We start from the raw sequence: 57,671 nt of genomic DNA on the forward strand, positions 1-57,671 counted from the left end.
TCGGCTTCCTCGGCGTCATGTCCGGGCCGCTGGTCCGCTCCTCCTACCGCGCCGGCCGCCTCTGGGCCACCGCCATGCGCAAAAAGGGCTGGGACATCCCCGAAGCCCTGGCCCACATCGAGTCCTCCGGCACCACCCGCCAGGAAGCCTCCACCATCCTCGCCGCCCACAGCTGAACCAGCCCACAGCTGAACAGGCGCGGCGGCAGCAGTACCAGCAAGCAGTTCCGAAGGACCGGATGCCATACGTCATGGCGTCCGGTCCTTCGGCGTACATCACGTAGAATTAAGGCACTATGGCGAAATCCCCTGATTCCAGCAATTCGACCCCCTCGGCCGACGCACCCAAGCGTGGGCTGTTCCAGCGCAAGCCCATGGAAGCCAAGGCCAAGAAGCCGAGCCAACTGAAGCAGATCGCTGAAGTCTTCAAGATGACCCGGCGGAATGATCCGCAGGTTGTCTGGATCATGCTGCTGGCTTTCCTTGCCGTGGTTGCCGTGGCGTTCCTCATCGGCTTCCTGCTGGAAAACTGGGTCACAGGCCTTATTATCGGTATCCCCCTGGGCCTTCTGGCTGCCGTGTTCATCCTTTCGCGCCGGGCTGAGAAAGCCGCCTTCGCGCAAATCGAGAACCAGCCCGGCGCCTCCGGTGCCGCCTTGGGTACCCTCAGGCGCGGCTGGGTCACACAGGATCAGCCCGTCGCCGTCAACCCGCGCACCCAGGACGCCGTCTTCATGGCGATCGGACGTCCCGGCGTCGTACTGGTCAGTGAAGGCCCCACGCACCGCGTGAAGCCGCTGGTGGATGCCGAGCGCAAGCGTCTGGCGCGCATCCTGCCCAACGTCACCATCCATGTCCTGGAGTCCGGTCGTGGCGAGGGCCAGGTGCCCCTCAACAAGCTCGCAAAGACCATGGGCAAGCTGAAGAACGAACTGACCAAGGTTGAGGTCAACGCTGTTTCCAAGCGCATCAACTCCCTTGGCAACCGCCTGCCGATCCCCAAGGGCATCGACCCCTACAAGGCCCGTCCCGATCGCAAAGCCGCACGTGGCCGCTGATTTCTGAACCGAAAAAACCGCCCCCACCTCTCGAAAACAGAGGCGGGGGCGGTTTTTTGTTACTTTACATACGGATGAGGATGGTGTTCATGGCTTTATCGTGAAGGCCACGCTGGTCGGGATCGAAAACAACGGCCGGGATTACAAGGCATAGAAGCAGCGTGCGCACTACGGCGGCCAGCGGACCCGCGGGCGCTCCCCCCAACCGAACCACGTGAATGCCGGCGATTCTGTGTCCAACACTGTAACCGAGAGTGCCGATCAGCAGGATCTGCTCCACCGCGAAAATAGCCAGCGTAGCCCACTGGTTTCCACCGAAGGCAAAATTGCTAATGACCAGCGCGATGGTCCAGTCGATCACGATGGCGAGAATGCGGCGCCCTGCACGCGCCATCGACCCCGGACCGGACTCGGGAAGGCCAAGCCGTTCACCGGGATATTTGGAGATGCCGGAAGTGTCCGGGCCGCTCAACCAGGAGCCTATGTCTTTTCGATCTACCACCCTCCCAGCGTAGTCGCTGGACCGGGCGCCGGCATGACGGGTGGTGACGCTGAAGTGGGGGTCCGGCGGCGATAGGGTGTTCGACCAGCGGACCCACGTGGACCTGACACCGGACAGCAGACTACCGTTTATATGACAGATGATTTACACGACAGATGATTCTGTAACCTGCCGGAAACAATACTGACACCCCCGGGAAATCCCATCTCCCTATGGTGGTATGAGTTGCCAGCCACCAGGCAAGGGGACCTTTTTGTGTTTCCTGCGCCTCGGTCTGGGCTGCACCACGCGGCCTTCCGGGCCTGTTACTTGATATGCATAAGGAGCATAGATGTTCAAGACTGCGGACGAAGTCCTCAAGTTCATCAAAGACGAAGACGTCAAATTCGTCGATATCCGCTTCACCGACCTTCCTGGTGTCCAGCAGCACTTCAACGTGCCGGCCAAGAGCGTTGACCTGGACTTCTTCGTCCACGGCCAGCTCTTCGATGGATCTTCCATCCGCGGCTTCCAGGGCATTGCCGAGTCGGACATGCAGCTCATCCCGGATGTGACTTCGGCTTTCATCGACACGTTCCGCATCGAGAAGACCCTCGCACTGAACTTCTCCATCGTGAACCCGCGTACGGGCGACCCGTACCACCGCGACCCCCGTGGCGTGGCTGAGAAGGCTGAAGCCTACCTGGCCTCCACCGGCATCGCCGACACCGCATTCTTCGCTCCTGAAGCCGAGTTCTTCGTCTTCGACAACATCCAGTACGAGTCCTCCCCGCAGGGCAGCTTCTACAAGATCGATTCCGAAGAAGCCCACTGGAACACCGGCCGCAAGGAAGAAGGCGGCAACCTCGGTTACAAGACCCCCGTCAAGGGCGGTTACTTCCCGGTGTCCCCCACCGACAAGCAGGCTGACCTCCGCGACGCCATGTGCGTTGAGCTGGACAAGGCAGGCCTCGAGGTCGAGCGCTCCCACCACGAGGTTGGCTCCGCCGGCCAGGCTGAGATCAACTACAAGTTCACCACGCTGACCGCAGCTGCTGATGACCTGCAGAAGTTCAAATACGTCATCAAGAACACCGCTGACGCCTGGGGCAAGTCCGTTACCTTCATGCCGAAGCCTGTCTTCGGTGACAACGGCTCGGGCATGCACTGCCACCAGTCGCTGTGGAGCAACGGCGATCCCCTGTTCTACGACGAGAAGGGCTACGCCGGCCTCTCCGACACCGCTCGTTGGTACATCGGCGGCCTGCTGAAGCACTCCTCGGCAGTCCTCGCCTTCACCAACCCGACTGTCAACTCGTACCGCCGCCTGGTCAAGGGCTTCGAAGCTCCCGTGAACATGGTTTACTCGCAGGGCAACCGCTCCGCCGGTATCCGTATCCCGATCACGGGTACCAACCCGAAGGCCAAGCGCATCGAGTTCCGCGCTCCGGACCCCTCGTCCAACCCGTATCTGGCATTCGCTGCCCAGCTGATGGCTGGCATCGACGGTATCCGCAACCGCATCGAGCCCCCGGCTCCCATCGACAAGGACCTCTACGAGCTCCCGGCCGAAGAAGCCAAGGACATCCCCAAGGCTCCGGGTTCCCTGGAAGAAGCACTGGAGGCCCTGCGCGAGGACAACGAGTTCCTGCAAGCCGGTGGCGTGTTCACCCAGGACCTCATCGACACGTGGATCGACTACAAGTACGAGAACGAGATCCGCCCGCTGTCCCTGCGCCCGAACCCCTACGAGTTCGAGCTCTACTACGGCGTCTAAGCCCCAGCATCCATAAAGAAGGCCAGCCCCATCCTCACGGATGGTGCTGGCCTTCTTTATGCGCAGGTACTATTCAGACTTTCCCTGCTCGCGGTCCCTGATGTTCTTGGTGATCTCGTCCAGTTTCTCTTTGACGAAGCTCGCAGCTTCGGAAAGACCCTTTTCTGCGCTGCCCAGGGGATCCAGCTGCAGATAGACGGTGTGGTCGATCGGCAGGTCGTATTCATCTTTCAGGTGCGTACCACCGCCAACGCCGTCGAGGGATAGATAGACGAGGGCCTCGGTCCGCGCAATGCCGGCAATGGTGCCGAAGACTACCGTGAAGTCATTGGGCTGAAAGCTGACCGATTGACCCACGTGGCGCCGGTCGAGTTCTCCGGCATGAACTGCCTTTTCAGTCGGGCTTCCGTTGTATTCCATGGACTTTCCCTCCGATTCGAGATCAGTAACACCTAGAGTCTATAAGGATACTTAGTGTCGAGTGCAATGCATGTGTCAGCGGAAGGCCTTGTACATTGTCCTCTGCGGCCCCGAGTTTCCGCCCAGATACCGCCCGGAGTCTACAAGGCCGGCCTTTCTGTAGGCCGCCAGCCCTGCCGGATTGCGCTCGTTGACAGACAGAACGACGCCGGCCTGCCCGCCTCCCAGCCTGGCCGTCACTTTTCGCGCTTCCTCCACCGCGGCCCGCGCCGCCAGCGTGCCGAGGCCACGCCCTTGGCTTCTTGTGTCGATCAGGAATCCCCTCAACAACCACACCGAGCCGTCGTCGGGCCAGCCCGCGAGCATGGCCGCTCCGGACTGGAGGGTCAGTACACCAACGGCTGCTCCTCCTGACTCAATGACGTACGGGAGGCGCGACTCCTCTTCCAGGGAAATGAGCATCATCCGCAGCGGATCCCCCACGAAAGCACGCTGGTTTTCTCCTACGGTCAACTCCGCAACTGCCCCGAGCTGGATGGCGCGAGCGTCGTCGTCGAGCATCTTGAGGGGAATCAGCCAGACATCACCTTGCCCGCTGTGATTACTTTCGATTGAAAACACGCCGTCAAAGTCATGTTCAAGCATTTGTGGCAGTTCTCCTATTAGGGTTGTCCCAACCGTTTCCGACGACCAAGGGACTACTTCCGATGAGCAAGCCCAACGTCATCCTCATTTGCGTCGATGAGTGGAGGGGCGACTGCTTGTCCTCGGACGGCCACCCTTATGTCCAGACACCGCACCTCGACGATCTTGCCCGGAACGGTGTCCGTTTCTCCAAGGGCTATTCTGCTACACCGTCATGCGTACCTGCCCGCGCAGCTTTGTTTACCGGCCAATCGCAGGAAAGGCATGGCCGCGTCGGCTACAACGACGGCGTACCTTTTCATGCCGTCCATCCGGTGACGCTGCAAGGAGAATTCAGGAAAGGCGGCTATCACACCCAGGCCATCGGGAAGATGCACGTGTGGCCGGAGCGCTCCAGGCTCGACTTTGATGACGTTGTCCTGCACGACGGATACCTCCACCATGCCAGGCAGGAACACCAACAGAACTTCGCCAAGTTTGACGACTACGTGCCCTGGCTCCGACGACAACCCGGAATGGGTCCGGACGCCGAGTATTTCGATCACGGCGTCAACTGCAATTCGATTGTCGCCCGCCCCTGGGACAAGGCCGAGAATCTGCATCCTACGCATTGGATCGGCACGCAGGCCATCGAATGGATGCACCGGCGCGATCCTGCTAAGCCTTTCTTCCTCTATCTTTCCTTTCACCGCCCGCACCCACCGTACGATCCGCCGTCGTGGGCCTTCGAACAGTACCTCAACGTACCACCGTATGAAGCGGTGGAAGGCAACTGGGAACAGCACTGGAACGAGCATCGGCAGGACGGGAACTACCAGGCCAGCTACGGCAAAATCCCTGACCACGTTGTCCACCGAGCCAGGGCGGGCTACTACGGGCTGATGGCCCAGATCGACCTGCAGGTAAACCGGATCAAGGAGTCACTGGCCGACTTCGGGTTGCACGACAACACCGTGATCGCCTTCACCAGCGACCACGGCGAAATGATGGGCGATCACCATATGTTCCGCAAGGCGGTCCCCTACGAAGGATCTGCCCGGGTACCGTTCATCATCTCCAATTCCCCGTCTGCTCAGCAGGCCGCACGCGGAACGGTGGTGGACCACGTGGTGGAACTTAGGGACATCATGCCCACCCTGTTGGACCTGGCCGGGTTGCCCATCCCGGATTCCGTGGACGGAGAATCACTGGCACGCCTCGTCCGGGGCGAGAACACCGAAGCCGTCAGGGATGTCCTTCACGGGGAACACGTGTATTGGGGCCAGAACCTGCACTGGTTGACCGATGGCCACCACAAATACATTTGGGGTTCCGGTGAAGGGACTGAGGAACTGTTCAATCTCGACGCCGATCCCCAGGAACGGTACAACCTCGCCGAAGCGCCCGATTGCCTCGGTGAACTGCTGACATGGCGCCAACGAATGGTGGAGACACTCAGGGACCGTGAGGAGGGCTACGTCATTGATGGGGCGCTGACGCCGGGAGCTCCGGTGGTCGCCATGCTTCGGCATGCGCGGGAAAAGGCGGCCACAGCCACGCCTTAGTTGGCGTAGAACATCTTCTCGAAAACCGCCCTGGCCCTGCGGCTCAGCCGGAGGTAGTCCTCCTCGAAGTGGCCCGCGTTTCCGGGCGGGTAGCCACACCAGCGTGCCACGGCTTCAAGGTCCTTCCGGGATGACGGCAGGAGATCGGAGGCACGCCCGGTCACGATCACGTTTGCCGAGCGGATGCGGCTGGCCAGGCGCCACGCCTCCCGCAGCAGTGCGGCGTCGTCTTCGCCGATGAAGTCCAGTTCCTCGGCAGCGGCAAGGGCCTCAAGGGTTGAACTGGTCCGCAACGCCGGATGCTTCCCGGCATGCTGGAGCTGGATCAGCTGCACCAGCCATTCGACGTCGCTCAGGCCACCGCGGCCCAACTTTACGTGCCTGGCAGGATCAGCGCCCCGTGGCAGCCGCTCAGACTCCACCCGGGCCTTGATACGCCTGATTTCCCGGACATCCTGCTCCTGCAGTTCCTGCGGATACCGGATGGGATCGATCAGCTTCAGGAAATCGGCCGCCAACTCATCCGAACCAGCCATCGGGCGCGCACGCAGCAGCGCCTGGGCCTCCCAGATCAAGGACCATCGGCGATAGTACTCGGCATAGGAATCCAAGGACCGCACCATCGCGCCGTTCTTGCCTTCCGGCCGGAGGTCGGCATCGACCATGAGCACGCGCTCGGCCATGATGGCCGGCTTGAGCGGCTGGGTGAGGAAGCTGGAGATCTTGGCGACGATCGCCGTCGCCTGTTCCTGCGCCTCGGCGTCAGTGAAGCCAGGGCGGGCCCGATGGACATACATGACATCCGCGTCAGAGCCGTAACCGATCTCGCGGCCGCCCTGCCTCCCCATGGCAACCACCAGGACATCGGTTTTCAGCGGCCCTGAACCAGCAATCACAGCCTCGGCCACATGCAATGCTCCCAGGACCGCAGCCCGGTCTGTCTCCGCCAACGCCAGGCCGACGGCGTCCTGGTCAAGGAGGCCTGCGCTGTCAGCGATGGCGGTCCTCAGGATCTCCCGCCGCCGGATCAACCGGATGAGCCGCATGGCGCTCTCGGGATCCGGGTGCCGGGAGAGCTTGGACTGGATTTCCTGCCATTGGGCTTCGAAACGTACCGGGGCCAGTTCTTTGTCGCTCCCCAACCACGCCACGGACTCCGGGGATACTTCCAACAGGTCCGAAATCAAACGGGAATTGGCAAGAACCTGGCACAAGCGTTCGGCGGCTGCCTGCGAATCACGGAGCAGGCCCAAATACCAGTGCGTGGTACCAAGCGCTTCGCTGACCCGACGGAAGGCGAGCAGCCCCGCATCCGGGTCCACGCCCTCGGCGAGCCAACCCAGGAGGATCGGCAGGAGCTGCCGCTGCAGCGCCGCCCGGCGACTGACACCCGCGGTCAGGGCCTCAATATGCCGCAGGGCGCCTTGCGGATCCAAGTAACCAAGGGCGGCGAGGCGACCCTGGGCTGCTTCGGGACTGAGCTTTGCGTCTTCGCTGCTCAGCTTGGCGGCCGTGTTGAGCAGCGGACGGTAGAAGATCCGCTCATGGAGTTCACGCACGGATTTCTTGGTCTTTTGCCACGCACCCATCAGCTGGTCGGGGTGCGGACGCTCCAACGAAAAGGGACCAAGAACGGCTTTGGCCAGGAATCGCTGGGCATCCTCGGTCACCGGCATGAGGTGGGTCCGCCGCAGCTGGAACAACTGGATCCGATGCTCCAACAGGCGGAGGTAGCGGTAGGCATTGTCGAAGGCAGCGGCGTCGGAACGCCCGATGTAGCCACCGGCCGACAGTGCTGCGATCGCCGACGTCGTGTCCCTGCAGCGGAGGGATTCATCGGACTTGCCGTGAACCAACTGCAGCAATTGGACGGTGAACTCTACATCCCGTAGTCCGCCACGTCCCAATTTGATCTGGCGCTGCTCTTCGGACGCGGGAATGTAGTCAGTCACCCTCCGGCGCATTGCCTGCACGGACTCCACAAAGCCCTCACGGCCCGCGGAAGACCATACGAGCGGTTCCACCGCTTTCTCGTAACGCTGGCCGAGTTCCCGGTCGCCGGCGATGGTCCGCGCCTTCAGCAGCGCCTGGAATTCCCAACTTTCGGCCCATCGTGCGTAATAGCTCAGATGTGAAGGAAGCGTGCGTACAAGCGGCCCGGACTTACCTTCCGGCCGGAGATTGGCATCGACCTCCCACAGCCCCGGTTCCGGGGCAAAAGAGGAGATCGCCCGGGAAATACCGGACGCCAGGGCAGTACCGATGGTGGATGCCCGCGCATCCTCCAATTCTTCGGACTCGATGACATAAATGACGTCAACGTCCGAAATGTAGTTCAGTTCGCGGGCACCGCACTTGCCCATGCCGATGACAGCAAGTCCGACGTCGGCGATTTCGTCTGCATCGTAGTGATCTGCCGCTTCGGCCCGGGAGACGGCGAGGGCGGCCTCGATCGCGGCGCCAGCGAGGTCGGCCAGCTCAGCACCGGCCGCGGGCATGAAGTCCTGCGGCGAAGCTGCGCACAAGTCCTTGATGGCCAGTTCTGTGAGTCCCCTGCGGTAGGCGGTCCGCAGGGCGGCGTAGGCCGGCTGTCCCGTGATGCCGGCCACGGGCCGATGGGCTCCCGGCTCAGCGTTTACCGAGCGAAGCAGCATGGCCCGAAGATCGTCGCCCGAAGCCTGCATGGGCTCCGGGCTCACGCGGGTATCGAAGACGTCCAAATGCTCGGGCCGGCGCATCAGGAACTCCCCGAGCGCCTCGGAGGCACCGAGCAAACGGTACATGGGCTCGCAGGTATCAGGATCCGCTGCGGCCAGCTTCTTCAGGCCGGGGTTCTTCTCGATAAGCCGGACCAGTGATTGCAGGGCAGTATCGGGACTGGCCGCCATTGAAAGCCCGGCAAACAGCGCGTCCTCGTCGATGCCCTCAAGTTCCGGGGCAGCGAGGAAGCGCTCCCCTTTTTCGAGGTCACTGAATCCGGCTGAAATGAGCCGTCGTGCAAGGCTCACTGGCCCTGCCTAGAGAATGCCGAGATTGCGCTGCAACTCATACGGAGTGACCTGGAGCCTGTAGTCCTGCCACTCGGCCCGCTTGTTGCGGAGGAAGTGCTCAAAGACCTGCTCGCCAAGAATTTCCGCCACGAGCTCGGATTCCTCCATGGCACGGATGGCATCGTGAAGGCTGGCGGGCAACGGTGCGTGGCCCATGGCCTTGCGCTCGGCGGTGGTCAGCGACCAGACGTCGTCCTCGGCGGCAGCGGGAAGTTCGTAGCCTTCCTCAATGCCCTTCAGGCCTGCACCCAACAACACTGCGTATGCAAGATACGGGTTGGTGGCGGAGTCGATGCCGCGGTACTCGATACGTGCCGACTGGCCCTTTCCGGGCTTGTACAGCGGGACGCGAACCAGCGCCGAGCGGTTGTTGTGTCCCCAGCTCAGGTAGCTCGGTGCCTCGCCGCCACCCCAGAGCCGCTTGTAGGAATTCACGAACTGGTTGGTGACAGCGGTGAACTCGGGTGCGTGCTTGAGGATACCGGCGATGAACTGGCGTGCGGTCTTGGAGAGCTGGAATTCGGCTCCTGCTTCGAAGAAGGCGTTGGTATCGCCCTCGAACAGCGAAAAGTGCGTGTGCATTCCGGAACCGGGGTGGTCGGTGAACGGCTTGGGCATGAACGTGGCGTAAGTACCCTGCTGCAGTGCAACTTCCTTGATGACGGTGCGGAACGTCATGATGTTGTCCGCTGTCTGGAGAGCGTCGGCGTAACGGAGATCAATCTCGTTCTGGCCCGGGCCGCCTTCATGGTGGCTGAACTCCACGGAGATGCCCACGGATTCGAGCATGGTCACTGCCGTACGACGGAAGTCCTGTGCAACACCACCGGGAACGTGGTCGAAATAGCCACCCTCATCCACGGGAACCGGCGAACCATCCGGGCCCAGGTCCTTGGACTTGAGCAGGTAGAACTCGATCTCAGGGTGGGTGTAGCACGTGAACCCCATGTCTGCGGCCTTGGCCAAAGTCCTCTTCAGGACGTTGCGGGGGTCGGCGGCGGAGGGTTCACCGTCCGGCGTCAGGATGTCACAGAACATTCTTGAGGTTTGTTCGGTCTCCCCACGCCACGGAAGGATCTGGAAGGTCGAGGGATCAGGCTGGGCGAGCATGTCGGATTCGAACACGCGTGCCAGGCCTTCAATCGCGGAGCCGTCAAAGCCAAGGCCCTCTTCAAAGGCGCCCTCGACTTCGGCGGGCGCAAGCGCCACCGATTTAAGGGAACCCACGACGTCGGTGAACCACAAGCGTACGAAGCGCACGTCACGCTCTTCGATTGTCCGCAGAACGAACTCTTGCTGGCGGTCCATAGGGCCTCTTTTCCGGTTCAGTGTCCATGCCGCTGGTTTCAAGGGATAGAAGCCACGGCAGCTCAGCCTTCACTCTACTAAGAGTTCCGTGCTAATGCCGCAGCAGTAGCTGCGCGTAACACACCGTTTACATAAGGTGACGCCCGGCACACTGGTGGCAGCCGCCGTCGGCACGGCTTAGGCTCTATCCATGGCCCCGAGCAACCTCCCTGAGTCCACCACGCCCGCCGAAGTTCCCGCCCCTTACGGAAGCGGCCCAGGAACCGGTGCGCAGACACCACCGGCGGCCGGCAGGAAGCCGGCCAGCCGGATACGGATCCACCACCTTCAGCAGGCCAAGGACAACGGCGAACACTTCGCCATGTTGACTGCCTATGAGCAGTACACGGCGGAGATTTTCGACCAGGCCGGCATCGAGGTCCTGCTGGTGGGCGATTCCGCCTCCAACAATGTATTCGGCAACGAGACCAGCCTTCCCGTCACCGTTGATGAGCTCCTTCCCCTGACGCGGGCAGTGAGCCGGGCAGCCAAGCGTGCCCTGGTTGTCGCCGACCTTCCCTTCGGAAGCTACGAAATTTCCCCGGGGCAAGCCGTAGCAACCGGAGTCCGGTTCCTGAAGGAAGGCCTGGCCCACGCGGTCAAAATCGAGGGCACGGCCTACTACGCGGAGACCGTCAAGGCCATGGTCCAGGCAGGCATTCCGGTCATGGCGCACATCGGCTTCACGCCGCAGAGCGAGCATGCCCTCGGTGGTTACCGGGTGCAAGGTCGCGGCGACGACGCACAGCGACTCGTGGACGATGCCCTGGCGCTGCAGGATGCGGGAGCGTTCAGCGTCCTCATGGAAATGGTCCCGGCTGAAACAGCTGCAGTGGTTGATGCTGCCTTGAGGGTTCCAACGGTGGGCATCGGCGCGGGAAACCACACCACCGGCCAGGTCCTCGTGTGGCAGGACATGGCCGGACTCCGGGGCGGCAAGATGGCCAAGTTCGTCAAGCAGTACGCGGACCTGCGTACCACCCTGACGGACGCCGCTGCCGCCTATGGCGAGGACGTCCGGTCCGGACAGTTCCCCGGACCGGAACACTCCTTCTAGGCGGACGTTGGCTAATCGTCGTCCTGGGCATCCCAGGCGTCATTGCGGGCTTTGACCTTTTCCAAGGCGTGCTCGGCTTCTTCCCTGGTCTTGTAAGGGCCAATCAGCTGGGTCCAATCGGACATGGCGTCCTCTTCGATCTCGTGCGTCTTGACGTTGTACCAGTACTCCGTCACGTCTCCTCCTCAGGTCTGGGGCCGTTCAACGCGTAACGTTGGCGCAGTCACGGGGACCTTGCCGCATATTGTTACTTACGTCTCTTGCGTGCCTTATATGATCAATCTATGCCTTCTCTTGCTTCGACTGCACCCATTGGCGCCCTCACCCCGGGAACCATCAGCCCTGAACGCCCCGTCCCCGCATCGATTCCCCGGCCGGAGTACGTCGGCAAGAAGGCTCCCGCGAAGTTCACCGGCTCCGAGGTTAAGTCGCCTGAAACCGTGGAGAAGATCCGCAAGGCCAGCAAAATCGCCGCACAGGCGATCGTCGAAGTCGGCAAGCACATCCAGCCAGGGGTCACCACCGACCACCTGGACAAGGTGGGCCACGAGTTCCTCCTGGACCACAAGGCCTACCCGTCCACTTTGGGATACCGGGGCTTCCCCAAGTCCCTTTGTTCCTCCCTCAACGAGGTGATTTGCCACGGCATCCCCGATTCCACCGTGGTCCAGGACGGGGACATCCTGAACATCGATATCACCGCCTTCATTGGCGGTGTCCATGGGGATACCAACTACACTTTCCTGGTTGGCGACGTGGACGAAGAGTCCCGTCTGCTGGTTGAGCGTACGCAGGAGTCGCTCAACCGGGCCATCAAGGCCGTGGCCCCGGGCCGCGAAATCAACGTAATCGGCCGTGCCATCCAGTCTTACGCCAAGCGCTTCGGCTATGGCGTAGTGCGGGACTTCACTGGCCACGGCGTGGGCGAGGCCTTCCATACGGGCCTCATCATTCCGCATTACGACGCAGCCCCGGCGTACAACACCGTGATCGAGGCAGGCATGGTCTTCACCATCGAACCCATGCTGACCCTCGGCACCATCGAATGGGACATGTGGGCCGACGACTGGACAGTGGTCACCCGGGACCACAAACGAACGGCCCAATTCGAACACACGCTGCTGGTCACCGAGACCGGCGCGGAAATCCTGACCCTCCCCTAAGCTCCCCGGAAGGTCCACGCAGCCTCGCCGGCTGTGCCTTGCCCATCCCCTCCTGCCATGATCGGAAATGCATTGTCCAAGAAGGATGAGAAAACCCACAAGAACGCACCGTTGATCGGTATCGACATCGGAGGTACCGGCATCAAGGGCGGCATCGTCGACCTGAAGAAGGGCAAGCTGATTGGTGACCGCTTCCGGGTCCCCACGCCGCAGCCTGCGACGCCGGAAGCCGTCGCCGATGTTGTTGCCGAAATTGTCGAGGAACTCTCCAAGCGCCCCGACGCCCCCGCAGCGGATTCCCCGGTGGGTGTGACTTTTCCCGGCATCATCCAGCATGGCGTGGTCCACTCCGCCGCCAATGTTGACAAGTCCTGGCTTGAGGCAGACATCGACAAGAAGTTCACCCAGCGCCTGGGCCGTCCCGTCGAGGTCATCAACGACGCCGACGCCGCCGGCCTCGCCGAAGCACGCTACGGCGCGGGCGAAGGGGTGGACGGCACCGTCCTGGTAATCACGCTCGGAACCGGGATCGGATCAGCGTTCATTTTCAACGGGCAGCTGGTCCCCAACGCCGAGCTCGGCCACCTCGAGGTGGACGGACACGACGCCGAGACAAAGGCCTCGGCCGTCGCCCGCGAACGCGACGGCCTCAGCTGGGACGAATACGGCGTGCTGCTCAACCGCTACCTCCAGCACGTTGAGTTCCTGTTCTCCCCCGAGCTGTTCATTGTGGGCGGTGGCATCTCGAAGCGTTCGGACGAGTACTTCCCCCACCTCGACCTCCGCACCAAGATCGTGACCGCCAAGTTGAAGAACGACGCCGGGATCGTTGGCGCTGCCCTCGAAGTAGCCCTGCACCACAAGCTCGCCAAGTAAACCGGACGTGGCAGTGGGCTCAGACGCCGGGGCAGGCATAGCGATCATCACAGGAGCCAGCCGGGGAATCGGCGCTGCCGTGGCCCGCGCGTCGGCCCAGGCTGGATATGGGGTCGTGGTCAACTACTCCTCGGACGCCGCGGGTGCAGATGCCGTAGTCAGTGGTATCCGCGCCCAGGGCGGCAGGGCACATGCCGTCCAGGCGGACGTCAGCCGGCCCGCCGACGTCGTGCGCTTGTTTGACGAAGCGGAACAATGGGGAACCGTAACGGCCGTGATCAACAACGCGGCCATCACAGGCAACCTCATCGGTCCACTGGTGGACGTACCCACCGTGACAGTTCAGCGTGTTTGCGACGTGAACGTGGCAGGCATGATCTTCATGTGCCAGGAAGCTGTGAGGAGGCTCTCGTTGGACTCCGGTGGCCCCGGTGGTTCCATCGTCAACATTTCCTCCACGGCGACCAAAGCCGGCTCGCCCGGTACCTGGGTCCACTATGCCGCCACGAAAGGTGCGGTGGACACCTTGACCGTGGGGCTGGCCGCCGAAGTAGCAAAGCAAGGCATCAGGGTCAATGCAGTAGCGCCGGGCAGCACCAATACCGGCCTGCACGCTGCGGCAGGGATGCCGGACAGGGTGGAGAGGCTCAATCCCACTATCCCCATGGGCCGCGGAGCCGAGCCTGAAGAAGTTGCTGCGGCTGTGATGTGGCTGATGTCCGAGGACGCCGGTTACATTACCGGTGCGGTGTTGCCGGTATCCGGCGGCCGCTGATCCGGCCCAAGCTTTTGATACGGCCATGTTTTGATCCGGCCAGGCCATGGTGCCGGTGGCGGCTGCGGCTTCCCCTCCGCTGCCGCCACCGGAGTTAGAGTTGGCTCGCCTCGGAGCCTTTGGGGTGCTTGCTTCCGGCTTTCGCGTGACCTTCATGCTCATGCCGGAGCAGCGCAATGGCGGACTCGAAGTCCTCCAGTGACTCAAATGCCTGGTAGACGCTGGCGAACCGGAGGTAGGCCACCTCATCGAGTTTGCGGAGCGGGCCCAGGATAGCGAGCCCTACCTCGTGGGCATCGATTTCGGCAGCACCGGAGGATCGGATGTTCTCTTCCACTTCCTGCGCCAGCATGGCGAGGTCGTCCTCGGTGACGGGCCGTCCCTGGCAGGCCTTGCGCACGCCGCTGATGACCTTGATCCGGCTGAACGGCTCGCCCACGCCGGAGCGTTTGATGACGGACAAGCTCGTGGTCTCCACCGTGGTGAAGCGGCGGCCGCATTCCGGGCACTGCCGGCGGCGGCGGATGGAAGAACCGTCGTCTGCCATGCGGCTGTCGACCACGCGGGAATCGGGATTCCGGCAGAACGGACAATACACGCTGGGCCTCCCCTGACAACTCCGGCACGGTGCCGAACCGGCAGGACGCCGGATACGCAAAAGGTGCCGGAAGATTCACTTCCGGCACCAGTTTACGTAGGTAAACACCGTAATGACAAGCTTGTAATTACTACATGTAGTGGTGGGGACCCTTATATGTAGTGGTTGCCGTGCTATTGAAAGCGGATTCGGACGGCATCCCCATGGCCGGGGAGGTCCTCTGCGCCGGACAGGCTCACGATGTGGCTGCTTACCTGCTCCAGTGCCTCACGGTTGTAGTTGATGACCTGGACGGCGCGCAGGAAGGTAGTTACGTTCAATCCCGACGAGAACGCCGCCGTACCGCTGGTGGGCAGGACGTGGTTGGAACCAGCGCAGTAGTCGCCCAGGCTGACAGGGCTGTAGTCGCCCACGAAGACTGCCCCGGCGTTGTGGATCCGCGCAGCTACCGCAGCAGCGTCCGCCGTCATGATTTCCAAGTGCTCCGCGGCATACGCGTTACAGACCGCGATCCCTTGCTCAAGGTCATCCACGAGCACCACGCCGGATTGCGGGCCGGACAAGGCCTCAAGAACGCGGGCGCTGTGCTTGGTGGCGGCGGCTTGCCGTTCAAGCTCAAGTACGACGGCGTCAGCCAACTCGACGGAGTCGGTCACCAGGACTGAAGCTGCTTTTGGATCGTGCTCTGCCTGGCTGATGAGATCGGCAGCCACCAATGGCGCCTGGGCGGTGGAGTCGGCGAGGATCGCGATCTCCGTGGTTCCGGCCTCCGAGTCGATGCCCACCACGCCTTTGACCAGCCGCTTGGCAGTGGCAACGAAGATGTTGCCCGGCCCCGTTACTACATCCACGGGCTCGATGGGCAATTCGTCGCCGGATCCCGGGATCCCGTACGCGAACGACACAATGGCCTGGGCGCCGCCAATGGCGTAGACCTCGTCAATACCCAGCAGCCTGGCCGCTGCGAGAATCGTCGGGTGCGGAAGTCCGCCGAAGTCCTTCTGCGGCGGTGACGCCAAGGCGATCGATTCGACGCCGGCGGCCACTGCGGGAACGACGTTCATAATGACAGACGAAGCCAGCGGAGCAAGTCCCCCGGGAACGTAAAGCCCCACCCGCCCCACTGGAATCCAGTTCTGGCTGACAACGGCACCGTCTCCCAGGGAAACATCCACATTGGTAGGGCGTTGCCGGTCGGCGAACTGACGTGCCCGGCTGATCGACTCTTCAAGGGCGGCGCGGACGTCCGGATCAAGTCCGGCCAGGGCCTGGGTCAGCGCCTCCTGGGAAACCCTGGGGTGCGACTGTTCAACGCCGTCGAACTTACTTGCCAACTCAGCCAACGCGCTGAAGCCGCGGCTGCGGACAGCGGTAATGATGTCCTGGACCTTCTGTTCCGCGTCCGCCATGGTCTGATGGCGCGCCCTGGGCACGGCCGCGCGGAGCTCAGCCAAGGAGAGGCTACGGCCCCGGAAGTCAACGCTCCGGAAGTTCAAGGCGGCTGGGGCGGAAGTATCGGAGGAAGTGGTCACCCAGCTATTTTACGGGCTTGGTGGAGAGAACCCCGAATAAAGACAGGACGAAGGTGACAAAGGCAGTTGCACCGGTCCACAGGAGAAGTACCGCGTAGGACCGAAGCGTGAATCCGTACCCTGGTCCGAGGTTCGGGTTGGGCGGAGGACCCCACAGCTGGGCAGCCAGCAGTCCGGCCAGCCACGCGATGAGCGCACCCGCAACGCCTCCAAGAAGCGCGTACACCAAACGGGGGCGGGCGCGGCTCCCCTGCAGCTTCCCATCAAGAAAAAGTCCCGTCACGCACCCTGACAACAACATCAGGGCCGCCAGGACCAGGTCGCGCGGAAGCCACGACTCGGGGTTGTCAGGATTCGACAAATCGGGATTGCCGGAGATGAGGTTGAGTCCTCCCGGAGCCAACAGCCACCACAGCAAACCGACGACGACTCCGGCAGACGCAGGCAGAACAAGCCAAAGAATGTCCTTCGAAGGCCGGGATCTGGGGGCCGGAGCCGGTTCGGAAACAGCTGGGAGGTTCACAATGGGCTCGGTCATGCAACTCACATTAACAAACGTTCACGCATGCTCCGCAAAAAGGAGAACCGCAGCGCGGTAGGAATACTCTGGGATGAGAGGACACACCCACCCCAGGAGATGACCACCGTGGCAAGCGAATCATCCGGCTTCGAACAGACATTCCGGGAAATGTTCCGCAGGCATGCGGCCGGAGTCGCCATCATTACGGCCAATCTCAACGGCAAACCCTTCGGTTTTACTGCTACATCAGTAGCGTCACTTTCAGCCGAGCCACCCCGTTTCACCTTCAACATGGCCAGGAGCTCCAGTTCATGGCCGGCGGTGGCAAACGCCGAATACATCGGTGTGCACATGTTGGGGCTCGAAAACCAGGCGCTGGCCAACCGGTTCGCACGGACCCGCGACCGGTTTGAAGGCGATCACTGGGAACCCGGTCCGCACGAGGTACCCATCCTCAAGGACGTGAGCGGCTGGCTGGTGGGCAAGATCCAGATGCGCCTGTCGTTCGAAAACAACGCAGTGGTCGTAGTGGAGGTAGTGGACGGCCAAGTAGTCGGGGACGGCGTCCCGCTGCTGTACCACAGCGGCGCCTACAGCCAGCCGGCGCCGCTGGACTACGAGATCTGACTCCTGCCCGCTACTGTTCCGTCCCTGCTAGTTGTCCAGGCAGGCCGGACCCAGCAGGACCTTCAGGTCCCCGAAGAGCGAGGGGCTGGGATTTACCCGCAGGTGCACGGGCAATCCCATGACCTCCACCTTGGTGTCGCCCATCAGCTTCAGCCGGACCTCCGAATTTCCGCGGTGGGTGCGAAGGACGTCCCGCAAGTCCGTTACTACTGACTCAGTGGCCTTGAACGTGGGAATGGTAATCACCACTGGACCATTGACGCTTTCGCTCAGGTCCGGAACCGAGAGCTCCATGCAGTTCAAGGTCACGGCGCCATCATCCCGGCGCTGCAGCCGGCCCTTAACTACTACGATGAGGTCTTCGGCCAGCACAGAAGCAATGGGACCGTAAACCTGGCCAAAGAACATGACCTCCATCGATGCACCGAGGTCCTCGATTTCCGCCCTGGCATACGCGTTGCCACTGGCCTTGGCGATCCTGCGGCTCAAGGAAGTGATCATGCCCGCGATGGTGACGATGGCGCCGTCGTGTGGTCCGTCCTCGGCGATGATGGACGCAATGGACTGTTCCGCATGCTGGCTCAGGACGCCCTCGAGCCCCTGCAACGGGTGGTCCGAAACGTACAGGCCCAACATGTCCCGCTCGAAGGAGAGCTTGTCCTTCTTCTCCCACTCGGGCAGGTCCGGAATCTCCGTAGTGAGCGAGGCCTCCGGCTCCTGGTCTTCAAACCCGGCGAAGAGATCGAACTGGCCGATCGCCTCATTGCGTTTGAGGGTGATGACTGAGTCAATGGCCTCTTCGTGGATCATCGCCAGGGCCCGGCGATGGTGGCCCAGGGAGTCGAAGGCACCTGCCTTGATCAGTGATTCAATGGTGCGCTTGTTGCAGACCACCGCAGGGACCTTGAGGAGGAAGTCCTTGAAGGACGTGTAGTTGCCTTCGGTTGCCCGCGTGGAAACCATGGCATCCACCACGTTGACGCCGACGTTTCGGATGGCGCCCATGCCGAAACGGATGTCCGTTCCCACCGGGGTGAAGTTCAGGGATGATTCGTTGACATCCGGCGGGAGCACGGTGATGCCCATGCGGCGGCATTCGTTGAGGTAGATCGCGGACTTGTCCTTGTCATCGCCCACGGAGGTCAACAGGGCGGCCATGTACTCCGGCGCGTAGTGCGCCTTCAGATAGGCCGTCCAGTAGGAAATAACCCCGTACGCGGCCGAGTGCGCCTTGTTGAAGGCGTAGTCGGAGAACGGAAGCAGGATGTCCCAGAGCGTCTTGACCGCCGCCATGGAGTAGCCGTTGTCCTGCATGCCTTGGGAGAACCCGGCGAACTGCTTATCCAGTTCGGACTTCTTCTTCTTACCCATGGCGCGGCGGAGGATGTCTGCCTGGCCGAGCGAGTAGCCCGCCAGTTTCTGGGCCACGGCCATGACCTGCTCTTGGTACACGATCAGGCCGAACGTGCCGCCCAGGATTTCCTTGAGCGGTTCTTCCAGCTCCGGATGGATGGGAATGACTTCCTGGATGCCGTTCTTGCGCAAAGCGTAGTCCGTGTGCGCGTTGGCACCCATGGGACCGGGACGGTACAGCGCGAGGACTGCGGAAATGTCTTCGAAGTTGTCGGGCTTCATGAGCTTCAGCAGCGACCGCATGGGACCGCCGTCGAGCTGGAAGACGCCCAAGGTGTCACCCCGGGCCAGAAGCTCGTACGACGCAGCGTCGTCGAGTTCAAGGTTTTCCAGGTCCAGGTCCACGCCCCGGTTCATTTTGATGTTTTCAAGGGCATCCGAAATGATCGTCAGGTTCCGGAGGCCCAGGAAGTCCATCTTGATCAGGCCGAGGCCTTCAGAGGTGGGATAGTCGAACTGGGTGATGACCTGGCCGTCCTGGAAACGGCGCATGATCGGAATGACGTCGATGATGGGGTCCGAGGACATGATCACACCGGCCGCGTGCACGCCCCATTGGCGCTTAAGGCCCTCGATGCCCAGCGCAGTCTCGAAGACCTTGGCGGCCTCAGGGTCGGTGGCGATGAGCTGCCGGAAGTCCCCTGCCTCGCTGTAGCGCTTGGACTCCGGGTTCTGGATGTCCGCCAGCGGAATGTCCTTGGCCATGACCGCCGGCGGCAGTGCCTTGGTCAGCGTCTCACCCATGCTGAACGGGTAGCCCAGCACGCGGGAGGAGTCCTTGAGCGCCTGCTTGGTCTTGATGGTTCCGTACGTCACGATCATCGCCACGCGCTCGTCGCCATACTTCCTGGTGACGTAGTCGATCACTTCCGAGCGGCGACGATCATCGAAGTCAACATCGAAGTCGGGCATGGAAACGCGGTCGGGGTTGAGGAAGCGCTCGAAGATCAGGCCATGCTGGAGGGGATCGAGGTCGGTGATGCGCATGGCGTAGGCCACCATGGAGCCTGCACCGGAACCACGTCCGGGACCCACGCGGATGCCGTTGTTCTTGGCCCAGTTGATGAAGTCGGCCACCACAAGGAAGTACCCGGGGAAGCCCATGGAGGTGATGACGCCGAGTTCATAGTCGGCCTGCTTGCGGACGTTGTCCGGGATGCCCTGGGGATAGCGGTACTTGAGGCCGGTATCGACTTCCTTGACCAGCCAGGAGGTCTCGTCCTCTCCTGGTGGGCAGGGGAAGCGGGGCATGTAGTTTGCGCCGGTGTTGAAGGAAACTTCGCAGCGCTCGGCGATCAGGAGCGTGTTGTCGCAGGCTTCCGGGTGGTCCCGGAACAGCTCCCGCATTTCCCGCGGAGATTTCAAGTAGTAGCCGCTGCCCGAGAAGGCGAAGCGGGACCCGCCGTTGTCGTAGGTCGGCTCCAGCAGAGTCGAACCGGACTGGATGGCCAGCAGGGCCTCGTGCGCCTTGGCATCGTGTTCGTGGGTGTAGTGGAGGTCGTTGGTGGCTACCAGCGGGAGATTGAGTTCCTTCGCCAGGCGGAGAAGGTCTCCGGTCACGCGCCGTTCGATGTCCAGGCCATGGTCCATCAGCTCGCAGAAGTAGTTTTCCGCGCCGAAGATGTCACGGAATTCAGCAGCGGCTTCCACAGCCTCGCGGTAGAGTCCCAGGCGCAGTTTGGTCTGCACCTCACCGGACGGGCAACCCGTGGTGGCAATGAGGCCTTCCGAGTAGGTGTTGAGCAGTTCGCGGTCCAGGCGCGGCCACTTGCCAAAAACAGAATCCAGGGAGGCAATCGAGGAGGCGCGGAACAAGTTCCTCATGCCTGCGTTGTTGTAGCTCAGCAGGGTCATGTGCGTATAGGAACCACCGCCGGAAACGTCGTCCTTGCGTTGGCTTTCATCGCCCCAGCGAACGCGCTCTTTATCACCGCGGGCGGTCCCGGGAGTCACATAGGCTTCGACGCCGATGATCGGCTTGATGCCCTTGTCCGTCGCCTTGCGCCAGAAATCAAAGGCTCCGAACAGATAGCCGTGGTCCGTGGTGGCAAGGGCGGGCATGCCCAGGCGTTCAGTCTCGTCGAACAGCTCCCCCAGCCGGGCCGCCCCATCCAGCATGGAGTATTCGGTGTGGGTGTGAAGGTGGACGAACGAATCATTGCTGGAAGTCACCACGACAGTCTACCGTCCCGTTACCCCAGCCTGATGGAGCCGGCCACACCACGGTGGAGCTAGGCAGATCCTGTTGCGAGCAGGTCCAGTGCGTACTGGAGATCCGCCGGATAATCACTGGCAACTTCCACCCACTCGCCGGTCCGCGGATGCGTGAAGCCAAGCTGGCGCGCATGCAGCCACTGCCTGGTCAACCCGAGGGTTGCCGCCAGGCGGGGGTCGGCCCCGTAGGTGAGGTCTCCGGCACAGGGGTGCCGCAAGGCGGAGAAGTGAACCCTGATCTGGTGGGTCCGTCCGGTTTCCAGGTGCACTTCCACCAAGGTTGCTTTGCCGAAGGCTTCCAAGACCTCATAGTGGGTCACAGACGGCCGTCCGTCCTCGATGACGGCGAAGCGCCAGTCGTGGCCCGGGTGGCGGCCGATCGGCGCGTCAATCGTCCCCACCAAGGGATCGGGCAGACCTTGGACGACGGCGTGATACACCTTATCGACGGTGCGGTCCTTGAAGGCCTGCTTCAACACCGTGTAGGCATGCTCGGTCTTGGCTACTACCATCACCCCGGACGTGCCGACGTCGAGCCTGTGGACGATTCCGGCACGCTCAGCCGCTCCGGACGTGGAGATCCTGTAACCCGCGCCGGCGAGGCCGCCAACCACCGTGGGGCCAACCCAGCCGGGAGAAGGGTGCGCTGCGACTCCTACCGGTTTGTCGATGACAACGAAATCCTCGTCGTCCATCAGGATCTTCAGGCCTTCCACAACTTCCTCCACCACTTCCAGGGGGTCACGCCGGTCGGGAACCGTGACGTCCAGTACAGCGCCGGCAACGAGCTTTGCCGATTTTCCCAGGGGCGCTCCGGCGCTTGTGACATTGCCCTCGGCGATCAGCAGGGCCGCGGAGGAACGGGATATGTCCAACAGCTGGGCCAGGCCAGCGTCCGCGCGGACACCCGCCAGATGCCCGGGTACAACCACGGAGTCACTCACCGGCAGGACCATCCCCGGCCGGTTTGGCATCCCGGGAAGGTTTCGCGGCCGCCACGTGCCGCTTGCCGTCCATGCCGATTCCCCGCAAGGTCAGCAAGCAAATAATGACGACGCCGGATACCACGGCGGAGTCGGCGATGTTGAAGATCGCGAAATTGGGCAGCTGGATGAAGTCGACCACGTGTCCCATGGCGAACGACGGCTCCCGGAACAGCCGGTCGGTCAGGTTGCCCAACGCTCCTCCCAGCAACAGGCCCAGGGACAATGCCCACCAAGCAGATCCCAGGCGACGAAGCTGGAAGAGGATGGCCACCGATACCGCCGCCATGACGATCGTGAAAATCCACGTCACGTTCTCACCAATGGAGAACGCTGCGCCGGAGTTCCTGATGTAGTACCAGTGCAGCAGAGGCGGCAGGACGGGGATGCGCTCCCCCTCGGTCATGGTGCTTGTCACCCAGAGCTTGGTGAGCTGGTCAAAGGTGTAAGCGAACGCGGCGAAGCCGGCAAAAAGCCAGAGCATGGCCGGACGCCACTTACGCCGTGCGGTCGGCGCTGGCTGCGAGGCGTCATCGGTAAGGTCGTCGGTCATAGTGCTTTCATTCGGGAGGCGTGGCGGTCTGCTTCAGGGCTTTAACAGCGAAAGCCGGTGGCCGAGGAGTCCTCAGCCACCGGCTTTCAGAATACTTGCTAAACGTCTGCGGTTGCTTCGCCGACCTCGGGGGCGGCAACGGAACCACGGGCGTCGAGATCGCGCAGCTGGCCTTCGATGTAGGCCTTCAGGCGTGAGCGGTAGTCACGCTCGAAGCCACGGAGCTGCTCAACCTTGCGCTCCAGGACAGAGCGCTGCTGCTCGAGGGCGCCAAGGATCTTGCGGGACTTTTCCTGGGCGTCGTTGACGAGGCTGGAAGCCTCGATCTGAGCCTCGGCAATGATCTTTTCCTTCTGCTGTGCACCATCGGATACGTGCTTGTCGTGCATCTGCTGCGCCATGGCGAGCAGGCCTGCAGCGGATTCAGCGGAGGGGGTAACGCTGTTGCTTGCGGCCGGGGCCTTTGCAGCGGCGGCAGCCTGCTCGGCTTCCTTCTTCTTGGAAGCTTCGGCAGCCTTGGCTTCAGCCTCGGCCTTCGCCTCGGCTTCCTTGTCGACCTTGACGGGAGCCGGAACCTTCTCGACGACCGGAGCTGCAGCGGTTGCAGCAGGTACAGCCGAACCAGCTTCGCCGAGCTTCTTGCGGAGCTCGTCGTTTTCCTGGTTCAAGCGGCGCAGTTCCACCACGATCTCGTCCAGGAAGTCATCTACCTCGTCCTGGTCGTAGCCTTCGCGGAACTTGGTCGGCTGAAAGCGCTTGTTGACAACGTCTTCTGGCGTCAAAGCCATCTGGTCACCTCGTTGGTCTAGTTAGTCAGTAGGCCTTCCGGCCGTTCAAAACTACGGTACCTAAATAACATCTTGTTCCTCCAATTCAACACCATCGTGTTGAATTGGCGAATTTGCGGCCTGTGAACCATCGGTGGTCCAGGTTCCGCGGGCAGTCAGGCCAGGCTGTTGGTCACCGCCATGGCAATACTCACCGCAATTATCAGGATCAGGAAGCCCAGATCCAAGGATATTCCGCCCAATTGGAGTGGCGGTATCAGCCGACGGAGCCTTCCCAGAGGCGGATCCGTGACGGAGTAGACCACGTGTGCTGTAACCAATGCCACACCCCTGGGCCGCCACTGGCGGGCAAACATCTGGACCCACTCAAAGATGAGACGGATGATCAGGGCGATGAAGAACAGGAACAACACAATATAGATAAGGCCGAAAACAATGCCCACGAGTTAGCTCAGATCTCCCACTTGTTCCGGAATGCCGATCGGTCCCTACTATTGCAACACAGATGCCAGGCAGGGTGACCCGCCTGGCATCTGCTTAACAGCTTGTTGTCAGCTCTGGTTGAAGAAGCTGGCCTGCGTTTCGCTGGCCTTCTTGTCATCTCCGATGACTTCAACATACGACGGCGACAACAGGAAAACCTTGTTGGTGACCCGTTCGATGCTGCCGTGCAGGCCAAAGACCAAACCGGCGGAGAAGTCCACCAGGCGCTTCGCATCGGCTTCACCCATGTCGGTGACGTTCATGATGACCGGAATGCCATCCCTGAAGCTCTCACCGATGACCTTGGCGTCATTGTAGGAACGGGGATGAACGGTGGTGATCTGCCTCAGGCCAGAGGCATCTTCGCGGCTGGACGCCGCACGCTTAATTGGTGTCACGGGTGCGCGGTATTCCTCTTCGACCTCAACGGGGGGCATTTCACGGACAACTTCCCGGACGGGAGCGGGCGCGCGGCGCTCTTCCCGATCCTGCGTCTGGGGGCGTTCTTCGTCGTGGTGCGCGGCGACGGACTGCTCAGATTCGTAGTGTTCATCGCCGTCGGCGAGCCCAAGATAGATCATTGTCTTGCGCAGAGCGCCAGCCATGGTGCACTCCTATCGTTTCTGCAGTAGGCGGGCCGCCATGACTTGACATATTGGAACCCCGGCCCGTCATTCCAATACTTTGACGCTACCCCACGGCCGGACGGGAACCGAGAATATCGGAGCCAATTCTCAGGTGTGTCGCCCCGAACTTCACAGCCGCTTCGAGGTCCTGGCTCATGCCCGCCGAAATGCCGGTCGCAGCCGGGTAGTCGACACGCAGGTCCGCCGAAATGCCGGCCAGTTTCGCGAAAGCTGCTTCCGGGTCGGCGCCGAGCGGCGCAACCGCCATGAGGCCGGACAACCGCAGGCCGGCGGATGACTCGATCCTGGCGGCGAGTTCGCCAACCGCTGACGGGGCGGCACCGCCACGGTGCGCACCGGCGTCGTTATCCAGGCTGACCTGGATGTAGCAATCGAGATCGTCGCGGCCGGTGGCGTCCTGCTCCCGCGCAATGGCCTTTGCCAGGGCATCAACCACCTGGGGCCTGTCGATGGACTGGACGGAAGACGCATACTTGGCTACGGATTTGGCCTTGTTGCTTTGAAGTTGACCAATGAAGTGCCAGCGGATGTCCAGTCCGCTCAGCTCGGCGGCCTTTGACGCGGCTTCCTGGTCGCGGTTTTCTCCAACATCAGTGATTCCCAAAGCGGCCAACCGCCGAACGTCGTCCGCGGGGTGGAACTTGGTTACCACAATGAGCCGGGGAGCTTCGGCGCGACCAGCTTCCTTGGTAGCTGCCTCTATGCGGTGGTGGACAGCGGCAAGCCGTTCCTTGAGCTCCTCGGCACGCGTGTCATCGTGCCACTGTGCCTCGTCATTGCCCTGGCTAGTCATGAGTCCATACCAATCCCGCGAACCGGCCGGTCCGGGAGTCCTTCCGATAGGAAAAGAGCGAATCGCTTTCCAAGGTGCACTCCCCCAGGTATTCCACGGCAACTCCGGACTCGTCCAACTGGGCCCGGACACCAGCGGGCAAGTCCAAGGAGGGCGTGCCCCACGATGTGGAAGACCAGGTTGCGGGAACCATTGCCGAAACTTCGGAGCGCAACTGCTCAGGGACCTCATAGCAGGATCCGCAGATGGACGGCCCAACCCAGGCCCGGATGTCCCCGGCTCCCCGGTGACGCATTTCTGCGACCGTGGAAGGAACGATTCCAGATGCAACACCCGGCCGGCCGGCATGGGCCACGGCAATGACTGGCTGGTCACTGGAATCGGTCCCTACCAGGACAACGGGTACGCAATCAGCCACCATAACTGCCAACGGCTGGGGCCATCCGTTGGGCCGCACGGCGGCAGAGACCATGGCATCGGCGGTAGGTCCGGTGCCGTGCGAGGCGATGAACTCCACGTGGTTGCCGTGTACTTGATCCATGAACTGGAATCTCTTCTGGCCCAATCCCGCTGCTTGCTCCAGCCGGATACGGCGGAGCTCCACATCGTCGGGATTGTCCCCCACGTGGAGGGCCAGATTCCCGGCGTCCGTATCCGTGAAGGCTACAGAGACGCCGGGCCGGACTTCATCGCGCCACAAAAACACCAAGTACTGATTCTCCGAACGGGTGTTACTTCAGGAAGTCGGGAACGTCGAGGTCGTCCGAGCGGCTGCCCGAAAGATCCGGTTCCACTACTGCCGGGAGATCGACGTCGAAGCCAGAATCGGCGGGCAGGGCGGAAGGACGCTGCTGGCCCCAGTTGCTCAAGCCGGCGGCGCCGATACCTGCCGTTGCGTGCTGCGGAGCAGCAGCGTTCGACGGCGCGCTGGACGGCGCTGCCGGTCGGTCCGCCGGTACGGGGTTCTGGGCCGGACGGGACTGGTCCATGGAGGGCGAAGTGGCCTTGACGTCGTCGAAACCTGCGGCAATAACCGTAACGCGCGCTTCATCGCCCAGGGCATCGTCGATGACAGCACCAAAGATGATGTTGGCCTCGGGGTGGGCGACTTCCTGGACAAGGCGGGCTGCCTCGTTGATTTCGAAGAGGCCCAGGTCCGAACCACCCTGGATGGAGAGCAGCACGCCGTGGGCGCCGTCGATGGAAGCTTCCAGGAGCGGGGAGGCGATGGCAAGCTCCGCTGCCTTGACGGCGCGGTCCTCACCGCGGGCCGAGCCGATGCCCATCAGTGCCGAGCCAGCGCCCTGCATGACCGACTTGACGTCGGCGAAGTCAAGGTTGATCAGGCCGGGAGTGGTGATGAGGTCCGTGATGCCCTGGACACCTGAAAGGAGCACCTGGTCAGCGGAACGGAAGGCATCCAGGACGGAGACGTTGCGGTCGCTGATGGACAGGAGGCGATCGTTGGGGATGACGATCAAGGTGTCGACTTCGTCGCGGAGCGCGTCAATGCCTGCCTCGGCGGAACCGGCACGACGACGGCCTTCGAACGTGAAGGGGCGGGTCACAACGCCAATGGTCAGCGCACCCAGGGAGCGGGCGATGCGCGCAACCACGGGAGCGCCACCGGTTCCGGTGCCACCGCCTTCTCCGGCGGTAACGAAGACCATGTCAGCGCCGCGGAGAACCTCTTCGATCTCATCAGCGTGGTCCTCGGCAGCCTGCTTGCCGACCTCCGGATTTGCGCCTGCGCCGAGGCCGCGCGTCAGTTCGCGGCCGACGTCAAGCTTGACGTCGGCGTCGCTCATGAGCAGCGCCTGCGCGTCAGTATTGATGGCGATGAACTCGACTCCCCGAAGGCCGACCTCGATCATGCGGTTGACTGCGTTCACGCCACCGCCGCCGATGCCGACGACCTTGATGACGGCCAGGTAATTCTGCGGTGCTGCCACGTTTCGTGCCCCTTGCTTGTGTCCTATAGCGAAACTGATCGAGTCCAACTTGAATCCTTGGACCTTAACCCTCTAGTTGAAGGTTATAGTTATGTCAAGTAACTCTACTGCGACGGTATTTCCTATGGTTCGCACATGCAATGACCGCTTGCGCGTGTCGTGTGAATGTCGCGAATTAAGGCTACCGCCGGCTGCAGGGTTACATTCTCAAAGCTGCTTATTTGGTGAATGGATGCCGCGGAACGCTGACATCGTAGACGCTGACGGGAATCTTGGGATCGGCCGGCATCTTGAGCAACGCCTCGAGCGCTTTCGCCTTCAGTTCCCTGTCCTCGGCATTGCCCCACACTACCGTCTTTCCGTCCACCAGCTTTAGCTCCACCGCGTCGGGTGAAGCCGCTGAAGCCGTGGACATCCTTGCCCGGACGTCTGCCGGCAAAGTATCCAGAACGGCAGCGATCGCCTTGAACAATTCCGTGTTCGTTGATGCGGCGCCGGCATCGATCAACGGCAGGGCCACGGCAGAAGGATCCTGGGTAGCCCCCAGCTGGACTCCGTCAACATCAACCATGATGTAGGAATCAGCCTGCTTCAACAGTGCCACCGGAACACGCTCGTTGACGTGCACCAACAGCCCGGACGGTGGCCGGGCCTCCATGGTTGCCGAACGGACCTGGACCAGGGGCTTGAGGAGCTGGTTGATTTCCTTTTCGCTGACCTGGGGCAGCGGCTTTCCCTCAAGGCCCGACAACGCCTCCTTGACGGCGTCGGGCGTCAGCAGCGTGGTCCCGTCAACCGTGATGGTCCGAACCGCCAGCACCGGAGAGAAGATGGCTCCAGCGATCAGGACTGCAACGAAGGCACCGACCACCGAAACCGTCCACCACACCATGCGGCGTTGACGCCTGCGCTTGGGCTCGGGAAAGGCAATGACGTTGCCCTCGGGTGAACCGGAGGACCTGGATGCCTTCCCCGCGGGCTTCCCAGGCGACTCCACGTCAGGTTCAAGGTCCCGCTGGGCGCTGATGATGCCACCCGATGCGCTGCCGCCGGTCTTTGCAGGACGGTTCCCTGCCGGTTCTGCCTGGCGGGCAGCCGGTTTGAACGTTGGTTTGCGGGTGCTAGCCACCCAAGGCCTCCACGATGACAGGCCCGTAGGCAGTGACGTCTCCGGCCCCAACAGTGATCACCACATCGCCCTCCCCCGCAACCTTCACAATGGCGTCCACGGCCTCGGCTCCGGTCACAAGGCGTCCGCTGGAGAGCTGATCTGAAATCAACGAACTGGTGACGCCCGGGATGGGGTCCTCGCGCGCAGGATAGATGTCCAGGACCAGGGCAGTGTCTGCTGCGTCCAAGGCTGAAGCGAATTCCGAGGCGAATTCCCGGGTGCGGGAGAACAGGTGCGGCTGGAAGAGAACGTGGACCTTGTTGCCTCCCGCTACCGAGCGGGCTGCAGAGAGGGCAGCGCGGACCTCCGTGGGATGGTGGGCGTAGTCGTCGTACACCCGGACGCCCCTCACCTGTCCCTTGAGTTCGAAGCGCCGCGAGGCCCCGGTGAAGTGGCCCAACGCTGCCGCGGCTGCGGCGGGAGCCACACCGAGCTCAAGTGCGACGGCGAAGGCGGCTGCCGCGTTCAGCGCATTGTGGCGTCCGGGGACCTTGAGTTCAAGACCGTGAATGTCACCTCCGAGCCCTACCGACACATTGCCAGGCCCACCGTCGTGGAGCCTGATGTCGGCATCGGGAGATGTTCCGTAGGTCAGTACGCGGGTAGTTCCCGCCGCTGCGGTGCGCTGGGCCAGGGCAAGCGCCCCGGGGTCGTCGGCGCAAGCAAGCAGGACGCCCTCGGCAGGCAACAATGCTGCGAAAGCGTCGAAGGAAGCAAACACGGCTTCCGGCGTCCCGTAATGGTCCAGATGGTCCGCTTCGACGTTGGTCACCACCGAGATGAGCGGCTGGTAGTTCAGGAACGAGCCATCGGACTCATCGGCTTCGGCTACGAAAATGTCCGAGGAGCCGTGCGCCGCATTGACCCCCAGTGCCGGAACATTTGCGCCAATGGCAAAGGTCGGGTCCAGTCCAGCTTCCTTGAGCAGGACCGCGATCATGGACGTCGTAGTGGACTTGCCATGAGTACCGGCAACTGTGACCACGCGATGGCCCGCCATGGTGGCTGCCAGGCCTTCGGAGCGGTGCAGCACAGGCAATCCCGAGTCCCGTGCCGCCACGAGCTCGGGGTTGTCGGCCCGGATGGCTGATCCGGCAACGACGGTTTGGGCATCACCAAGGTTCGCAGCGTCGTATCCCACCGCGATGCGTGCACCGGCAGCGGCGAGATCCTGCATGACAGGCAAATCCTTGGCGTCGCTTCCGCTCACCGGCACGCCACGGGCAACCATGATCCTGGCCACGGCGGACATGCCGACGCCGCCGATACCTATGAAGTGGACCCGGCCAAGGTTCTCGAGAGGGGCGATGCTGGTGCTCATGCGGATACCGCTTCCAGGACAAGATCAGCCATGCGCTGATCGGCGTTTCTAATACCGAGGGCTTCGGATTTCCGGGCCATGCCCTCAAGTCTGCTGCGATCCGAGAGCAGCGGAACAAGTTCCTTTTCCAGCCACTGAGGGCCAAGGTCCTGGTCCTGGATCAACAAGGCGCCACCGGCTTCCACCAAGGGGGCCGCGTTCAAGGCCTGCTCCCCGTTTCCGATCGGCAAGGGCACAAAGACTGCCGGCACGCCAACAGCGGCGACCTCGCTGACCGTTCCCGCGCCCGCACGGGCCAGCAGGACATCGGCCGCAGCGTAGACGTTCTCCATCCCGTCCACGTACTCAACCTGGCGGTAGCCGTCGCCGGCGAGCAGGCCGCCGTCGTCATTCTTGACCGCTTTGCCAACCCCGGTGATGTGGAGGGTCTGGACGCCGGCGGCAGCGAATGCCGGCAAAGCCGCGGCGATGGCGCGATTGATGCTGAGGGCGCCGGAGGAACCACCGGTCACTATCAGGGCCGGACGGTCAGGATCGAGACCGAGCCTGGCTTTGGCGGCAGGACCGGCCGTGCCCCGGTCGAGCGTGGAGATGGCGCGGCGCATTGGCATCCCGACGTGCCGGGCGCCCTTCAGGCGGGTACCCGCGAAAGCCACAGCGACGTGGTTGCTGAACCGGGCACCGACGCGGTTGGCCAGCCCCGCCTTCATGTTGGCCTCGTGGACAACGATCGGAATACGCAGTTTCCGGGCCGCGAGGTACATGGGAGTGCAGACATAGCCGCCCACACCGACCAGGACGTCGGCCTGTGCTTCTTCCAGGATCCGCCTGGCTTGCTTGATAGCCCCGCTGAGGCGGCCGGGAAGCTTGACCAGGTCAACGGAAGGCCGCCGCGGGAAGGGAACGCGGTCGATGGTGGCAAGCTGGTACCCGGCTGCCGGAATGAGCCTGGTTTCCATGCCCGACGGCGTGCCAACAGTCAGTATGGACGCCTCCGGACGCTTTTCCTTGATGGCATCAGCAATGGCCAGCAGAGGACTGATGTGCCCGGCAGTTCCGCCGCCTGCGAGGACGACGGACAAAGGCTTGGACGCATGCGGATCAGAAGTCATGAAGTGCTAGGTACGCTTTCGTGCGGGTTTGGGTGAACGGCGCGGCAGGAATCGTGGACGTTGCTGTGGTGGCAGCTGGCCGCGGGCCAAGGACAACACTACGCCCACACCACAAAGGGACATGATCAGTGCCGAACCGCCGTAGGAGATGAACGGCAAAGGCACTCCCACCACGGGCAGCAACTGCGTTACCACTGCCATGTTCATGCTCGCCTGGCCCAGGAGCCACACCATGATCCCACCGGCCAGGGTCCGTTGGAACGGGTCGGTCTGGCGAACCACAACGCGAAAAATAGCGATGCCCAGGATGGCGAAAAGCACCAGGACCACGATGGTTCCCACCAAGCCGAGTTCCTCGCCGATGATGGCAAAAATGAAGTCGTTGTGGGCTTCAGGCAGCCAGTTGTACTTCTGCCGGCTCTGGCCAAGGCCCAGGCCGGTCCAACTCCCCTGCGCCAGGCCATACATGCCGTTGGTTGACTGGAAATCAAAGTCGAACTGCTCGGTGCATGTTGCAGAGGCCGTGCCCAACCAGGAGGTGATCCGGCAAATGCGGTTGGCACTGCTGACCGTGGCAAGGGTGGCACCGATCAGGCCGACAACTCCAGCGATGCCCAGCATGCGTCCAGGGACACCGGCAAAGTAGAGTCCGGCCGCAGCGATGGCCGCAATGACAATGACCGTTCCAAGGTCATTGCCGAGCATGACCAGGCCAATGACCAGGCCCGCGCCCGGGACCACCGGGATGATCACATGCATCCAGCGGTTAAGGAGTTTTTGCTTCCGCGCGAGCACCGCAGCAATCCACACGCAAAGGACCAGCTTGGACATTTCCGAAGGCTGGAGCGTGACACCACCGAGGTCGATCCAGTTCTTGTTGCCATTGACGCTGTTGCCCATGACCTGGACCAAGGCAAGAAGGACCACCACGGCGCCGAGTGCCCACCAGGACAGCTTCTTCATCCAGTTCACGTTGGTCCGCGAAATCACATACATGGCTATCAGCCCGACAACGCCGAACACGGCCTGCTTCAGGGCGTCGGCGTAGGGCGACTTGCCCTCCGAAATGGCCTCGACGCTGGAGGCGGACAACACCATCATGATGCCGATGGCAGTCAATGCCAGGGCACAACCGAGGATGAGGTAGTAGGTGGAGCTGTTGGGAGCCTTGCTTTTGCCTTCAAGGCTCTCCCAGAAGCTGCGCCAGTGCCGGCGAAGCCCCTTGGGCTGCCTGCCGACTGAGGGCGTGGCCTTGTTCTTCCCGTCCCGTGGCTCTTTGCCGCGGGTGCGGGTGGGCGTGCTGACCATTGTTACTCCTCGGTGGTCTGTGCCTGCCCTTCCACAAGCTCGCGAACTGCCTGGACGAATGCGTCGCCACGGTGAGCGTAGGAAGAGAACTGATCCATGGATGCAGCCGCTGGTGCCATGAGGACGGTATCGCCTGAGGTAGCCACGCCGGCCGCGGACGCCACGGCCTGGGCCATGATGGTCTCGCCAAAAATAGGCGAAGCGGCGTTACCGGCTGCGGTCTGCACCTTCCCAGTGTCACCCTTTGGCTGGGGTATCACCGGGACATCGGGCGCGTGTCGCTGGAGGGAGGCCTCCAACTGGGCAGTGTCGGTTCCAATGAGGACTACGGCCTTGAGACGGCGGGCATGTTCCTTGACCAGGTCGTCGTAGTTGACGCCCTTGGACAGGCCACCGGCAATCCACACCACATTCTGGAAAGCCGAGAGCGCCGCTGAAGCCGCATGCGGATTGGTTGCCTTCGAGTCGTTGATCCACAGGATGTCGTTGTGCTTGGCAACCAGCTGGATGCGGTGCGCGCCGGGCAGGTAATTGACCAGGCCCTGCTTCACGGCTGAAGGCTCCACACCGTACGCCCTCACCAGAGCCGCGGCGGCAAGCGCATTGGCCACCATGTGCCGCGGGGCCACCGGCCCAAGATCGGTCATGGCAGCGAGTTCGGCCGCAGAATCCTTGCGTTCGGCGATGAAGGCGCGGTCCACCAACAGGCCGTCCACCACTCCCAGCATGCTGATCGCAGGCGTGTTGGTGGTGAACCCGATGGCACGGCAACCCTCCACCACGTCCGCATTTTCAACCATGCGTTCCGTCTCGATTTGCTCGGCGTTGTAGATCGCGGCCTTCCGGGTGTTTTCATACACCTTGGCCTTGTCTGCGAGGTAGGAGGCATAGGAGCCGTGCCAGTCCACGTGGTCCTCGGCGACGTTGAGGCACACACTCGCCACTGGCGAAAGGGAGTGGCTCCAGTGCAACTGGAAGCTGGAGAGCTCCACAGCGAAAGCGTCGTAGTCCACCGGATCCCGGAGCGCATCAAGGATCGGCGTTCCCACGTTGCCCACAGCGATGGCCTTCAGCCCGGCCGCCTGCAGCATGGACTCCGTCATCCCCACTGTGGTGGTCTTGCCGTTGGTGCCGGTGATCGTCAGCCAGTCGGCCGTCTTGCGTCCTTCGCGGACGCGCAGGCGCCATGCGAGTTCGACGTCGCCCCACACCGGGATGTGCTTGCGCTTCGCAGCTGCCAGCAGTGCCTGGTCCGGCCGCCACCCGGGCGAGGTCACCACAAGGTCGGGCAAGGCGTCATCGATCAGTGGGAGGGTGTTGACAGCTTCCTCGCCCAACAGGACATCAACGGCGCCCACGATCTTCAGGGTGTCGGCCTGCGCCAAGGCTTTGTCGGTGGTTGCAGCATCCACGACCACCACCTTGGCTCCCAGCTCGATCAGGGTATCGGCGGCGGAGAAGCCGGACAGGCCGATTCCCGTCACCACGACCCGCAGCCCGCTCCAGTTGGAATCCCAGCTGGTCAGGTCTTTGAGCCGATCCGATGAAGATGACATGGTCTCCGGGTTTTCGTTCACAGCAGCACTACCCATTCAGCGTAGAAGATTCCCAGGCCTGCGGCCACGAAGAGTCCGGCAAGGATCCAGAACCGGACCACCACGGTGACTTCCGCCCAGCCCTTCAATTCAAAGTGGTGTTGGAGCGGGGCCATTTTGAAGACCCGTTTACCGCCGGAGAGCTTGAAGAAGCCCACCTGGATGATGACCGACAAGGTGATGAGGACGAACAGGCCTCCGATGAAAGCCAGCAGAAGTTCAGTGCGGGAAAGAATGGCAAAAGCCGCCACGGCTCCGCCAATAGCCAGCGAGCCGGTGTCTCCCATGAAGATCTTGGCCGGTGAAGTATTCCACCAAAGGAACCCCACCAGCGCAGCGCTGAGGATCGCGGCGAGCAAAGCCAGGTCCATGGGGTCCCGGACCTGGTAGCAACCGCTGCCAGCTTCCTTGGGAGACCCACAGGCCTGGTTGTTCTGCCAGATTCCCATGATGGTGTAGGCACCGAAGACCATGATGGACGCACCGGCCGCCAACCCATCCAGGCCATCGGTGAGGTTCACTCCATTCGTGGCTGCCGTAATGATCAGGTTCGACCACACAATGAACAGGATCGCACCCAGGACAGTGCCGCCGAAGGCTAGGTCCAGCCAAGGGATGTCACGTACCAGCGAGATCTGCGTGGACGCCGGACGCAGCCCGTCCTCGTTGGGGAATTGCAGGACCAGCACGGCGAAAATAATGCCGACGGCGGCCTGGAGGATGAGCTTGGCACGGGCATTCAGGCCCAGGCTGCGCTTGTTCGAGATCTTGATGTAGTCATCCAGGAAACCCACAAAACCCATGCCGACCATCAGGAACAGCAGGAGCAGCCCGGAAGCCGACGGCCCGGCAGAGTGCGGGTTCATCATCCACATGATCAGGTGGGTCACGAAGTAGCTGATGAGCACCGCCGCCACCACGACGGTTCCGCCCATGGTGGGGGTACCGCGCTTGGTGTGGTGCGAGGTGGGTCCGTCATCACGGATGAACTGCCCATAGCTCTTGGCCACCAGGAACCTGATGAACAGGGGTGTGCCAATCAAGGCCACCAGAAGGGCGACGCCGGCGCCGATCAAAAGTGCAATCACAGCAGCTCGTTCCCTTCGCTTGCGGCATCTTCAGCCGCGTTTTCTCCGATGGGCTCGGCCCGTGGAGGTAATGCTATCCGATCACCCAAATGCCTCAGCCCCACACCGTTGGAGGACTTGAAGAGGACGAGGTCGCCGGGCCTCAGTTCGTTCTGCAGGAGCTCATAGGCTTCCTCCACGGTCTCGGTGAAGGAACACTCGTCACCCCATGAGCCTTCCTGGATCGCGGAAACGTACAGGGCACGGGCTTCGCGGCCAACAACCACCAGCCGGGAGATGTTCAGCCGGACCACCTGGGTGCCCACCGCAGTGTGCTCACGGATGGAGTCTTCCCCGAGCTCGAGCATGGCGCCCAGGACAGCCCAGGTCCTCCTGCCCTGGCCAAGGTCCGCCAGTGTACGCAGCGCGGCACGCATGGATTCCGGGTTCGCGTTGTAGGCATCATTGATGATGGTGACGCCGTCTTCGCGTTCCGTGCGTTCCATCCGCCAACGGCTGGCCGCCGACTGCGAACTCAACGACGCCGCGATATCCGCTGCCGGAATACCCGCAGCGAAGGCTGCCGCACCGGCTGCCAACAGGTTCGTCACATGGTGGGCACCGATCAGGCGGCTTCGAACCGGCACGGAAGGGCCGCCGTCGGGAAGTACCAGATCAAAACCTGGGAAGCCCTGGGCGTCGACCACCACGTTGCGGGCTTCGACCTCTTCGTTGGTTGCCGGCTGTGCCGTGAATCCGAGGACTTTCGCGGTGGTTCGTGAACGCATGGCGGCCACGCGGCCGTCGTCGAGGTTGAGCACGGCCGTACCGTGCTCTCCAAGTGCTTCCACCAGCTCGCCCTTGGTCTTGGCTATGTTCTCCACCCCACCGAACTCGCCGGCGTGGGCCGTGCCAACCACCAGGACTACGCCGATGTCTGGTTTGACCATCCCGGCCAGGTACTTGATGTGGCCCAGGCCCGTAGCGCCCATTTCGATGACCAGGTAGCGGGTCCCGGCGTCAGCTGCGAAAACCGTGAGCGGTACGCCAACCTCGCCGTTGTAGGAGCCCTGCGGCGCTACCGTGGCCCCTGCGGTGGACAACACACCGGCAAGGAGGTCTTTGGTTGTGGTCTTGCCGGCGGACCCGGTAATCCCGATAACCGTGAACTCCTCGCCGCGCTGCTCACGCTCGGCCCGGATGCGCCGGACGGCTTCAGCGGCCAGGGCGCCCATGGCCAGGACAGCATCGTCCACCACGACGGCGGGATACGGGCTGCCGTTGGCATCGGCCACGTCGCGTTCGGCCAGGACCAGGACAGCACCACGGTCGAAGGCGGCGTCGACGAAGTCGTGGCCGTCGGCATGCTCGCCAGGCTTGGCCACATAGAGCGAACCCGGGGTGGCTTCCCGTGAGTCAGTGACCACAGAGGAAGGCACGATGCCCGGATCTCCGGTCAAACGGCCATGGGTGATGTCGGCGATCTCCGCCGCAGTAAGTGCAATCATCTCGGTTTAGGACTCTATCCGCTGGTCCGGTGAAACGCTGAATCCCTTGGATGTCAAGGCAGCCCTCAACTCGACCCTGTCATCCAGGGCGAGGTTTACGCCTTTTACTTCCTGCCACACCTCGTGGCCGCGTCCTGCGATGAGGATGGTGTCCTTCGGCGTCGCAAGGTCTACGGCCAACCGGATGGCGGCATCCCTCGGGTATGACTCGATGATCTCGCTGCCCAGGTTCTCTTCGTCACGCGCTGCGTAGGCGCCCGCCAGCACCTCGGCGCGGATAGCCGCGGCGTCCTCGTCGTGGGGGTCGTCGTCGCTGATGATCACGACGTCGGCCAAGCGGGCCGCGATGGCGCCCATGGTGGGTCTTTTGCCTTGGTCGCGTTGGCCGGTTGCGCCAAAGACCACGATCACCCGGGAGCCGTCCTGGGGCGAGCGAACCGCCTCCAACGCACGGGAAAGGGCATCAGGATTGTGGGCAAAATCAACAACTGAAGCAGGTTCAGTGGAGACCAACTGCATCCGGCCGGGAACGGCCACGGTGAAGGGATCATACTGATCCAGGGCTTCCTGGAGCTCTGCCATGTCCACTCCGGACGCCAGTACCATGACCGTGGCCAACGCGGCGTTGGCTACGTTGAAGTCCCCCGGCAAACCCGTGTGGACGCGCAGGGTCCGGCCGTCCGTGTGCTTCAGTTCGAATTCCGACCCCAGTCCACGAGGATTGATGGAAGAGACGTGCCAGTCAGCGTCGTCGCTGGTGGCCGAAAGAGTCGTCACCGGGATATCGGCGAGCCCGGCAAGCTTGCGTCCCCATTCGTCGTCCACCGTCACTACAGCACGGCGCGCACGTCCGGCGGTGAAGAGTTCGGCCTTGGTGTTGAAGTACTCCTCCATGCTGCCGTGCAGGTCCAGGTGATCCTGCGTGAGGTTGGTGAATCCGGCCACCTCGAACATGACGGAGTCCACCCGCCGGTACGAGATCGCGTGCGAGGACACCTCCATGGATGCAGCATCGAGTCCCCGCTCGCGCATCAAGGCAAGCAGTGCGTGGACATCCGTGGACTCCGGCGTGGTCAGGAGGCTCGGAATCGGCTCGCCCCCGGCCACGATCTCGATGGTCCCGATCAATCCCGGCCGCTTGCCAAGGGCGCGCAACAGGGAGTTGATGAAGTAGGTGGTTGTGGTCTTGCCGTTGGTGCCGGTGACACCGAAAAGCGACGGAAAAGCAGCATCTTCCGGTTGGCTGCGGTAGATCAGCGCAGACAATGGTCCGACGGCGGCCCGCGGCTCATCGACGATCAGGACAGGGACGGGCTGCTCGGCTGCCAGCGCAAGCTGGCGTGCACCGGCGTCGTCCGTCACCACCGCGACGGCGCCGGCGTCGACGGCCTGGGGAACGAAGTCGGCCCCGTGGCGAGTGGCACCCGGCAGTGCCATGTAGAGGTCGCCCGCTTCCACAGCGCGGGAATTGAGCGTAATGCCGGTAACGCCGAGGTCCTGGCTGCCGTCCGGGGCAGCCACTCCCAACGCGTTGGCAATGGTGGCAAGGGGCACCGCAGCCACGGATGCGGGACGGAAACCTGACCGTCCGGCGTCCGGTGTCGCGGTATTGGAAGCTGCCTCTTTGTGCTCTGACACGTGGTTCTCCGTTGGTGCTCGTGGAACGACCGGCCGGGGGCCAGCGGCGCCCGGGCCGTTTAGTAGTGGATCGAAGTGGGGCCGAAACAGACGCCCAAGAAGCTTACTTGACGAACTGGGGAAGCCGCGCGGGAGTGCCGGTGGAGGGGGCCACGTTGTAGGTCCTCAGTACCTGCGACATTACCGATCGGAACACAGGACCGTTGGTGATCCCGTAGATGTTCCCCTTGGGGCGCTGCAGGACCACTTCCACGATGAACCGGGGGTCATCCATGGGGGCCATGCCGACCATCGAGGCTGTGTAGCCGTCGAATCCAGGCAATCCGTCCTCCCGTGGGGCCTGGGACGTACCGGTCTTGGCTCCCACACGGTAGCCGTCTATGGCGGCGTCCTTGATCTGTCCTTCGGTCACGGCACTTTCCAGGATGTCCCGGACCTGCTGGGCGGTCTCCTTGGAGACCACCTGGCTTGGGTCCTTGGCGGGGGCCTTTTGTTCCTGGCCGTCGGGACCGATGTAGCCGTCAATCAGCCTCGGCTGAAGCATCACGCCGTTGTTGGCGATGCTCTGGAAAGCCCGGACGGTCTGGAGTGTCGATTGCGATACGCCTTGGCCAAAGAGCACCGTGTACTGCTGGCGTTCGTCCCACTGGTCGGGCGTGGCAAGGATGCCCGACGCTTCTCCCGGCAGGCCGATGTCCGGCTGCTCGCCGATGCCGAATTTCTTCAGGTAGTCATACCGCTGCTCTTTGGTCAGGCGGCTTCCAACCATCACGGTGCCGGTGTTCATCGACCAGCCGAGGATGCCTGCAAGGGTGCGTTCTTCGGTTCCGTGCTCGAAAGCGTCGGTGAAAGTTTGTCCGTCAATGGTGTAGGAGGGCGGAATGGTGAAATGGTCCAGCGGGAAGGACTTGCCTTCCTCGATGGCTGCGGCGGCCGTGATCATTTTCTGGACGGAACCGGGCTCATAGGCGGCAGTGACCGAACGCACGCCACGGTCCTTGGCATCAACCTTGCCGGGGTCGTTCGGGTCCGGGGCGTTGGTGTCGGCCATGGCGATGAGATTTCCGGTCTTCGTGTCCATCACCACGATGGAACCCCATTCGGCGTTCATCTTGTTCACCTGGCTCTGGATGGCCTGCTGGGCGAAATACTGGATGTCCGTATTGATGGTCAATTTGACGTCACTGCCGTCCACGGCGGGAGTCAGTTCATCGGTGGCCACCGGGATCCGGAGGCCGTCAGCGCCGATCTCGAAAACGCGCTTGCCTTCGGTACCGCGCAGAATCTCGTCCTGCGTTTGCTCAATGCCCGCCTGGCCGGTGGTCCCGTCCTTCAGGAAGCCAATCACCCCGCCGGCCACGCTGCCGTTGGGGTAGACACGCTTGCTGATGCCTTCTGCCCTTAGTCCCGGGATGTACAGCTTGGAGATCCGGTCCTCGAGCTCGGGCTTGATGTCCTTGGCCACCACGAAGTACTGCTTATCCCCCGTCAGGGACTCACGCACCTTGGCAACGTCTGTCCCCAGGAGGGCAGCCAGGTCCGCAATGCCCTGGTCACGGGTGATTTCGTCGAGCTTTTCCGTCTTCTCGTTGTACCGGTGGAATGTCTCAGTACTGGTGTTCACCGTCTGGTCGACCACGATGTTGTACCTGATGACACTGCTTGCCAGGACCGTGCCGTTGGCATCCAGGATCTGGCCGCGCTCGGCAGGGAGGACTTGGGGGGTCAGCCGCTTGGCAAGGGCAGCTTCGGCCATTCCACCCATGTCCAAGCCCTGCACCATGAACAACTTGCCGCCCACTACCAGCAGCAGGGTCAGCATGATGCCGAGCCCCACGCGCAGCCGCCTTCGTGCCGCCGGCGTCGCTTTTTTCGATGTGCCGGGGTTCTGAGCCACGTTGATTCCTTGCTGCTGGCCTTGGTTCAGTGGACGGATGGACTACTGTCCGGGTGTCTTCTGTTCGGGGGCCGGGACCGACCCTCCGTGAAGGTCCACCGGCGGTGTCGCTGCCGGGGAAGCCGGAGTTGCCGGCGGGGTTGCCTGGGTTGCCGGCGCCACGGGTGTAACTGGCTTAAGGTTCTCCAACGGTTCCTTGGTGGTTACCGAGGGTACAACGTCCAGCACTCCTCCCACGGCGGGAGGAGCCAGGACAGCCCCCGGGTTCTCACCCTTGACCGCGGGAGTAGCCTTCCCGGTCACAGTCATCGTGTTCAGGTCGATCTGGCCTTTGACCGTGGAAGGAACCATTCCCAATTCTGTCGCCTTGGCAGCCAGATTCTGGGGAGCTTCGTAATTCTGTTTCTTCTGTGTCAGGTCCTGGTTTTCCTTGTTGAGGGTTGCTGCCTGGGCCTTGAGCTGCACCAGCTGGTACTGCGCAGTGGACACGGAGATGTTCAGGACCAACACAGTCAGGAGAGCCGCGGCCATGGCAACGAAGCACAGCACCACGAACGGGGTCCTGCGCCTGCCCGGGGCACTGCGTACCACGGAGAGCGGGGTGCGCGGCCTGCGGGCGACATCGGGCTTCCCGGCGGGCGTCGGAAGCGCGCGGGCAGTGTTGCCCACCACGGAGGGCAAAGTCCTCGCTGCGGCGTTGCTCATGCGTCTCTCCTCGGTTTAATTCGTTCGACGGCCCTCAGTCGCGCGGAAGCCGCTCGAGGATTCTCGGCGATTTCTGCCGCCGTGGGCACTTCCGTGCCTTTGGTGATGGTCTTCAATTCAGGTTTGTGTTCTTCGAGCTCCACGGGGAAGCCGAGCGGCGCCGAGGATTTCGAGCCCTTCTGGAACACGGACTTCACGATCTTGTCTTCCAGCGAGTGGTAGGACATCACCACCACGCGTCCACCCAGTGCCGTGGATGCCACGGCAGCCGGAACTGCGCGCTCCAGGACATCGAGTTCCTCGTTGACCTCAATCCGCAGGGCCTGGAACGTACGCTTGGCCGGATGTCCCCCGCTTTTGGCTGCCGCCGCCGGCACCACACTGCGGATCTGCTCCACAAGCTCGCCCGTGGTGGCGAAAGGCTTTTCCACCCTGGCGTTCACGATCCTGTTGGCGATCCGTCCGGCAAACTTCTCTTCACCCCATTTGCGGATGATGCGGACCAGGTCTTCTTCGCTGTAGTTGTTCACGACGTCAGCCGCCGTCTGCCCACGGCTCGTGTCCATGCGCATGTCCAACGGGGCATCGTAGGAGTAGGCGAAACCGCGTTCGCGTTCGTCCAGCTGCAAGGAGGACACCCCCAGGTCCATCAGAATTCCGTGGACCTCCGTGATGCCAAGGTCAGCCAGTACGTCCTCGATCTCGTCATACACGGCGTGGACAAGGTCGGTGCGCCGCGAAAAGGGTTCCAACCGGGCACCGGCCAGGGAAAGTGCTTCCTCGTCCCTGTCAATGCCAACCAGGTGAAGATCGGGGAAGCGTTGCAGCATCGCCTCGGAGTGTCCGCCCATGCCGAGCGTCGCATCGATGGCAACGGGAGTTTCTCCCCGACTCCTCGCAGCCTCAAAGCCGGGAGCGAGCAGGTTGATGCAGCGGTCTTTCAGGACGGGCACGTGGCGCTCCGATGTGGGCTTTGCCGCGTCCTGCTCTTCCACGCTGCCTCCTCTTTCCTCAGTTACGTTCATGGTGATTCTTGAATCGGATCCCCATCCGCGCCTATCGTCCCGCCGGCCTGGCTCAGGGGAAGTTGAGCCAGGAAGACTGTTCGATGGGCGGCTGGAGATCCCATTCAAGAAGCGGTACTGCTTCCACTGACCGGTTAGATGAACCCGGGCAGATTGTCGTCATCCGTTTCCGAGAAGGCTGCTTCCTTCTCGTTGAGGTACTCGTTCCAAGCATCGGCATCCCAGATCTCAGCACGGGTACCGGCACCGATCACGGCCAGTTCCCTTCCCAAGCCTGCGTATGCACGGAGCGCTGGCGGAATAGTCACGCGCCCCTGCTTGTCAGGTACTTCATCCGAGGCCCCGGACAGAAAAACCCGGATGTAGTCACGGGCCTGCTTGGAAGACAGTGGTGCCTCCCGCATCGACTCGTGGATACGTTCGAATTCCTTCTGGCTGAAGACGTAGATGCAGCGCTCCTGGCCCCTCGTGAGAACCAAACCCTCTGCAAGCTCCTCGCGGAACTTGGCGGGAAGTATGATCCGGCCCTTTTCGTCGAGACGCGGAGAGTGAGTGCCCAGAAACACTGGCCCCACCGCCCCTCAGTCAAGGTGCCCGCACATACCCAACACTGCCACTACCCTCTTATGCGCTCCACTTTACTCCACAACGCCCCACAGTCAACGCACTTGGGGGTGTTTCTCCACCACTTTGAGATTCCGCCAGGCCGTATTGGCGCGGATTTCCCGGTGGTGGAGTGAAGTGGGGGCATAACCGCCCTGCTGGCCAAGGTGGCGTTGCCAAGAACCCTGAACGCCACCTGGGAGCCGTGCAGGGTCGGAATTTAACGCTGCGGGGGAGGAAAGTGGAGATGGTGGTGCAGGGTGCTTAAATGCGAAAGGACCCGCTTAGCGGGTCCTTTGTTCAAACCTGGGAAGGATCAGTGGCACGCCTGACTCACCGTGGTCATACTGCCGGGACTGCAGGTACGCCCTTCGTCAGTGGTCGTCGCGACGCCGTTCATCCCAGCGCTCTTCGAGGCTGCTCATGAAGGTGCTCTTGGGCTTGGCCTTCGCGGACTTTCCCTTGCCGGCCTTTCCAAAGGACGATCCACGCAACGTCGCGAAGTACACACCAGCACCCATGACGATGAAGCCGAGGACACCCACGGGTATCGCCTGCAAGGAAACGCCAACGAGCAGGAGAAGAATGCCGGCAATCGCGCCAAGGACGCCAATGATGACATGCCGGGTTGACCAGCTGCGGATGGGATCCGAACCCATGGTGTTGGCAAACTTCGGATCGTCCTCATGAAGTTGCTTTTCAAGTTGCTCAAGCAGCTTCTGTTCGTGCTCCGAGAGGGGCATCGCGACCTCCTTTAGTCAGCCAGCGTCTGGACACAACGCGTCCTGTGCGTCTGTTTACCCAACGATCGGACCAAGAATTTCGTTCCCAAAATACCCTCTTGGTTCAGCGGGGATCCCGGGGCCGACTGTTCAGGAAACAGTTTGTCCAGACGATCTAAATCTCTGTAATAAATAGGATAGTTTGTCGGGGGCCGTTCTGAAAGACGCCCGGGCCTGGCGGGACCAAGGTCACAGGGATCATCTGTCCGAGGCAGGCTTGCCGGGTTCAAGGAGCCGGGCAGGGAGCAGGGTTTTGGACCCAAAGCGCTGGGAAACCCGGTCCAGGGCCTGTTCGGCGGCCCGCCAGTTGTCATCGCGGCGGTCCAAACTCAATTGCATCGATGTCTGACCGGCAGGTTCCAATTGCTCGGCCCGCACGCCAACCAACCTGACGCTCATGGAGCGGGGCCCCAGGGACTCCAGGAGCTGTACTGCCACTTGGTAGATCAGTTGTGCACTGTCCACGGGAGTGTGAACGGTGCGGCTGCGCGAGACCGTGGAGAAGTCGGCGTAGCGGAGTTTCAAAGCAACTGTCCGCGCAAGCATTCCGGAACTGCGAAGACGGCTTGCCGTGCGATGGGACAGCCGCAACAACTCCCTGTGCAGCAAGGCATTATCGGCCGTGTCAACGGAGAACGTTTCTTCAGCCCCAATGCTCTTTTCAAGCCTGGTTGGCGTTACCGGCCGCGGATCAATGCCCATGGACAGCCGGTGGACGTGCTCCCCGCTTGCCCCAAGGACTTTTTTCAGGGAAGAAAGCGGTGTTGCAGCCACGTCAGCGACCGTGCGGATGCCCATGCGTGCCAGTACCTCGCCGGTCTTCCCACCTACGCCCCAGAGTGCGCTGACGGGAAGTGAGTGAAGGTAGGAAAGGGTGTCGTCGGCGTCGATCTGCAGGATGCCATCGGGTTTACACCGCGTGGAGGCGATCTTGGCGACGAACTTGGTACCGGCAATACCCACCGAAGCCGTGATCCCCAGCTCGGACTGGACCCTTCGCCTAATCAGGTGGCCGATGCCCAGGGGTGCCCCCAGCCTGCGGATGGCACCACCGACATCCAGGAAAGCTTCGTCCACGCTCAGCGGCTCCACCAAGTCCGTAATTGAGGCGAAGATCTCCATGAGCTGCGCAGAGACCTCGTAGTACAGGGTGTGGCGTGGATTGATGACCACCGCCGTGGGACACCGCCTCATCGCGATGGACATCGGCATGGCGGACTTCACCCCCGTGGCCCGGGCTTCATAGGAGGCGGAAAGAACCACGGACCGCTCGGCGGGGAATCCCACGATCACGGGCTTGCCGCGGAGTTCGGGACGGCTGCGGAGTTCCACGGAGACAAAGAAGGCGTCCATGTCGACGTGCAGAATGCTGGTTCGCCGCAATTCCCGCAGGGCGTCTCCAGCACTGCGGGCTGGCCTGTTGCCGGCGTTTGACTCGCCACCGGGTGCTTCCTGCCTCACAACGGCAATACTATGCCCGGGCACTGACTAAACTGGAGGCAAAGTCCGGCTCAGCCCCAGGAAGGATACCTGTGAAGCTCTTTGGAACTCCTCAATCGCGAGGGTTTGCCCTGCTCGCAGTCAGTGTCGCAGTGGCGGCCTCCGCGTGCACCCCGTCGCCCAGCGGTTCGGCGGCGCCATCAGCCTCCGGCAGTTCCTCGTCGTCGCCTGCTTCGTCCACCTCGACGCCCACCGGGACCGCTTCCTCGGGCGGCAGCACAGCATCCCCCCAAACCACGGGGGCTACCGAATCCGGCGCCCCGGCCCCTGATGCCACTGCCACGGTCAACGCACTGGTCCCCGGATTCCCGGAGAAGCTCATCCCGGTCATGCCGAAAACCTCGGTGCGCTCCAGCAGCTTCGACAAGAATGCCTCCCTGGCCACCGTGGCGCTCGTCGGAACGATCAAGGCGCCCCCGGAGGGCGTGGTGGACTATTACAAATCTTCGCTGGAAGCCCAGGGATTCAAACTGGTTCCCGGTCCGGAAGCGGTAGGCAACGTCACGTCTCTGGACTTTGTCCGCGGAGATGGTGAAACAGTGAACGTTTCCATCATGCAAAAGGAAGGCGTCTCCACCTTCACCATCGGCGCCAACGTGGCGGCCGGGTCCATCAAGTGACGCTCTCCTCCGACGTAGCAGCTGAGCAAGCGAGTTTCATTGACGGCGTCGCCGGCAGCCTCAACGGGTTCTTGTCAGAGCAAAGGGACGTCATGGCCACAGTCTCGCCGGACGTCGCTCCGCTCATAGGATCAATATCGACGTTGGTGACAGGGGGAAAGCGGCTGAGGGCGCTGATGTGCTACTGGGGTTGGCGTGGAGCGGGTGGCCTCGCCGGGGATCCGGACATCGTCACTGCCGGTTGTGCCCTGGAGCTCTTTCAGGCAGCAGCACTGATCCACGACGACATCATCGACCGTTCCGATACCCGACGCGGTGGCCCAAGCGTCCATAAACGCTTCAGCCAACTCCACGAGGCGAATGGCTGGGCACTGGACAGTGAACACTTCGGCGATGCCGCCGCAATTTTGACCGGCGATCTCTGCCTCTCTTTCAGCGAGGAGTCTTTCACCGAGATTGGACCCCGGGCCCGGTCGGGAAGCGCCGCACGCCGTATCTTCAATGTCATGCGGGCAGAGGTAATGGCCGGCCAATACCTTGACATCCTCGAAGAAGTGGCCGGCCCTGTGCGCGACCGCGCCGCGTCCGTGGACCGCGCCAGGTCGATCATCCGCTACAAGTCGGCGAAGTACTCCACAGAACATCCACTGGCGTTGGGCGGAGCACTTGCCGGCGCTCCTGCGGAACTGATTGCGGGATACTCCAGTTTCTCGCTGCCCCTCGGTGAGGCGTTCCAGATGCGCGACGACGTCCTTGGGGTCTTCGGCGACCCAGCCACCACAGGGAAGCCTGCGGGCGATGACCTGCGGGAGGGTAAACGCACTGTGCTTGTGGGCTTTGCCCTTAATCTGGCTTCAGAGGCCGACGCAGCCTACCTTGACCGTGTGCTGGGCGATCCGGATCTCGCCGAAGAGGACGTCGCCAGGATCCGCCGCCTCATGGTTGAGTGCGGTGCTTTGGACGCTACGGAGTCTTTGATCGAACAGCTGAGCAAAGACGCCTTCGAGGCCTTGGAACGTTTGCCACTGGACGAGGTCCCGCTTCTGGCACTGGGCCAACTCGCCGAAGCGGCGGTCAGCCGGGCCGCCTGAGTCCAAAAGCCGGCATGGCTGCCCGGAGCCACTTGAGGCAAAAGACATGAAGCGACGACGACGGCGGATGGGGACCGCCGTCGTCGTCGCTTTAAGTCGTATTCACTTGGGAAATTGAGCGGCGCAATTACCAGGCCAAGGACTGGGCGCGGCGCCTGATCTCCGTTTTGCGGCCCTCTCGCAGGGCATCGATGGGACGGCCACGCAGCGATTCATCGGGAGTAAACAGCCAGATGATCAGCTCTTCGTCGTTGTAGCCGGCATCGCTGAGGACCGCGACGGTCCCTTTCAAGCTGTCTACAACATGGCCATCTTGAATAAACAAGGCCGGGATCGAGCGGATATTCCGTTCTCCCTGCCTGATGGCGACCAGCGCACGCTCATCCAGAAGTCCGTGGACTTTGGTGATGGAAACTTCCAGCAGCTCGGCAACATCCGGAAGCGGCAACCACTCGGAAACAAGGCTTTCTACATTACTCACGGATCAAGGTTGCCATGCCGCCCCGCCCCTCGCCTAGCCGGGGCGTGAAAGGCGCACCGCAGATGCGCCCCCAAGTTGCAATTTGCATACCAACAAATGGCCTCAACAATCTTCCGTAGCAGGAATTGTTGTGCCAATTGAATAAGTATGAGAGATTCACACTGATCACACTTGCACCATTGATAACATCAGTAACATTGGCAACACTGACAACAGCGTTAACAATCAACCCCCGCTGTTTGAGATGAGGACTCTTTCATGACGACGCCCCGCTCGCCGAAACGAACCATGAGCATGCCCGTTATCGCGGCAACCACGGCCGCGCTTCCCGCTGTGGTTTTGTCGTCGCTTGCGTTGGCTCAACCATCCATCGCGGCGCCCGCCCCCCAACCGCGCAAGATTCCGGCCACGCTCGCTGCCGCAATGAAGGCACAAGCCGTCACTGCCGGCACGGTGATCCCCGCCCAGGCCGTTGCCGCGACACTTCCGGCGGCGCTCCGGCCCATGGCTCCCGCTGTTCCGGACAGCTATACGGTGGTTCGCGGCGATACCGTCAGCGCCATTGCACGCCGTTTCAACCTGGATACCGCCGCCGTACTCCAGCTGAACAAGCTGACTCCCACGTCGCTGATTTACCCCGGTCAGAGCATCAAGCTCACCGGCACTGCTCCTGCCGCGCCGGCACCCAGCGCTCCGGCACCATCCGGCTCCACGAGCAGCGCCACTGTCTACACGGTGGTCTCCGGGGATACCCTCGGCGGCATTGCAGCCAAGCACGGAGTGCCCCTGTCCAGCATTTTCAGCTGGAACAACCTCAATGGGAGCTCCATCATCTATCCGGGGCAGAAGATCAAGGTCAGCGGCGGCTCGGCTCCTTCAACGCCTGCAACTCCGGCTCCCGCCCCGGCACCGGCACCGGCTCCCTTGGCAAGTACAGGTTCGTACACCATCAAGGCCGGTGACACCCTCAGCTCCATCGCCTCGCGGCTCAAAGTGTCCCTGTCCGCGCTCATGTCGGCCAACAATGTGACCGCAACTACGGTCATCTACCCGGGCCAGAAGCTCACCATCCCGGGTGGCAGCCTGCAGCCGGCCGGGGAAACCACTCCCCTGGTGCCCAGCACTTTCCTTGGCTTCACCTATCCCCCGGCCGTGGTCAACTCGGCCAATGAAAACAAGGCGCTCCTCAACGCGTCTCCTGTGCCGAGCCGCGCAGAAATGAAGACCATTGTTGCTGATACAGCGCGGCGCATGGGCGTCAGCCCGTCCCTGGCTCTGGCATTCGCGGAGCAGGAATCCGGTTTCGACCAGCGGGCGGTATCCCCCGCAAACGCCATTGGCACCATGCAGGTCATTCCGTCCTCCGGCCAGTGGGCCTCCGACCTGGTAGGCCGGAAGCTCAACCTGCTGGACCCTTACGACAATGCCACGGCGGGCGTGGCCATCATCCGCGCCTTGGTGGCCACCAGCAAAGACCTGGATACTGCCATAGCCGGCTACTACCAAGGCCAGTATTCGGTGAGCAAGTACGGCATGTACGACGACACCAAGCGCTACGTCGAATCAATCAAGGCACGCCAGCGTACGTTCGGCTAGGCCCGTCCCGGCACCTCGGAAGGGGCCCGCATCCCACGGGGATTCGGGCCCCTTCCGAAGTCTCGTTTAGGATCGTATGGTGCAAGAACCAACGCAGGACCACCTCATCGGGACCACCGTGGACGGGCGCTACATGGTCCGTTCCCGCTTGGCGAAGGGTGGGATGTCCACCGTTTACCTGGCCACTGACAAGCGCTTGGAGCGCGACGTGGCCCTCAAGGTCCTGCACCCCCATCTGGCGAATGACCAAACGTTCCTGGAGCGTCTGAGCCGTGAAGCAAAAGCGGCAGCGAGCCTCTCCCACCCCCACGTCGTCGGAGTCCTGGACCAAGGCGAGGACGGGCACATCGCCTACCTCGTCATGGAGTACGTCAAAGGGCACACCCTCCGTGATGTCCTGCAGACCCAAGGCGCACTGCCACCGCGCCTCGCCCTGGCACTGATCGATCCCGTGATCGAAGGTTTGGCCGCGGCCCACGCGTCAGGCCTGATACACCGGGACATCAAACCTGAGAACGTCCTCATCGCGGACGATGGCCGGATCAAGGTCGGCGATTTTGGCTTGGCCAGGGCCATCTCCGCCAACACCAGCACCGGGGCTCTCATAGGAACGGTGGCGTATCTGGCTCCTGAACTCGTCCTGGGACAACCCGCCGACGCCCGGAGCGATATCTACTCAGCCGGAATCATGCTCTACGAAATGCTGACAGGCCGGCAACCGTACAGCGGCGAATCCCCCATCCAGGTGGCCTACAAGCATGTGAACGCCTCGGTTGGCCGCCCATCCGAGGCGGCTCCCGGGCTCGCCGAAGACCTGGACGAACTCGTCCAATGGTGCACTTCCGTTGATGCCGAGAACCGGCCCATCGACGGCACGGCCCTGCTGACAGAGCTGCGTCACATCCGCACAACGCTCACTGACGAGCAATTGGATCACCGTCAACAGCCGGCCACCACGAACTTCTCCCACGCTCCCACGGCAGCCATCGCGGCTTCCGGACCGGACGGCAACGCCACCGAGGCCATCGCAACCACGGCTTCGCCCACTGAGTTCATTTCCCAACAGCGCAACCCCACAACCATCCTGGCCGCTGGTGGATCGTCGCTCCAGGCTCAGAGGGTCCCCTCGGATGCGGAAACACGTCCACCCGGAAAAAGGGACCTCAAGCGGCTCGAGCGGCAGCAGGCCAAGGACCGTGCCCGGGCGGCCGCCACTCCGGTCCGACCGCTCAGGGAAGGCAATCCCCGCCGTCGCGGCCTCATCTGGACTGTGGTGATCGTCATTCTTGCGCTGCTCGCGGCCACCGCGGGGTGGTTTTTCGGTATGGGGCCGGGATCACCCGGCACCGTCCCGGACGTCAAGAACAAGACAGTCGCCGAGGCCCAGCAGTTGCTCCGCACTGCGGGCTTCCAGTCCGAGCCCCAGGACGTTTTCGACGACGATATCCTGGCCGGACTTACTGTGGGCACCAAACCCGAGTCAGGCGCCGAAGTCCGGAAGTTCCAGCCCATCACGCTTTTCGTCTCCAAGGGAGCCCAGCTCTTCGCTCTCCCGGAGCTCACCGGTGGCACCCTGGATGAGGCCAAGACTGCACTCAATTCAGCCCGGATGACACTTGGCAACGTCACAGAGGCCTTCGATGAGAAGGTCCCCGTTGGCGTTGTCATCGCGCAGGACCCCGCGAAGGGCACGGAAGTCCGGCACGGCACCCCCGTGGCCCTGGTGGTCTCCAAGGGCCCCCAGCCCATCCCTGTACCGGATGTGCGTGGGCTTGCACAGGACGCGGCGGTCAAGGCCATCCAGGATGCCGGGCTCAAGGCCGTGATCGCCCCCGAGACCGTCAACGACAAGAGCGTCCCCAAGGGATCGGTGGTCTCACAGGCGCCGGCCAACGGCACGCTCATCAAGGGTGAGACGGTGACTTTGACAGTCTCGAAGGGACCAAAGATGGTCAAGGTCCCAAGCTACATCGGCAAGCAGGCAGCAGAAGCCAAGAGGGAGCTTGAGAAGCTGGGCTTCAAGGTAGAGATCAACAACATTCTTGGAGGGTTCTTCGGCAGCGTCCGGGACCAGAACCCCGCCAACGCCGAGGCTCCGGAAGGCTCGGTGGTTACGCTCACCGTGGTGTAAGTCAGCGAAACACGCAGCAACCATAAAGGCGCGGCCCGGAGAACTCCGGGCCGCGCCTATCTTGTTGTGGCTATATTATTGCCGGCTACCGCTTGGAAAGGGCCCCGGCCACCAGGAAGGCCATCTCCAGCGACTGCATGTGGTTAAGGCGGGGATCGCACACGGACTCGTAGCGATCCAGGAACGCGTCCTGGTCGATCGGGTCTGCGCCACCCAGGCATTCTGCGACGTCATCGCCGGTCATTTCCACGTGCAGGCCGCCAGGGACAGTGCCCAGGGAGTGGTGCACTTCGAAGAAACCGCGGACCTCGTCAATGACGTCGTCGAAGTTGCGGGTCTTGTAGCCGTTGGGCGAGGTCACGGTGTTGCCGTGCATCGGGTCGGTCACCCACAGCACCTGCGCGCCGGATGCCGTGACGCGCTCGACGACGGCCGGCAGCTTTTCGCGGATGTTCCTGGCGCCCATGCGGGTGATGAACGTCAGACGCCCGGGTTCGCGGTTGGGGTCAAGCTTGTCGATGAGGCGCAGGGCGTCGTCGCCGCTGGTGGTGGGGCCAAGCTTGACGCCGATCGGGTTGCGTACCCGGGACAGGAAGTCCACGTGAGCGTGATCGAGTTCCCTGGTCCGCTCCCCGATCCACAGGAAGTGGGCGGAGGTGTCATACGGCAGGCCGGTGCGGGAGTCGATGCGCGTCAGGGCGCGCTCATAGTCCAGCAGGAGGGCCTCATGGCTGGCAAAGAATTCAACACGCTTCAGCGCCTCGAAATCCGCCCCGCAGGAATCCATGAACATAATGGCACGGTCGATGTCGCGGGCCAGCGACTCGTAGCGCGCGTGGGCCGGGTTCTCGGTGAATCCCTTGTTCCACTGGTGCACCAGGCGCAGATCCGCGAAGCCGCCCTGGGTGAACGCACGGATGAGATTAAGGGTGGAGGCGGAGGTGTGGTACGCCTTCAACATCCGGCCTGCATCGTGGGCGCGGGACTCAGGGGTGAATTCGTAGCCGTTGACGATGTCGCCGCGGTAGGCCGGCAATGTCACGCCGTCGCGGGTCTCGTCATTGGAGGACCGCGGCTTGGCGAACTGCCCGGCCATCCGCCCCATTTTGATGACAGGCATCGCTGCACCGTAGGTGAGGACCACTGCCATCTGGAGGATGGTTTTGACGCGGGCACTGATCTTGTCCGCCGTGGCAGCCTCGAAAGTTTCTGCGCAGTCGCCGCCCTGGAGCAGGAAGGCCTTGCCCTGGGCCGCGGCAGCCAGCCGCTCCCGGAGGACATCCACTTCGCCGGCGAAGACCAAGGGCGGCACGACGGAAAGTTCGTTGACCGAGGCCTTGAAGACATCAGCATCCGACCACGTTGGCTGCTGCGAAATCGGCAGGTCGCGCCAGGCGTCAAGCCCGGGATAGTTCGCGGCTCCGCTCTGGGCGGTGCTGGCGAGGGGATCTACGGTGGAAGGTGCGGTGTTCGCGGTTAGCTCAGTCACCCTTCAAGAGTAGTAGCCTCCGGCAGGGTTGGGGCACTCGCGGCCGTAACTGATGCTGCCGTTCGCGTCACAGTCTTTCCTGCGCCCATCAGCCTCCGGCGCGGGGGTCGTCCTTGTCCTCAACATCGGGTTCGTCCCTGTCCTCGGCGATGTCGTCCGCAGTTGCCTCAACCTCAACCTTATGAAGGGGCTCCGGACCTTTGCCGGCCAGCCGGGCTTTAACCACGGCGGCATATTCGTCCACGTATTCCTGGCCGGAGAGCCGCATCAGTTCATACATGATTTCGTCCGTCACAGCCCTCTGGATCGCGCGATCGTCTTCCATCCCGTAATAACGACTGAAGTCCAGGGGCTGTCCGAAGATGATGCCGATCCGGCGGATGCTCGGGAGCCTCTTGCCGATGGGCTGGACCTTCTCGGTTCCGATCATGGCAACCGGCACCACAGGTACGCGGGTCTGCAGGGCAAGGCGCGCTACCCCCACTTTGCCCCGATACAGCCTTGCGTCCGGGCTGCGCGTGCCCTCCGGGTAGATGCCCAAGAGGCCACCGGAGGTGAGCACATCCTTGCCTGCCTGGAGCGACATTTCGGAGGCAGCGCCTCCGGACCGGTCCATGGGGAGCTGGTTGCTCAGCCGGAAGAACAATGCAGTGAGGCGCCCTTTGAGCCCTTTCCCGGTGAAGTATTCGGACTTGGCCAGAAAGATCACGGGACGGCGGACCATCAGGGGCAGGAAAATGGAGTCCGAAAAAGACAGGTGGTTTGAGGCGAGGATTGCCGCGCCGTTTTCAGGAACATTGTCCAGGCCTTTGACCCAAGGACGGAACAGGAAGTTGAGGATAGGACCCAAAAAGATCCTCTTCATGACCCAATAGAACACGTTTGTCCTCTCACGGCCGTTGGCAGCATGCTTCCGGCGACCCGGCCGGAACTCAACTGCAACCCTACTCCAGTGTGAAATCTCCGGAACAGTGACACGATGGAACGCATGACGGAACGCAACCCACCAGCAGCGACCGCTTTCCACTACCCAGGACACGGGCCAAATGCCTCCATTGGCGTGGCCATCTGCCATGGATTCACCGGCAGCCCATCGAGCATGCTCCCCTGGGCCGAGTACCTGGCTGCGCAAGGCTTCGCTGTCACAGTGCCTTTGCTCCCCGGTCATGGCACCAGTTGGCAGGATCTGGCGACAACCCGTTGGCAGGACTGGTACCGGACTTTCGAGCAGAGCTACCTGGAGCTGGCGGCTGAAACGGAGACCTGTTTCGTTGCCGGCCTGTCAATGGGAGGGGCCGTAGCCCTTCGCCTTGCCTCCCGCCATGACGTTCCGGGATTGGTCCTGGTCAACCCCGGACTGAGTTTCTATGATCGTCGCGTGAAGTACGTGGGGGCCCTGAAATATGTCATGCGGACCACTGAACCCATCGTCGAAGACACTCCTGCCCCTGTGCGTACCGAGGATGGCGACTACTCCAAGACACCCCTCAAGTCCGTGCATGAGCTCAAGAAGCTTTTCCGCTCTGCAACCCGGGGACTGCCACAGGTGAAGGCGCCCGCGCTTGTCTTCAAATCATCGGTTGACGGCGTTATTCCTCCAAGCTCGGTGGACACCATCCGCAGGCACATCGATTCTGCACGCCTGAAGGTGGTCTCCCTTCCGCACAGCGGCCATGTTGCCACCCTGGACGTTGACGCACCCACGATTTTCGAAGAATCCGCAGCATTTTTCCGCCAGTACGCCAATCACAGAGTAGCCTCGGAGTCATCATGAAAATGCTCCCGGATTTCTCCCCGTTCCTCAGCAGCTGGAGCGGAACTGGACCCCGCGTCGGGGTCGTCATGTCGCACGGATTCACCGGGAGCCCGCACAGCGTCAGGCCCTGGGCTGAGCATCTTGCAGCTTCCGGATATGCCGTCAGGCTGCCGCTGCTCCCCGGCCACGGCACCACCTGGCAGGACATGGCGAAGAGATCATGGCAGGAATGGCATCGCGCAGTGGATGATGCCTATCTTGAATTGGCCGCGGAATGCGACTACGTCTTTGCGGCCGGCTTGTCCATGGGCGGCACCCTGGCGTTACGGATTGCTGCCACGCGACCCGTCGCAGGGACGGTGGTGGTCAACCCAGGGCTTGTTCTGGACGATCCACGCGCCGTCATTGTCGCCGCGCTTAAGTACGTGGTGAAAACGACTCCGGCGATCGCCAATGACATCCTCAAACCGGACCAGGACGAAGGCGCTTACGCTCGAACCCCCGTCGCCGCAGCCCACGAGCTGAAGAAGATGTACAAAAACACCGCTGCGATACTGCCTCGCATCAGCACACCTGTGCGTGTCTACAAGTCAACAGTGGACAACGTCATTTCGAATGCCAGCCTCGATTTCCTCCGCTCACGCGTACAGGCCCCGGTGGAGGTCAGCTACCTCCACAACAGCCACCATGTGGCCACCCTCGACAACGACGCACCCGAAATCTTCTCCGGTACGGTCGACTTCATTCAACAGACCGTAGCCTCCTTGGCAGGACACGGGCCCTTCCCCCTAAAGGACACAGCCCATGAACAGGCCTGATCCCAACTCGGCTGACCAAAGCGCCAACAAGGACGATGACGCCGTATGGCTGGATCTGGTGGCCCGGCTGGAGGCCACGCAGTCTGCTCCTGATGCACTAGGGCAGGACTCGGACGTGCCCGCTGCGGAGACTGATCAACCGCAGGCGGGTTCCGGGAAGACCTTCAAAGACTTCGACCCCCTGGGCCTGTCGGCTTCTGCTGCCGTGCCGGCCGCGGATCCTGCTGCCGGCGAAGGGCAGGGCCGCTCGCTTGGCCCGCGCGATTTCGAGGTGGACGACGACGATGACGCGTTCGTCCCGGAAGAGCCGCCGAGCCTGGCGGGTACCGAACCGCTGACCATGTTGGCGTGGGTTGGAGCTGTGGGAGGTCCTGTCGCGCTCCTCTTCACCGCCATGTTCTGGCGATCGGCGCCCCTGGCTGCCATCCTGGGGATCGTTGCTGCGTTCGTGGCCTCGGTGGTGTTCCTCATCATGAGGCTTCCGGAGGAAAAGAATGAGGACGACGACGGCGCCCGCATCTAGCTGCCGACGTCCAGGTCCCGAGGGCTGCGCTTAGCTGTGCGTCCTGCCGCTGACCCGTGAGAGGTCCGCGGCGCCAATCATGCCGGCCCGTGGTCCCAGGGCAGCAAGTTCGATCCGGGCCATGGGCCTGAACCCGCGGCCCGTGAGGTTTTTGGCGAATGAGTCACGTGCCGGTCCTGCCAGGAGGTCTCCGGCATCGCATAGGCCGCCGCCGATGACGAACATGCCGGGATCCAGTGCTGCAGCGAGGTTCGCCAGACCCAGGCCCAGCCATTCTCCCTGGTCGGCCAGCAACTCCCGGGACGTAGCATCCCCGGCAAGAGCCAGGGCCGTGACGGCTGCCCCCGTGATGTTGTCCGCTGTCCCGCCGGCACGTTCAAGCAGGGCGCGGCCCTCGGGTGAGTTGGTCCGTACGAGTTGCCGGGCCTCACGCCCCAGCGCATTTCCGGACGCGTACTGCTCCCAGCATCCGCGGTTGCCGCATTCGCAGCGGTGGCCACCGGGAAAAATGATCTGGTGACCGAACTCGCCGGCCACTCCATAGCGGCCGCGCTCCACCCGGCCGTCCATCACCATGGCACCGCCAATACCGGTTCCGAGGGTGATGCACACCAGGCGGCTTTCACCGTGGCCGGCACCAAAGCGCCATTCAGCCCATGCCGCTGCATCGGCGTCGTTCGTAAGCAGGACCGGACGCCTGAGCAGTTTCTGCAGGCTGGCCCGAAGGGGCTCGTTGCGCCAGGCGAGATGAGGGCTGAACAGGACCGTACCGCCGTCGAGGTCCATCCAACCGGCGGCGCCGATACCCACTGAGGCGATCCTGTGCCCTGCGCTGAGCTCGTCCACGAGTTCAACGATCGTCTGTTCCACGGCCCGCGGGTCGGCACCCGGAGTGGACCGGCGGGCCTCGGCGAGGACCCTGCCTTCGGCGTCCACTACGCCCGCGGCCACCTTGGTTCCACCGATGTCGATCCCGATCGCCAGTCCCCTGCGGCCGAGGTGGCTGCGCCGGGCGGCCCAGGGTACGTCCTTCCAGGCTGCGGCCGGAGGCCTGGAATTTACGCGGGAACTGGACCGAAATGCGGGCATCCCATCATCCTATTCCGCCATGGGTCGCGCCCCCGCATCGCGGGCTCCGTAAGTCTCCGAGTTGCTTGGAATGGGGCCTCCTCCGTAAAGTTACTCGCCAGTAGGTGAAATAGGACACACCTCCGCGAGCGGGCATACTAGAGTGAAAGAAGCCCCTCGTGGCCCGTGGATATCAAAGGAGCTACCGTGCGTGAAATCAGTGTTCCTCCCCTCGTGAACATCTCCCCTGAAACCAACATCACGGACTTCGTGCTTCGGGAGGCGGACAAGGCCTCCAACCCTCCGTTGTTCTCCAAACTGGACGGCTGTGGGCAGTGGAAGGACATCCGCGCCACTGAATTCCTCGCTGACGTCCGGGCACTGGCCAAGGGCCTCATCGCCAGCGGCGTGGGTCAGGGCGACAGGGTGGGCATCATGTCCAGGACGCGCTACGAGTGGTCCCTGGTTGACTTCGCGATCTGGTTTGCCGGAGCCGTGTCAGTGCCCATCTACGAAACGTCCTCCCCATCGCAGGTGGCGTGGAATCTTGGGGACTCCGGTGCTGTGGCAGCCTTTGGCGAGTCGGCCCACCATGAGGACATCATCCGCCAGGCCGTAGTTGCCGAGGACATCACCTCCGTTGCCAACGTGTGGCAACTTGAGGGCGCCGGACTCGATGCCTTGCGCTCCGCCGGAGCCGGGGTTCCCGACGACGAACTCGAGTCCCGCCGGTCCGCCGCCGGACTGCGGGACGTCGCCACCATCATCTACACCTCCGGAACCACCGGCAGGCCGAAGGGATGCGAGCTGACGCACGGCAATTTCGTGGAACTTTCCGAAAATGCCCGCGCCTCGCTGCCGGAGATCATCAACGAATCCGGCAAGACCATCATGTTCCTGCCGTTGGCCCACGTGTTCGCCCGCTTCATCTCCGTCCTGGCGGTAGCCGGCGGGGTCCAGGTGGCACACACCCCGGACATCAAGAACCTGCTGGGCGATCTCCAAAGCTTCCAGCCGACGTTCATACTCGCCGTGCCCCGCGTCTTCGAGAAGGTTTACAACTCCGCGCTCACCAAGGCCGAAGACGGTGGCAAGGGCGCCATCTTCCACCGGGCAGTGGACACCGCGATCGCGTACTCCAAGGCCCGCCAGAACGGAAACCTTGGCCTCGGGTTGAAGCTCAAGCATGCCGTGTTCGACAAACTGGTTTACGGGAAGCTCCGGGCGGCCATGGGTGGCCACGTCGCCCATGCGGTGTCCGGAGGCGGCCCGTTGGGCGAACGCCTGGGCCACTTCTTCCAGGGCATTGGGCTGCAGATCCTGGAGGGTTACGGCCTGACCGAAACCACGGCTCCGATCTCCGTCAACACCCCGTCCATGATCAGGATCGGCACGGTAGGCGCTCCCCTTCCGGGGAACTCGGTAAAAATCGCGGACGACGGCGAGATTCTCGCCAAGGGTGTCTGCGTGATGCGCGGCTACTACAAGCGCCCGGACCTCACCGAAGAGACGTTCACCGAGGACGGCTGGTTCCGCACCGGCGACATTGGAGAGCTGGACAGCAACGGCTT

General features: G+C 62.6%; 53 protein-coding genes and 1 pseudogene (1 of these 54 running past the window's edge). 17 read left to right on the forward strand and 37 right to left on the reverse strand.

From position 1 onward, the window contains the following. Together PJL15_RS17060 and PJL15_RS17065 are read left to right on the forward strand one after the other, a co-directional pair. Positions 1–176 (forward strand): annotated as a pseudogene (locus PJL15_RS17060) (lipoyl synthase); the annotation flags it as partial. Positions 177–295: 119 nt separating this feature from the next. Further along, positions 296–1,057 (forward strand): DUF4191 domain-containing protein, encoded by a 762-nt coding sequence (locus PJL15_RS17065; protein ID WP_281452335.1) that lies wholly within the window; start codon positions 296–298, stop codon positions 1,055–1,057. 64 nt (positions 1,058–1,121) lie between these two features. On the opposite strand, the gene PJL15_RS17070 is transcribed toward PJL15_RS17065, so the two are convergent. Continuing rightward, positions 1,122–1,559, reverse strand: coding sequence for an RDD family protein (locus PJL15_RS17070; protein WP_281452336.1), 438 nt, complete (start codon positions 1,557–1,559; stop codon positions 1,122–1,124). A gap of 331 nt (positions 1,560–1,890) precedes the next feature. On the opposite strand from PJL15_RS17070, the gene glnA (PJL15_RS17075) reads away from it, so the two are divergent. Then, positions 1,891–3,315 carry a type I glutamate--ammonia ligase gene (glnA, locus tag PJL15_RS17075; protein WP_018779319.1) on the forward strand — a complete coding sequence of 475 codons (1,425 nt, stop codon included), beginning with the start codon at positions 1,891–1,893 and terminating at the stop codon, positions 3,313–3,315. A gap of 69 nt (positions 3,316–3,384) precedes the next feature. Here the strand turns inward: glnA (PJL15_RS17075) and PJL15_RS17080 are convergent, their stop codons facing one another. Together PJL15_RS17080 and PJL15_RS17085 are read right to left on the reverse strand one after the other, a co-directional pair. Beyond that, the gene (locus PJL15_RS17080; protein ID WP_281452337.1) at positions 3,385–3,735 is read right to left on the reverse strand and encodes a hypothetical protein; all 351 of its coding nucleotides are present in this window, start codon (positions 3,733–3,735) and stop codon (positions 3,385–3,387) included. Between the two features lie 75 nt (positions 3,736–3,810). Continuing rightward, positions 3,811–4,380 carry a GNAT family N-acetyltransferase gene (locus PJL15_RS17085; protein WP_281452338.1) on the reverse strand — a complete coding sequence of 190 codons (570 nt, stop codon included), beginning with the start codon at positions 4,378–4,380 and terminating at the stop codon, positions 3,811–3,813. A 62-nt stretch (positions 4,381–4,442) separates the two neighbouring features. On the opposite strand from PJL15_RS17085, the gene PJL15_RS17090 reads away from it, so the two are divergent. Continuing rightward, entirely contained in the window at positions 4,443–5,924 is a 1,482-nt protein-coding gene (locus tag PJL15_RS17090; protein ID WP_281452339.1) for an arylsulfatase, read from the forward strand. On the opposite strand, the gene PJL15_RS17095 is transcribed toward PJL15_RS17090, so the two are convergent. Then, entirely contained in the window at positions 5,921–8,932 is a 3,012-nt protein-coding gene (locus PJL15_RS17095; RefSeq protein ID WP_281452340.1) for a bifunctional [glutamine synthetase] adenylyltransferase/[glutamine synthetase]-adenylyl-L-tyrosine phosphorylase, read from the reverse strand. The two genes, PJL15_RS17090 and PJL15_RS17095, sit on opposite strands and share 4 nt — an antisense overlap. A gap of 9 nt (positions 8,933–8,941) precedes the next feature. Further along, a complete protein-coding gene (gene glnA, locus PJL15_RS17100; protein ID WP_018779314.1) occupies positions 8,942–10,282 on the reverse strand; it encodes a type I glutamate--ammonia ligase in 1,341 nt (446 codons plus the stop codon). Between the two features lie 190 nt (positions 10,283–10,472). Between glnA (PJL15_RS17100) and panB the strand changes: the two genes are divergently transcribed. Next, a complete protein-coding gene (gene panB / locus PJL15_RS17105) occupies positions 10,473–11,378 on the forward strand; it encodes a 3-methyl-2-oxobutanoate hydroxymethyltransferase (protein WP_281452341.1) in 906 nt (301 codons plus the stop codon). 11 nt (positions 11,379–11,389) lie between these two features. Here panB and PJL15_RS17110 read toward each other — a convergent pair whose 3' ends face one another. Beyond that, a complete protein-coding gene (locus tag PJL15_RS17110; protein ID WP_011774435.1) occupies positions 11,390–11,554 on the reverse strand; it encodes an SPOR domain-containing protein in 165 nt (54 codons plus the stop codon). A gap of 108 nt (positions 11,555–11,662) precedes the next feature. Between PJL15_RS17110 and map the strand changes: the two genes are divergently transcribed. From map to PJL15_RS17125, 3 genes are all read left to right on the forward strand, one after another. Then, on the forward strand, positions 11,663–12,541 hold the full coding sequence (gene map, locus PJL15_RS17115) for a type I methionyl aminopeptidase (protein WP_281452342.1): 879 nt from the start codon (positions 11,663–11,665) through the stop codon (positions 12,539–12,541). 72 nt (positions 12,542–12,613) lie between these two features. Further along, positions 12,614–13,417 (forward strand): polyphosphate--glucose phosphotransferase, encoded by an 804-nt coding sequence (ppgK, locus tag PJL15_RS17120; RefSeq protein WP_281452395.1) that lies wholly within the window; start codon positions 12,614–12,616, stop codon positions 13,415–13,417. A 7-nt stretch (positions 13,418–13,424) separates the two neighbouring features. Further along, positions 13,425–14,192 (forward strand): SDR family oxidoreductase, encoded by a 768-nt coding sequence (locus tag PJL15_RS17125; protein ID WP_281452343.1) that lies wholly within the window; start codon positions 13,425–13,427, stop codon positions 14,190–14,192. A 94-nt stretch (positions 14,193–14,286) separates the two neighbouring features. On the opposite strand, the gene nrdR is transcribed toward PJL15_RS17125, so the two are convergent. The 3 genes from nrdR to PJL15_RS17140 all read right to left on the reverse strand — a co-directional run bounded on the left by nrdR (position 14,287) and on the right by PJL15_RS17140 (position 16,860). Next, the gene (gene nrdR, locus PJL15_RS17130) at positions 14,287–14,790 is read right to left on the reverse strand and encodes a transcriptional regulator NrdR (RefSeq protein WP_281452344.1); all 504 of its coding nucleotides are present in this window, start codon (positions 14,788–14,790) and stop codon (positions 14,287–14,289) included. Between the two features lie 173 nt (positions 14,791–14,963). Then, the gene (gene hisD, locus PJL15_RS17135; RefSeq protein ID WP_281452345.1) at positions 14,964–16,322 is read right to left on the reverse strand and encodes a histidinol dehydrogenase; all 1,359 of its coding nucleotides are present in this window, start codon (positions 16,320–16,322) and stop codon (positions 14,964–14,966) included. 4 nt (positions 16,323–16,326) lie between these two features. Further along, complete coding sequence (locus PJL15_RS17140; RefSeq protein WP_281452346.1) at positions 16,327–16,860, reverse strand: hypothetical protein; 534 nt, start codon at positions 16,858–16,860, stop codon at positions 16,327–16,329. 99 nt (positions 16,861–16,959) lie between these two features. On the opposite strand from PJL15_RS17140, the gene PJL15_RS17145 reads away from it, so the two are divergent. After that, entirely contained in the window at positions 16,960–17,469 is a 510-nt protein-coding gene (locus tag PJL15_RS17145; protein WP_432443834.1) for a flavin reductase family protein, read from the forward strand. Between the two features lie 27 nt (positions 17,470–17,496). On the opposite strand, the gene dnaE is transcribed toward PJL15_RS17145, so the two are convergent. The 24 genes from dnaE to PJL15_RS22640 all read right to left on the reverse strand — a co-directional run bounded on the left by dnaE (position 17,497) and on the right by PJL15_RS22640 (position 44,858). Beyond that, complete coding sequence (gene dnaE / locus PJL15_RS17150) at positions 17,497–21,054, reverse strand: DNA polymerase III subunit alpha (RefSeq protein WP_281452348.1); 3,558 nt, start codon at positions 21,052–21,054, stop codon at positions 17,497–17,499. A 59-nt stretch (positions 21,055–21,113) separates the two neighbouring features. After that, positions 21,114–22,052, reverse strand: a complete 939-nt coding sequence (locus PJL15_RS17155) for an RluA family pseudouridine synthase (protein WP_432443835.1) — start codon at positions 22,050–22,052, stop codon at positions 21,114–21,116. Further along, a complete protein-coding gene (gene lspA, locus PJL15_RS17160; protein WP_281452350.1) occupies positions 22,033–22,632 on the reverse strand; it encodes a signal peptidase II in 600 nt (199 codons plus the stop codon). Before lspA ends, PJL15_RS17155 begins: the two co-directional genes overlap by 20 nt. A gap of 98 nt (positions 22,633–22,730) precedes the next feature. Beyond that, complete coding sequence (locus PJL15_RS17165) at positions 22,731–23,420, reverse strand: DivIVA domain-containing protein (protein ID WP_281452351.1); 690 nt, start codon at positions 23,418–23,420, stop codon at positions 22,731–22,733. 155 nt (positions 23,421–23,575) lie between these two features. Continuing rightward, positions 23,576–23,863 carry a YggT family protein gene (locus tag PJL15_RS17170; protein ID WP_281452352.1) on the reverse strand — a complete coding sequence of 96 codons (288 nt, stop codon included), beginning with the start codon at positions 23,861–23,863 and terminating at the stop codon, positions 23,576–23,578. Between the two features lie 108 nt (positions 23,864–23,971). After that, positions 23,972–24,508, reverse strand: a complete 537-nt coding sequence (locus PJL15_RS17175) for a cell division protein SepF (protein WP_018779300.1) — start codon at positions 24,506–24,508, stop codon at positions 23,972–23,974. Positions 24,509–24,593: 85 nt separating this feature from the next. After that, a complete protein-coding gene (locus tag PJL15_RS17180; RefSeq protein ID WP_281452353.1) occupies positions 24,594–25,343 on the reverse strand; it encodes a YggS family pyridoxal phosphate-dependent enzyme in 750 nt (249 codons plus the stop codon). Further along, entirely contained in the window at positions 25,336–26,049 is a 714-nt protein-coding gene (locus tag PJL15_RS17185; RefSeq protein WP_281452396.1) for a polyphenol oxidase family protein, read from the reverse strand. The genes PJL15_RS17180 and PJL15_RS17185 overlap by 8 nt, the downstream gene beginning before the upstream one ends. Positions 26,050–26,074: 25 nt before the next feature. Continuing rightward, the gene (ftsZ, locus tag PJL15_RS17190) at positions 26,075–27,295 is read right to left on the reverse strand and encodes a cell division protein FtsZ (protein WP_281452354.1); all 1,221 of its coding nucleotides are present in this window, start codon (positions 27,293–27,295) and stop codon (positions 26,075–26,077) included. 217 nt (positions 27,296–27,512) lie between these two features. After that, positions 27,513–28,424, reverse strand: a complete 912-nt coding sequence (locus PJL15_RS17195; protein ID WP_281452355.1) for an FtsQ-type POTRA domain-containing protein — start codon at positions 28,422–28,424, stop codon at positions 27,513–27,515. Beyond that, positions 28,417–29,787 carry a UDP-N-acetylmuramate--L-alanine ligase gene (murC, locus tag PJL15_RS17200; protein ID WP_281452356.1) on the reverse strand — a complete coding sequence of 457 codons (1,371 nt, stop codon included), beginning with the start codon at positions 29,785–29,787 and terminating at the stop codon, positions 28,417–28,419. The genes PJL15_RS17195 and murC overlap by 8 nt, the downstream gene beginning before the upstream one ends. Then, positions 29,784–30,899, reverse strand: coding sequence for an undecaprenyldiphospho-muramoylpentapeptide beta-N-acetylglucosaminyltransferase (gene murG, locus PJL15_RS17205; protein WP_281452357.1), 1,116 nt, complete (start codon positions 30,897–30,899; stop codon positions 29,784–29,786). Before murG ends, murC begins: the two co-directional genes overlap by 4 nt. Before the next feature lie 6 nt (positions 30,900–30,905). Further along, positions 30,906–32,207 carry a putative lipid II flippase FtsW gene (ftsW, locus tag PJL15_RS17210; protein ID WP_281452358.1) on the reverse strand — a complete coding sequence of 434 codons (1,302 nt, stop codon included), beginning with the start codon at positions 32,205–32,207 and terminating at the stop codon, positions 30,906–30,908. Positions 32,208–32,209: 2 nt separating this feature from the next. Further along, entirely contained in the window at positions 32,210–33,799 is a 1,590-nt protein-coding gene (gene murD / locus PJL15_RS17215; RefSeq protein WP_281452359.1) for a UDP-N-acetylmuramoyl-L-alanine--D-glutamate ligase, read from the reverse strand. Next, positions 33,781–34,890, reverse strand: a complete 1,110-nt coding sequence (gene mraY, locus PJL15_RS17220; RefSeq protein WP_281452360.1) for a phospho-N-acetylmuramoyl-pentapeptide-transferase — start codon at positions 34,888–34,890, stop codon at positions 33,781–33,783. The genes murD and mraY overlap by 19 nt, the downstream gene beginning before the upstream one ends. Then, positions 34,887–36,377, reverse strand: coding sequence for a UDP-N-acetylmuramoyl-tripeptide--D-alanyl-D-alanine ligase (locus PJL15_RS17225; protein ID WP_281452361.1), 1,491 nt, complete (start codon positions 36,375–36,377; stop codon positions 34,887–34,889). The genes mraY and PJL15_RS17225 overlap by 4 nt, the downstream gene beginning before the upstream one ends. 6 nt (positions 36,378–36,383) lie before the next feature. Then, complete coding sequence (locus PJL15_RS17230) at positions 36,384–38,015, reverse strand: UDP-N-acetylmuramoyl-L-alanyl-D-glutamate--2,6-diaminopimelate ligase (protein WP_281452362.1); 1,632 nt, start codon at positions 38,013–38,015, stop codon at positions 36,384–36,386. Between the two features lie 103 nt (positions 38,016–38,118). Continuing rightward, positions 38,119–39,912, reverse strand: a complete 1,794-nt coding sequence (locus PJL15_RS17235; RefSeq protein ID WP_281452363.1) for a peptidoglycan D,D-transpeptidase FtsI family protein — start codon at positions 39,910–39,912, stop codon at positions 38,119–38,121. 42 nt (positions 39,913–39,954) lie between these two features. Next, positions 39,955–40,617 (reverse strand): hypothetical protein, encoded by a 663-nt coding sequence (locus PJL15_RS17240; RefSeq protein ID WP_281452364.1) that lies wholly within the window; start codon positions 40,615–40,617, stop codon positions 39,955–39,957. Then, positions 40,614–41,642, reverse strand: coding sequence for a 16S rRNA (cytosine(1402)-N(4))-methyltransferase RsmH (gene rsmH, locus PJL15_RS17245; RefSeq protein ID WP_281452365.1), 1,029 nt, complete (start codon positions 41,640–41,642; stop codon positions 40,614–40,616). The genes PJL15_RS17240 and rsmH overlap by 4 nt, the downstream gene beginning before the upstream one ends. A gap of 134 nt (positions 41,643–41,776) precedes the next feature. After that, the gene (gene mraZ / locus PJL15_RS17250; protein ID WP_018779285.1) at positions 41,777–42,208 is read right to left on the reverse strand and encodes a division/cell wall cluster transcriptional repressor MraZ; all 432 of its coding nucleotides are present in this window, start codon (positions 42,206–42,208) and stop codon (positions 41,777–41,779) included. 411 nt (positions 42,209–42,619) lie between these two features. After that, the gene (locus tag PJL15_RS17255; RefSeq protein WP_281452366.1) at positions 42,620–42,988 is read right to left on the reverse strand and encodes a DUF3040 domain-containing protein; all 369 of its coding nucleotides are present in this window, start codon (positions 42,986–42,988) and stop codon (positions 42,620–42,622) included. A 237-nt stretch (positions 42,989–43,225) separates the two neighbouring features. Beyond that, positions 43,226–44,488 carry a DNA polymerase IV gene (dinB, locus tag PJL15_RS17260; RefSeq protein WP_281452367.1) on the reverse strand — a complete coding sequence of 421 codons (1,263 nt, stop codon included), beginning with the start codon at positions 44,486–44,488 and terminating at the stop codon, positions 43,226–43,228. A gap of 91 nt (positions 44,489–44,579) precedes the next feature. Further along, the gene (locus tag PJL15_RS22640; RefSeq protein WP_348651494.1) at positions 44,580–44,858 is read right to left on the reverse strand and encodes a hypothetical protein; all 279 of its coding nucleotides are present in this window, start codon (positions 44,856–44,858) and stop codon (positions 44,580–44,582) included. On the opposite strand from PJL15_RS22640, the gene PJL15_RS22645 reads away from it, so the two are divergent. Next, positions 44,857–45,147 (forward strand): hypothetical protein, encoded by a 291-nt coding sequence (locus tag PJL15_RS22645; protein ID WP_348651495.1) that lies wholly within the window; start codon positions 44,857–44,859, stop codon positions 45,145–45,147. The genes PJL15_RS22640 and PJL15_RS22645 overlap by 2 nt on opposite strands. Continuing rightward, positions 45,144–46,238: a polyprenyl synthetase family protein gene (locus PJL15_RS17270; protein WP_281452369.1), complete on the forward strand. Its 1,095-nt coding sequence runs from the start codon at positions 45,144–45,146 to the stop codon at positions 46,236–46,238. The genes PJL15_RS22645 and PJL15_RS17270 overlap by 4 nt, the downstream gene beginning before the upstream one ends. A gap of 127 nt (positions 46,239–46,365) precedes the next feature. Here PJL15_RS17270 and PJL15_RS17275 read toward each other — a convergent pair whose 3' ends face one another. After that, positions 46,366–46,719 (reverse strand): Rv2175c family DNA-binding protein, encoded by a 354-nt coding sequence (locus PJL15_RS17275; RefSeq protein WP_281452370.1) that lies wholly within the window; start codon positions 46,717–46,719, stop codon positions 46,366–46,368. A 258-nt stretch (positions 46,720–46,977) separates the two neighbouring features. Between PJL15_RS17275 and PJL15_RS17280 the strand changes: the two genes are divergently transcribed. Beyond that, positions 46,978–48,315 (forward strand): LysM peptidoglycan-binding domain-containing protein, encoded by a 1,338-nt coding sequence (locus PJL15_RS17280; RefSeq protein WP_281452371.1) that lies wholly within the window; start codon positions 46,978–46,980, stop codon positions 48,313–48,315. A 76-nt stretch (positions 48,316–48,391) separates the two neighbouring features. Beyond that, positions 48,392–50,446, forward strand: a complete 2,055-nt coding sequence (gene pknB / locus PJL15_RS17285; protein WP_281452372.1) for a Stk1 family PASTA domain-containing Ser/Thr kinase — start codon at positions 48,392–48,394, stop codon at positions 50,444–50,446. Between the two features lie 85 nt (positions 50,447–50,531). Here pknB and PJL15_RS17290 read toward each other — a convergent pair whose 3' ends face one another. Together PJL15_RS17290 and PJL15_RS17295 are read right to left on the reverse strand one after the other, a co-directional pair. Next, a complete protein-coding gene (locus PJL15_RS17290; RefSeq protein WP_039240719.1) occupies positions 50,532–51,935 on the reverse strand; it encodes a class II 3-deoxy-7-phosphoheptulonate synthase in 1,404 nt (467 codons plus the stop codon). Between the two features lie 88 nt (positions 51,936–52,023). After that, complete coding sequence (locus PJL15_RS17295) at positions 52,024–52,815, reverse strand: lysophospholipid acyltransferase family protein (RefSeq protein ID WP_281452373.1); 792 nt, start codon at positions 52,813–52,815, stop codon at positions 52,024–52,026. A gap of 108 nt (positions 52,816–52,923) precedes the next feature. On the opposite strand from PJL15_RS17295, the gene PJL15_RS17300 reads away from it, so the two are divergent. From PJL15_RS17300 to PJL15_RS17310, 3 genes are read left to right on the forward strand one after another with little or no spacing between them, the layout of a single operon-like run. Then, positions 52,924–53,709: an alpha/beta hydrolase gene (locus PJL15_RS17300; protein ID WP_281452397.1), complete on the forward strand. Its 786-nt coding sequence runs from the start codon at positions 52,924–52,926 to the stop codon at positions 53,707–53,709. Continuing rightward, on the forward strand, positions 53,706–54,509 hold the full coding sequence (locus tag PJL15_RS17305; protein ID WP_281452374.1) for an alpha/beta hydrolase: 804 nt from the start codon (positions 53,706–53,708) through the stop codon (positions 54,507–54,509). The genes PJL15_RS17300 and PJL15_RS17305 overlap by 4 nt, the downstream gene beginning before the upstream one ends. Beyond that, positions 54,496–55,032 carry a hypothetical protein gene (locus tag PJL15_RS17310; protein WP_281452375.1) on the forward strand — a complete coding sequence of 179 codons (537 nt, stop codon included), beginning with the start codon at positions 54,496–54,498 and terminating at the stop codon, positions 55,030–55,032. Before PJL15_RS17305 ends, PJL15_RS17310 begins: the two co-directional genes overlap by 14 nt. A 30-nt stretch (positions 55,033–55,062) precedes the next feature. Here the strand turns inward: PJL15_RS17310 and PJL15_RS17315 are convergent, their stop codons facing one another. Continuing rightward, on the reverse strand, positions 55,063–56,121 hold the full coding sequence (locus tag PJL15_RS17315) for an ROK family protein (protein ID WP_281452376.1): 1,059 nt from the start codon (positions 56,119–56,121) through the stop codon (positions 55,063–55,065). 186 nt (positions 56,122–56,307) lie between these two features. Here PJL15_RS17315 and PJL15_RS17320 point away from each other — a divergent pair, with 186 nt between their 5' ends. Next, on the forward strand, positions 56,308–57,671 hold the 5' portion of the coding sequence (locus PJL15_RS17320) for an AMP-dependent synthetase/ligase (protein WP_281452377.1). It continues 451 nt past the right edge of the window; only the first 1,364 of its 1,815 coding nucleotides appear in the window; its start codon is at positions 56,308–56,310; its stop codon lies beyond the right edge, outside the window.

Source organism: Paenarthrobacter nitroguajacolicus, assembly GCF_029952445.1.
GTDB lineage: Bacteria > Actinomycetota > Actinomycetes > Actinomycetales > Micrococcaceae > Arthrobacter > Arthrobacter nitroguajacolicus_B.

Bases quoted from the DNA above. Each gene is read 5' to 3' on its own strand.
- PJL15_RS17065 (WP_281452335.1), top strand. From the start codon at position 296: ATGGCGAAATCCCCTGATTCCAGCAATTCGACCCCCTCGGCCGACGCA.
- glnA (WP_018779319.1), top strand. From the start codon at position 1,891: ATGTTCAAGACTGCGGACGAAGTCCTCAAGTTCATCAAAGACGAAGAC.
- PJL15_RS17080 (WP_281452337.1), bottom strand. From the start codon at position 3,735: ATGGAATACAACGGAAGCCCGACTGAAAAGGCAGTTCATGCCGGAGAA.
- PJL15_RS17085 (WP_281452338.1), bottom strand. From the start codon at position 4,380: ATGCTTGAACATGACTTTGACGGCGTGTTTTCAATCGAAAGTAATCAC.
- PJL15_RS17090 (WP_281452339.1), top strand. From the start codon at position 4,443: ATGAGCAAGCCCAACGTCATCCTCATTTGCGTCGATGAGTGGAGGGGC.
- glnA (WP_018779314.1), bottom strand. From the start codon at position 10,282: ATGGACCGCCAGCAAGAGTTCGTTCTGCGGACAATCGAAGAGCGTGAC.
- panB (WP_281452341.1), top strand. From the start codon at position 10,473: ATGGCCCCGAGCAACCTCCCTGAGTCCACCACGCCCGCCGAAGTTCCC.
- map (WP_281452342.1), top strand. From the start codon at position 11,663: ATGCCTTCTCTTGCTTCGACTGCACCCATTGGCGCCCTCACCCCGGGA.
- PJL15_RS17140 (WP_281452346.1), bottom strand. From the start codon at position 16,860: ATGACCGAGCCCATTGTGAACCTCCCAGCTGTTTCCGAACCGGCTCCG.
- PJL15_RS17145 (WP_432443834.1), top strand. From the start codon at position 16,960: ATGACCACCGTGGCAAGCGAATCATCCGGCTTCGAACAGACATTCCGG.
- PJL15_RS17155 (WP_432443835.1), bottom strand. From the start codon at position 22,052: ATGGTCCTGCCGGTGAGTGACTCCGTGGTTGTACCCGGGCATCTGGCG.
- lspA (WP_281452350.1), bottom strand. From the start codon at position 22,632: ATGACCGACGACCTTACCGATGACGCCTCGCAGCCAGCGCCGACCGCA.
- PJL15_RS17165 (WP_281452351.1), bottom strand. From the start codon at position 23,420: ATGGCTTTGACGCCAGAAGACGTTGTCAACAAGCGCTTTCAGCCGACC.
- PJL15_RS17175 (WP_018779300.1), bottom strand. From the start codon at position 24,508: ATGGCTGGCGCTCTGCGCAAGACAATGATCTATCTTGGGCTCGCCGAC.
- PJL15_RS17180 (WP_281452353.1), bottom strand. From the start codon at position 25,343: ATGACTAGCCAGGGCAATGACGAGGCACAGTGGCACGATGACACGCGT.
- murC (WP_281452356.1), bottom strand. From the start codon at position 29,787: ATGAGCACCAGCATCGCCCCTCTCGAGAACCTTGGCCGGGTCCACTTC.
- murG (WP_281452357.1), bottom strand. From the start codon at position 30,899: ATGACTTCTGATCCGCATGCGTCCAAGCCTTTGTCCGTCGTCCTCGCA.
- ftsW (WP_281452358.1), bottom strand. From the start codon at position 32,207: ATGGTCAGCACGCCCACCCGCACCCGCGGCAAAGAGCCACGGGACGGG.
- murD (WP_281452359.1), bottom strand. From the start codon at position 33,799: ATGGGTAGTGCTGCTGTGAACGAAAACCCGGAGACCATGTCATCTTCA.
- PJL15_RS17225 (WP_281452361.1), bottom strand. From the start codon at position 36,377: ATGATTGCACTTACTGCGGCGGAGATCGCCGACATCACCCATGGCCGT.
- PJL15_RS17240 (WP_281452364.1), bottom strand. From the start codon at position 40,617: ATGAGCAACGCCGCAGCGAGGACTTTGCCCTCCGTGGTGGGCAACACT.
- rsmH (WP_281452365.1), bottom strand. From the start codon at position 41,642: ATGAACGTAACTGAGGAAAGAGGAGGCAGCGTGGAAGAGCAGGACGCG.
- PJL15_RS17255 (WP_281452366.1), bottom strand. From the start codon at position 42,988: ATGCCCCTCTCGGAGCACGAACAGAAGCTGCTTGAGCAACTTGAAAAG.
- PJL15_RS22645 (WP_348651495.1), top strand. From the start codon at position 44,857: ATGCCGAAAACCTCGGTGCGCTCCAGCAGCTTCGACAAGAATGCCTCC.
- PJL15_RS22640 (WP_348651494.1), bottom strand. From the start codon at position 44,858: ATGACCGGGATGAGCTTCTCCGGGAATCCGGGGACCAGTGCGTTGACC.
- PJL15_RS17280 (WP_281452371.1), top strand. From the start codon at position 46,978: ATGACGACGCCCCGCTCGCCGAAACGAACCATGAGCATGCCCGTTATC.
- pknB (WP_281452372.1), top strand. From the start codon at position 48,392: ATGGTGCAAGAACCAACGCAGGACCACCTCATCGGGACCACCGTGGAC.
- PJL15_RS17300 (WP_281452397.1), top strand. From the start codon at position 52,924: ATGACGGAACGCAACCCACCAGCAGCGACCGCTTTCCACTACCCAGGA.
- PJL15_RS17305 (WP_281452374.1), top strand. From the start codon at position 53,706: ATGAAAATGCTCCCGGATTTCTCCCCGTTCCTCAGCAGCTGGAGCGGA.
- PJL15_RS17310 (WP_281452375.1), top strand. From the start codon at position 54,496: ATGAACAGGCCTGATCCCAACTCGGCTGACCAAAGCGCCAACAAGGAC.
- PJL15_RS17315 (WP_281452376.1), bottom strand. From the start codon at position 56,121: ATGCCCGCATTTCGGTCCAGTTCCCGCGTAAATTCCAGGCCTCCGGCC.